The organism is Actinoplanes sp. ATCC 53533, assembly GCF_003947245.1.
Window position 1 is genome coordinate 1 of sequence record NZ_QHHV01000023.1, and the last position, 56,723, is coordinate 56,723.

The 56,723-nt window shown below is 70.8% G+C and carries 54 protein-coding genes and 3 pseudogenes (1 of these 57 running past the window's edge); 38 read left to right on the forward strand and 19 right to left on the reverse strand.

Annotated features, from left to right (window positions below; genetic code table 11):
* The 4 genes from DMB66_RS09030 to csrA all read left to right on the forward strand — a co-directional run.
* Positions 1-904, forward strand: a 904-nt coding sequence (locus DMB66_RS09030) for a flagellar basal body rod C-terminal domain-containing protein (RefSeq protein ID WP_305025062.1), incomplete at its 5' end; no start/stop codon positions are given.
* 10 nt (positions 905-914) lie between these two features.
* On the forward strand, positions 915-1,841 hold the full coding sequence (locus tag DMB66_RS09035) for a flagellin (RefSeq protein WP_125803582.1): 927 nt from the start codon (positions 915-917) through the stop codon (positions 1,839-1,841).
* Between the two features lie 41 nt (positions 1,842-1,882).
* A complete protein-coding gene (gene fliW / locus DMB66_RS09040; protein WP_233624407.1) occupies positions 1,883-2,281 on the forward strand; it encodes a flagellar assembly protein FliW in 399 nt (132 codons plus the stop codon).
* Between the two features lie 54 nt (positions 2,282-2,335).
* Positions 2,336-2,587, forward strand: coding sequence for a carbon storage regulator CsrA (gene csrA, locus DMB66_RS65195; RefSeq protein WP_125803584.1), 252 nt, complete (start codon positions 2,336-2,338; stop codon positions 2,585-2,587).
* Between the two features lie 74 nt (positions 2,588-2,661).
* Here csrA and DMB66_RS09050 read toward each other — a convergent pair whose 3' ends face one another.
* A complete protein-coding gene (locus DMB66_RS09050) occupies positions 2,662-3,495 on the reverse strand; it encodes a M23 family metallopeptidase (RefSeq protein WP_233624408.1) in 834 nt (277 codons plus the stop codon).
* Between the two features lie 203 nt (positions 3,496-3,698).
* On the opposite strand from DMB66_RS09050, the gene DMB66_RS09055 reads away from it, so the two are divergent.
* The 3 genes from DMB66_RS09055 (at position 3,699) to DMB66_RS09065 (ending at position 6,997) form a co-directional block, all read left to right on the forward strand.
* Positions 3,699-5,252 carry a methyl-accepting chemotaxis protein gene (locus tag DMB66_RS09055; protein ID WP_125803585.1) on the forward strand — a complete coding sequence of 518 codons (1,554 nt, stop codon included), beginning with the start codon at positions 3,699-3,701 and terminating at the stop codon, positions 5,250-5,252.
* 111 nt (positions 5,253-5,363) lie between these two features.
* Complete coding sequence (locus tag DMB66_RS09060) at positions 5,364-6,116, forward strand: hydrolase (RefSeq protein ID WP_125803586.1); 753 nt, start codon at positions 5,364-5,366, stop codon at positions 6,114-6,116.
* 74 nt (positions 6,117-6,190) lie between these two features.
* Entirely contained in the window at positions 6,191-6,997 is an 807-nt protein-coding gene (locus DMB66_RS09065) for an SRPBCC family protein (protein ID WP_233624409.1), read from the forward strand.
* Positions 6,998-7,003: 6 nt separating this feature from the next.
* Here the strand turns inward: DMB66_RS09065 and DMB66_RS09070 are convergent, their stop codons facing one another.
* Positions 7,004-8,821, reverse strand: coding sequence for a PAS domain-containing sensor histidine kinase (locus DMB66_RS09070; RefSeq protein WP_125803587.1), 1,818 nt, complete (start codon positions 8,819-8,821; stop codon positions 7,004-7,006).
* Positions 8,822-8,900: 79 nt separating this feature from the next.
* Complete coding sequence (locus tag DMB66_RS09075) at positions 8,901-9,128, reverse strand: hypothetical protein (protein WP_370318345.1); 228 nt, start codon at positions 9,126-9,128, stop codon at positions 8,901-8,903.
* A 229-nt stretch (positions 9,129-9,357) separates the two neighbouring features.
* Here DMB66_RS09075 and DMB66_RS09080 point away from each other — a divergent pair.
* A pseudogene (locus DMB66_RS09080) lies at positions 9,358-10,458 on the forward strand (S8 family peptidase); the annotation flags it as partial.
* Here DMB66_RS09080 and DMB66_RS65775 read toward each other — a convergent pair.
* The gene (locus DMB66_RS65775; protein WP_370318348.1) at positions 10,368-10,772 is read right to left on the reverse strand and encodes a YMGG-like glycine zipper-containing protein; all 405 of its coding nucleotides are present in this window, start codon (positions 10,770-10,772) and stop codon (positions 10,368-10,370) included. The pseudogene DMB66_RS09080 and the gene DMB66_RS65775 sit on opposite strands and share 91 nt — an antisense overlap.
* Positions 10,773-10,821: 49 nt before the next feature.
* Between DMB66_RS65775 and DMB66_RS65780 the strand changes: the two are divergent.
* Both DMB66_RS65780 and DMB66_RS09085 read left to right on the forward strand, forming a co-directional pair.
* Positions 10,822-11,046: pseudogene (locus DMB66_RS65780) on the forward strand (proprotein convertase P-domain-containing protein); the annotation flags it as partial.
* A 70-nt stretch (positions 11,047-11,116) separates the two neighbouring features.
* The gene (locus tag DMB66_RS09085) at positions 11,117-11,518 is read left to right on the forward strand and encodes a response regulator (RefSeq protein ID WP_125803589.1); all 402 of its coding nucleotides are present in this window, start codon (positions 11,117-11,119) and stop codon (positions 11,516-11,518) included.
* Between the two features lie 370 nt (positions 11,519-11,888).
* On the opposite strand, the gene DMB66_RS09090 is transcribed toward DMB66_RS09085, so the two are convergent.
* From DMB66_RS09090 to DMB66_RS09100, 3 genes are all read right to left on the reverse strand, one after another.
* On the reverse strand, positions 11,889-12,140 hold the full coding sequence (locus tag DMB66_RS09090) for a hypothetical protein (RefSeq protein WP_233624410.1): 252 nt from the start codon (positions 12,138-12,140) through the stop codon (positions 11,889-11,891).
* A 111-nt stretch (positions 12,141-12,251) separates the two neighbouring features.
* Positions 12,252-13,013 (reverse strand): class I SAM-dependent methyltransferase, encoded by a 762-nt coding sequence (locus tag DMB66_RS09095; protein WP_125803590.1) that lies wholly within the window; start codon positions 13,011-13,013, stop codon positions 12,252-12,254.
* A gap of 5 nt (positions 13,014-13,018) precedes the next feature.
* Positions 13,019-13,780: an SDR family oxidoreductase gene (locus DMB66_RS09100; protein WP_125803591.1), complete on the reverse strand. Its 762-nt coding sequence runs from the start codon at positions 13,778-13,780 to the stop codon at positions 13,019-13,021.
* A gap of 142 nt (positions 13,781-13,922) precedes the next feature.
* Here DMB66_RS09100 and mshA point away from each other — a divergent pair, with 142 nt between their 5' ends.
* Both mshA and DMB66_RS09110 read left to right on the forward strand, forming a co-directional pair.
* A complete protein-coding gene (mshA, locus tag DMB66_RS09105) occupies positions 13,923-15,227 on the forward strand; it encodes a D-inositol-3-phosphate glycosyltransferase (protein ID WP_125803592.1) in 1,305 nt (434 codons plus the stop codon).
* Positions 15,221-15,718, forward strand: coding sequence for a YbjN domain-containing protein (locus tag DMB66_RS09110; RefSeq protein ID WP_125803593.1), 498 nt, complete (start codon positions 15,221-15,223; stop codon positions 15,716-15,718). The genes mshA and DMB66_RS09110 overlap by 7 nt, the downstream gene beginning before the upstream one ends.
* Before the next feature lie 339 nt (positions 15,719-16,057).
* On the opposite strand, the gene DMB66_RS09115 is transcribed toward DMB66_RS09110, so the two are convergent.
* Entirely contained in the window at positions 16,058-17,347 is a 1,290-nt protein-coding gene (locus tag DMB66_RS09115; RefSeq protein WP_125803594.1) for an MFS transporter, read from the reverse strand.
* Between the two features lie 143 nt (positions 17,348-17,490).
* Between DMB66_RS09115 and DMB66_RS09120 the strand changes: the two genes are divergently transcribed.
* Positions 17,491-18,240 (forward strand): phosphoglyceromutase, encoded by a 750-nt coding sequence (locus tag DMB66_RS09120; RefSeq protein ID WP_125803595.1) that lies wholly within the window; start codon positions 17,491-17,493, stop codon positions 18,238-18,240.
* 65 nt (positions 18,241-18,305) lie between these two features.
* Here the strand turns inward: DMB66_RS09120 and phoU are convergent, their stop codons facing one another.
* Positions 18,306-18,953 carry a phosphate signaling complex protein PhoU gene (gene phoU / locus DMB66_RS09125; RefSeq protein ID WP_125803596.1) on the reverse strand — a complete coding sequence of 216 codons (648 nt, stop codon included), beginning with the start codon at positions 18,951-18,953 and terminating at the stop codon, positions 18,306-18,308.
* Between the two features lie 216 nt (positions 18,954-19,169).
* On the opposite strand from phoU, the gene DMB66_RS09130 reads away from it, so the two are divergent.
* The 4 genes from DMB66_RS09130 (at position 19,170) to DMB66_RS09145 (ending at position 22,320) form a co-directional block, all read left to right on the forward strand.
* Positions 19,170-20,471, forward strand: a complete 1,302-nt coding sequence (locus tag DMB66_RS09130; protein ID WP_125803646.1) for a cell wall metabolism sensor histidine kinase WalK — start codon at positions 19,170-19,172, stop codon at positions 20,469-20,471.
* 29 nt (positions 20,472-20,500) lie between these two features.
* Positions 20,501-21,184: a response regulator transcription factor gene (locus DMB66_RS09135; protein ID WP_125803597.1), complete on the forward strand. Its 684-nt coding sequence runs from the start codon at positions 20,501-20,503 to the stop codon at positions 21,182-21,184.
* An 83-nt stretch (positions 21,185-21,267) separates the two neighbouring features.
* Positions 21,268-21,750: a hypothetical protein gene (locus DMB66_RS09140; RefSeq protein WP_148112724.1), complete on the forward strand. Its 483-nt coding sequence runs from the start codon at positions 21,268-21,270 to the stop codon at positions 21,748-21,750.
* A gap of 150 nt (positions 21,751-21,900) precedes the next feature.
* Positions 21,901-22,320 (forward strand): hypothetical protein, encoded by a 420-nt coding sequence (locus DMB66_RS09145; RefSeq protein WP_125803599.1) that lies wholly within the window; start codon positions 21,901-21,903, stop codon positions 22,318-22,320.
* 21 nt (positions 22,321-22,341) lie between these two features.
* Here DMB66_RS09145 and DMB66_RS09150 read toward each other — a convergent pair whose 3' ends face one another.
* Positions 22,342-23,187 (reverse strand): hypothetical protein, encoded by an 846-nt coding sequence (locus DMB66_RS09150; RefSeq protein ID WP_125803647.1) that lies wholly within the window; start codon positions 23,185-23,187, stop codon positions 22,342-22,344.
* A 141-nt stretch (positions 23,188-23,328) separates the two neighbouring features.
* Here DMB66_RS09150 and DMB66_RS09155 point away from each other — a divergent pair, with 141 nt between their 5' ends.
* A complete protein-coding gene (locus DMB66_RS09155; protein ID WP_125803600.1) occupies positions 23,329-24,150 on the forward strand; it encodes a sugar phosphate isomerase/epimerase in 822 nt (273 codons plus the stop codon).
* 3 nt (positions 24,151-24,153) lie between these two features.
* Here the strand turns inward: DMB66_RS09155 and DMB66_RS09160 are convergent, their stop codons facing one another.
* Complete coding sequence (locus DMB66_RS09160; RefSeq protein WP_125803601.1) at positions 24,154-24,690, reverse strand: CGNR zinc finger domain-containing protein; 537 nt, start codon at positions 24,688-24,690, stop codon at positions 24,154-24,156.
* A 79-nt stretch (positions 24,691-24,769) separates the two neighbouring features.
* Here DMB66_RS09160 and DMB66_RS09165 point away from each other — a divergent pair, with 79 nt between their 5' ends.
* From DMB66_RS09165 to DMB66_RS09185, 5 genes are all read left to right on the forward strand, one after another.
* Complete coding sequence (locus DMB66_RS09165; protein ID WP_125803602.1) at positions 24,770-25,690, forward strand: proline dehydrogenase family protein; 921 nt, start codon at positions 24,770-24,772, stop codon at positions 25,688-25,690.
* Between the two features lie 203 nt (positions 25,691-25,893).
* Positions 25,894-26,106 carry a helix-turn-helix domain-containing protein gene (locus DMB66_RS09170; protein WP_125803603.1) on the forward strand — a complete coding sequence of 71 codons (213 nt, stop codon included), beginning with the start codon at positions 25,894-25,896 and terminating at the stop codon, positions 26,104-26,106.
* Positions 26,107-26,292: 186 nt separating this feature from the next.
* A complete protein-coding gene (locus tag DMB66_RS09175) occupies positions 26,293-26,394 on the forward strand; it encodes a 30S ribosomal protein bS22 (protein ID WP_007465623.1) in 102 nt (33 codons plus the stop codon).
* Between the two features lie 72 nt (positions 26,395-26,466).
* A complete protein-coding gene (locus DMB66_RS09180) occupies positions 26,467-27,552 on the forward strand; it encodes an NAD-dependent epimerase/dehydratase family protein (protein WP_370318346.1) in 1,086 nt (361 codons plus the stop codon).
* On the forward strand, positions 27,549-28,577 hold the full coding sequence (locus DMB66_RS09185; RefSeq protein ID WP_125803605.1) for a lysophospholipid acyltransferase family protein: 1,029 nt from the start codon (positions 27,549-27,551) through the stop codon (positions 28,575-28,577). The genes DMB66_RS09180 and DMB66_RS09185 overlap by 4 nt, the downstream gene beginning before the upstream one ends.
* A 72-nt stretch (positions 28,578-28,649) precedes the next feature.
* Here DMB66_RS09185 and DMB66_RS09190 read toward each other — a convergent pair whose 3' ends face one another.
* Positions 28,650-29,807: a DUF5667 domain-containing protein gene (locus DMB66_RS09190; RefSeq protein ID WP_125803606.1), complete on the reverse strand. Its 1,158-nt coding sequence runs from the start codon at positions 29,805-29,807 to the stop codon at positions 28,650-28,652.
* Between the two features lie 181 nt (positions 29,808-29,988).
* On the reverse strand, positions 29,989-30,942 hold the full coding sequence (locus DMB66_RS09195) for an ECF subfamily RNA polymerase sigma factor, BldN family (protein WP_199752161.1): 954 nt from the start codon (positions 30,940-30,942) through the stop codon (positions 29,989-29,991).
* 306 nt (positions 30,943-31,248) lie between these two features.
* On the opposite strand from DMB66_RS09195, the gene DMB66_RS09200 reads away from it, so the two are divergent.
* The 8 genes from DMB66_RS09200 to hemB all read left to right on the forward strand — a co-directional run bounded on the left by DMB66_RS09200 (position 31,249) and on the right by hemB (position 39,786).
* Entirely contained in the window at positions 31,249-32,757 is a 1,509-nt protein-coding gene (locus tag DMB66_RS09200; RefSeq protein ID WP_233624411.1) for an AMP-binding protein, read from the forward strand.
* Positions 32,754-33,002: a glutaredoxin family protein gene (locus DMB66_RS09205; RefSeq protein WP_125803608.1), complete on the forward strand. Its 249-nt coding sequence runs from the start codon at positions 32,754-32,756 to the stop codon at positions 33,000-33,002. Before DMB66_RS09200 ends, DMB66_RS09205 begins: the two co-directional genes overlap by 4 nt.
* Positions 33,003-33,011: 9 nt before the next feature.
* Positions 33,012-33,653 (forward strand): HAD family hydrolase, encoded by a 642-nt coding sequence (locus DMB66_RS09210; RefSeq protein ID WP_125803609.1) that lies wholly within the window; start codon positions 33,012-33,014, stop codon positions 33,651-33,653.
* A gap of 260 nt (positions 33,654-33,913) precedes the next feature.
* Positions 33,914-34,654, forward strand: coding sequence for a redox-sensing transcriptional repressor Rex (locus DMB66_RS09215; RefSeq protein WP_125803610.1), 741 nt, complete (start codon positions 33,914-33,916; stop codon positions 34,652-34,654).
* Complete coding sequence (locus DMB66_RS09220; RefSeq protein WP_125803611.1) at positions 34,651-35,946, forward strand: glutamyl-tRNA reductase; 1,296 nt, start codon at positions 34,651-34,653, stop codon at positions 35,944-35,946. The genes DMB66_RS09215 and DMB66_RS09220 overlap by 4 nt, the downstream gene beginning before the upstream one ends.
* Positions 35,943-36,872, forward strand: coding sequence for a hydroxymethylbilane synthase (gene hemC / locus DMB66_RS09225; RefSeq protein ID WP_125803612.1), 930 nt, complete (start codon positions 35,943-35,945; stop codon positions 36,870-36,872). The genes DMB66_RS09220 and hemC overlap by 4 nt, the downstream gene beginning before the upstream one ends.
* Entirely contained in the window at positions 36,869-38,455 is a 1,587-nt protein-coding gene (locus tag DMB66_RS09230; RefSeq protein WP_125803613.1) for a uroporphyrinogen-III synthase, read from the forward strand. The genes hemC and DMB66_RS09230 overlap by 4 nt, the downstream gene beginning before the upstream one ends.
* A gap of 341 nt (positions 38,456-38,796) precedes the next feature.
* On the forward strand, positions 38,797-39,786 hold the full coding sequence (gene hemB / locus DMB66_RS09235; RefSeq protein WP_125803614.1) for a porphobilinogen synthase: 990 nt from the start codon (positions 38,797-38,799) through the stop codon (positions 39,784-39,786).
* A gap of 45 nt (positions 39,787-39,831) precedes the next feature.
* Here hemB and DMB66_RS09240 read toward each other — a convergent pair.
* From DMB66_RS09240 to DMB66_RS61075, 3 genes and pseudogenes are all read right to left on the reverse strand, one after another.
* Positions 39,832-42,165 (reverse strand): annotated as a pseudogene (locus DMB66_RS09240) (endonuclease); the annotation flags it as partial.
* Between the two features lie 109 nt (positions 42,166-42,274).
* Positions 42,275-43,318 carry a GNAT family N-acetyltransferase gene (locus DMB66_RS09245; protein ID WP_125803615.1) on the reverse strand — a complete coding sequence of 348 codons (1,044 nt, stop codon included), beginning with the start codon at positions 43,316-43,318 and terminating at the stop codon, positions 42,275-42,277.
* A gap of 60 nt (positions 43,319-43,378) precedes the next feature.
* The gene (locus DMB66_RS61075) at positions 43,379-45,058 is read right to left on the reverse strand and encodes a lytic transglycosylase domain-containing protein (RefSeq protein WP_158647181.1); all 1,680 of its coding nucleotides are present in this window, start codon (positions 45,056-45,058) and stop codon (positions 43,379-43,381) included.
* Between the two features lie 337 nt (positions 45,059-45,395).
* Here DMB66_RS61075 and DMB66_RS09255 point away from each other — a divergent pair, with 337 nt between their 5' ends.
* Together DMB66_RS09255 and DMB66_RS09260 are read left to right on the forward strand one after the other, a co-directional pair.
* Complete coding sequence (locus DMB66_RS09255; RefSeq protein WP_125803616.1) at positions 45,396-45,611, forward strand: zinc ribbon domain-containing protein; 216 nt, start codon at positions 45,396-45,398, stop codon at positions 45,609-45,611.
* A 1,798-nt stretch (positions 45,612-47,409) separates the two neighbouring features.
* Entirely contained in the window at positions 47,410-50,214 is a 2,805-nt protein-coding gene (locus DMB66_RS09260; RefSeq protein ID WP_370318347.1) for an adenylate/guanylate cyclase domain-containing protein, read from the forward strand.
* Between the two features lie 3 nt (positions 50,215-50,217).
* Here the strand turns inward: DMB66_RS09260 and DMB66_RS09265 are convergent, their stop codons facing one another.
* Positions 50,218-50,721, reverse strand: a complete 504-nt coding sequence (locus DMB66_RS09265) for a phospholipase (RefSeq protein WP_125803618.1) — start codon at positions 50,719-50,721, stop codon at positions 50,218-50,220.
* Between the two features lie 187 nt (positions 50,722-50,908).
* Here DMB66_RS09265 and DMB66_RS09270 point away from each other — a divergent pair, with 187 nt between their 5' ends.
* Positions 50,909-51,925 (forward strand): TrkA family potassium uptake protein, encoded by a 1,017-nt coding sequence (locus tag DMB66_RS09270; RefSeq protein ID WP_125803619.1) that lies wholly within the window; start codon positions 50,909-50,911, stop codon positions 51,923-51,925.
* 56 nt (positions 51,926-51,981) lie between these two features.
* Here the strand turns inward: DMB66_RS09270 and DMB66_RS09275 are convergent, their stop codons facing one another.
* Both DMB66_RS09275 and DMB66_RS09280 read right to left on the reverse strand, forming a co-directional pair.
* The gene (locus DMB66_RS09275) at positions 51,982-53,028 is read right to left on the reverse strand and encodes a 2-oxoacid:ferredoxin oxidoreductase subunit beta (RefSeq protein ID WP_125803620.1); all 1,047 of its coding nucleotides are present in this window, start codon (positions 53,026-53,028) and stop codon (positions 51,982-51,984) included.
* Positions 53,021-54,874 (reverse strand): 2-oxoacid:acceptor oxidoreductase subunit alpha, encoded by a 1,854-nt coding sequence (locus DMB66_RS09280; RefSeq protein WP_125803621.1) that lies wholly within the window; start codon positions 54,872-54,874, stop codon positions 53,021-53,023. Before DMB66_RS09280 ends, DMB66_RS09275 begins: the two co-directional genes overlap by 8 nt.
* A 199-nt stretch (positions 54,875-55,073) precedes the next feature.
* On the opposite strand from DMB66_RS09280, the gene ndhC reads away from it, so the two are divergent.
* The 4 genes from ndhC to DMB66_RS09300 form a co-directional block, all read left to right on the forward strand.
* Positions 55,074-55,451 carry an NADH-quinone oxidoreductase subunit A gene (ndhC, locus tag DMB66_RS09285; protein ID WP_125803622.1) on the forward strand — a complete coding sequence of 126 codons (378 nt, stop codon included), beginning with the start codon at positions 55,074-55,076 and terminating at the stop codon, positions 55,449-55,451.
* A gap of 84 nt (positions 55,452-55,535) precedes the next feature.
* Positions 55,536-56,114, forward strand: coding sequence for a DivIVA domain-containing protein (locus tag DMB66_RS09290; protein WP_125803623.1), 579 nt, complete (start codon positions 55,536-55,538; stop codon positions 56,112-56,114).
* Positions 56,111-56,608 (forward strand): SRPBCC family protein, encoded by a 498-nt coding sequence (locus tag DMB66_RS09295; protein WP_125803624.1) that lies wholly within the window; start codon positions 56,111-56,113, stop codon positions 56,606-56,608. The genes DMB66_RS09290 and DMB66_RS09295 overlap by 4 nt, the downstream gene beginning before the upstream one ends.
* Positions 56,609-56,642: 34 nt before the next feature.
* Positions 56,643-56,723 carry the 5' portion of a DNA-3-methyladenine glycosylase I gene (locus DMB66_RS09300; protein ID WP_125803625.1) on the forward strand. Its footprint extends 510 nt past the window's final position, so only the first 81 of its 591 coding nucleotides appear in the window; its start codon is at positions 56,643-56,645; its stop codon lies beyond the right edge, outside the window.

Below are 56,723 nucleotides of genomic sequence, written 5' to 3' on the forward strand. Positions count from 1 at the left end.
GGTGAACGAGCTGGAGGACCGGCGTGACCTGCTCGCCATGAAGCTCTCCGAACTCACCGGCGCCAGCACGGCGAAGCGGGAGAACGGCGGCATGGACGTCTACATCGGCGGTTCCAACTTGGTCAGCGGGACCTTTGTCCGTGAGGTGACCTGCGTCGGCGTGGAGCGGCTGGTGGATCAGCTGGACGTGACGGATCCGCTGAACCTGGCGGATCCGTTGTTCGTTCCGGCCGGCGCCGGGGTGAAACTGGTCTGGAAGGACGACGTCAACCCCGCCGACATCGACAAGACGGCGATCCAGGCCGGCGGCACGATGGGCGCGGCCCTCGACACGATGACCGCGATCATCCCGGGGTTGTCACGCGATCTGACCTCGATCGAGAACAAGATGATCGACAAGGTGAACGAGCTGCACCGCGCCGGCCACGCCAAAGGCATCGCCGCTGCTGAGCCCAACGACCCCGCAGACCCCACCGACGACGCCGTCGCCGGCGTCACCGGCCTCGACTTCTTCGGCCGTGCGGACGACGGTTCGGTCATCGTCCTGATCACGAATCCGGACCACGTGGCGATCTCGGCGAACACCGGCACGATGGACAACTCGGTGGCCGAGCAGATCGCCGACATCGGTGACCTCGGCGACGGGCCGGACCGGGACTACCAGTCGATGATCGGGCGGCTGGGGGTCTCCTCGCAGGGCGTGGCCCGGCGCGCCGAGATCCAGAGTGTCGTGACCGAACAGGTCGACGCGGCGCGCGAGGGCCAGGCCGGGGTCAATCTCGACGAGGAGATGACCAACCTGCTCACCTACCAGCGCGGGTACGAGGCCGCGTCCCGGGTCCTGACCACGATCGATTCGATGCTCGACCAGCTCATCAACCGCACCGGTCTGGTCGGAAGGTAAGGGGTAAGTCATGGTTGCCGGCAGAGTCACCGAGAGCAGTATCCATACCAGGGTGCTGGCCAATCTTCAGCGCAACCTCGCCAAGGGCGCGCAGATCCAGGACCAGTTGTCGAGCGGCAAGCAGCTCAACCGGCCGTCGGATTCGCCGGCCGGCACGGTCTCCGCGCTGCAACTGCGCGCCGAGACCCGGATGAGCCAGCAGTACACCCGCAACGCCGACGACGGCCTGGGCTGGCTGGGCACCGTGGAGGACACCCTGGGCAGCGCGTCGGTTCTGGTCAACCGGGCGCGCAGTCTCACCGTGCAGGGCATGAACACCACCACCAACGGGACCTTGGCGAACGACGCGCTGGCCAGCGAGATCGATCAGATCCGGGACGCGCTGATCGCGGGCGCGAACACCAGGTATCTGGACCGTCCGGTCTTCGGGGGCAACACGTTGGGCGGGATCGCCTACACCCCGCAGGGCGAGTGGAAGGGCGAGGACTACGACCCGGCTCCGGCCTTCGCCGACACCACGAGCGTGACGCGGACCGTCGGCTCGGGCGCCAAGGTGCGGGTGGACCTGACCGGCCCGGAGGCGTTCGGGGACAACTCCACCCCGGCAGGGCTCTTCAGGGTGCTGGAAAGCATTTCCCAGCACCTTCGGGCCGGCGACAACGCCGCCCTGGGGACCGATCTGACAGCTCTGGATGTATCGGGTAATCAGCTGAAATCAGCTATTTCGGAGATCGGATCCCGATATAATCGGATTACCCAGATGAAGGATTCCGCACAGGACCGGTTGTTGTCCGTGACGTCGCAGCTGTCCGACATCGAGGACATCGATCTGCCGAAGACCATCATGGAAATGCAGCTCCAGCAAACCTCGTACCAGGCCGCTCTGGCCGCCAGTGCCAAGGTGATCCAGCCCTCGCTCATCGACTTCCTGAGGTGACCATGACTACTCGCACCGCGTCCCGACCGATTGGGGCAACCGTGACCGACGCCGCGCTGGACATGCCGATCATCGACATGGCCGTACCGATGCCGGGGTTTCCCGCGCACCAGCAGTTTGTCCTCGTCCGGCTGCATGACGAGGGCCTGCTCTACGCGTTCACGTCCATTCATGACCCGGAGCTCCGCTTCCTGGTCGCCCCGCCGGAGCCGTTCTTCCCGGACTACGCCCCGGAGATCGAGAACGAGGTCTTCGCGGCGCTGAACACCAAGGACCCGGACCGGCTCCTGGTCATGGTCGTCATCACGGCCGGCGTCAACGAGACCACGGCGAACCTGCTGGCCCCGATCATCGTCGACCGCGACAGCCACCGGGCGATGCAGGTGGTCCTCAGCGACAGCAAGCTGCCGGTCCGCGCCATCATGCGCAAGGACTTCTGAGTACGGCGTGCCCGGCCCGGTGTCCTGTCCACGGATGGCGAAAGGACTGCCACGATGCTCGTGCTGACCAGGAGGGCCGGCGAGAGCGTGATGATCGGCGACGACGTCGTCGTGACCGTGCTGGAGACTCGCGGTGACGTCGTCCGGATCGGTATCAAGGCTCCGCGCAGCGTCCAGGTGCATCGCGAGGAGGTATATCAGGAGCTTCAGGCGGCCAACCGGGAAGCGGCGTCGCCGGACGATGATGCCGTCCGGGCCGTGACCGAGCTGCTGCGCCCGGCGCTGGTCGAGCCGCCGGGCGACTGATCCTCCACTGTGGTACCAATCCGGGCCGGCTCCCCGCGGGGAGTCCGGCCCATTGGCTTGCCCCGCGCCCGGGATCAGCCGATGGTCAGGCCGCGGGCCTTGAAGAACGTGATCGGGCTGACGGCGTTCTCCCGGGTCGCCGGCGCGCCCGCGTGCACCTCGAAGTGCAGGTGCGGGCCGGACGACGAGCCGGAGGTGCCCACGTGACCGAGGATCGCGCCGCGGGACACCGGCTGGCCGACGGTAACCGCCGGGCGCCGGACCAGGTGGCAGTATCGGGTCACCACGTTGCCCTCGTGCTGGACCTCGACGTACCAGCCGCAGCCGCCCAGCGCGCTGCTGCCGTCCACATCGCAGCTTCCCTTGGAGACGTTGCAGACCACCCGGATGACCGTGCCGGCGGCGACCGCGCGGATCGGGGTGTTGCGGGTCGCGGCCAGGTCGACGCCGTCGTGCGCCGGGCGACCCACGGTACGGAAGCCGCTGATCAGCCCGGCCGTGACGGGAAGCATCCAGGCGCCCGCCACGACCGGCACCGAGGCGGCCGCGGTGCACTTGGGGATCGGGAATTCACGGCGCTGCACGTACGCGTCGGAGACATAGCTGTCGTCGGCCAGACGGTCCCAGTAACCGGTGTTGGTGACGGTCCCGCTGATGAACTGCCCGGCCGTCCGGCAGACGATCGAGATGGTCGCGCCGTTGCTGATGGTGCCGGTCCGGGAGCTGCCCGCGGAGGGGGCGCTGCGCGCGTTGAGCGGCGTTCCGCCGGTGACGACCTTACCGGTGCCGGCGATCTTGACAGCTGTGCCGGCCGCTGCGGCCGGGGCGGGGCTGAGGGTCAGTGCGCTGCCGGCGGTGCTGACGGCGGCGAGCAGGGCGAGGGCGGTGCGTTGATGTCGTCGCTGCACAAGGTTCCTTTCGGCTTGCGGGGTTGTTCAGGACAGGCTGCCGAGCGTGGGATGCCGGTCTCGGTGCGTGCCAAGTGCAGAACAGTTGCGGCAAATGAACAAAAACGGGCGCGAGTGCGCCGATCCGGCTTGAAGATGGATCTATTGCCGCACCGGGTGGCCGGGGTCACCCGGGCACATGGTCGCCTTCGAGGGAGACGTGGATGTCGCGTTTGATGGAAATGGGCATCGCCAAGCGTCTGACGCTTATCGTGCTCGCCGGAGTGCTCGCGCTGGGTGCCCTGGCGACCATCACGGTGCAGGGGCAGCACAAGCTCGTCACCCAGGCCGACAAGGTGCGGGCGCTGGAGGTGTGCCTGGGTGCGCTCAACCACCTCGACACCCGGCAGAGCGAGCTCAAGGTCGACGCGTACCGCTCCGGGTTGAAGCACGACGTCACCCAGGACGTCGTGGACGACGTGGTCTCCGCGACCGAGGCGGCCGACGCGGTCGAGTCGTGCGGCCTGACCGGTGCCCTGGAGACCGAGTTCGACGCGATCCGGCCGGACGTCAACAGCTTCGGCGTCTTCATCACCGACTTCGTCAAGCAGGCCCTGGCCGCGACCGCCGTGCCGGACACCGACCAGATCGCGGAGCGCAACCACGCCGTGGACGACCAGCTCGGTGCCCTGAACGAGAAGGTGACGGCCGCGGCCGGGCAGGAGCGCGTCGCCATGGCCGATGCGGCCGACGACACCGAGCGCGCGGTGTGGATCGTCGCACTGGTCGGCCTCGTGCTGCTGATCGGGCTCTCCATTCCGCTGGCCCGATCGATCCTGCGCCCGGTGCAGCGGCTCGGCGCGCTCGTCGGCGCGCTGGCCAAGGGCGATCTGACCCAGCGCAGCGGCATCACCAGCAGGGACGAGCTCGGTCAGATGGCGGTCGGGCTGGATACCGCGCTCGCCTCGATCCACGGCTCGCTCACCACCATCGGCCAGAACGCGGAGACCTTGGCCAGCGCGGCCACCGAGCTCTCGGCAGTGGCCGGGCAGATCGCCGAATCCGCCCACGACACCGACGCGCAGACGTCCTCGGCGGCGAACGAGGCCGAGGAGATCTCCCGCAACGTGCAGACGGTGGCGGCGGGCTCCGAGGAGATGGGCCTGAGCATCCGGGAGATCTCCCGCAACACCAGCGAGGCCGCGCAGATCGCCGCGGTCGCCGTCTCCGAGGCCGCGCAGGCGACCGAGACGGTCCGGCAGCTCGGCGAGTCCTCGGCGGAGATCGGCAACGTCATCAAGCTGATCACCTCGATCGCCGAGCAGACCAACCTGCTGGCCTTGAACGCCACCATCGAGGCCGCCCGGGCCGGGGACGCCGGCAAGGGCTTCGCCGTGGTGGCCAGCGAGGTCAAGGACCTGGCCCAGGAGACCGCGCGGGCGACCGAGGACATCGGCTCCCGGGTGAACGCCATCCAGCAGGACACCAGCGGCGCGGTCGACGTGATCGGCCGGATCAGCGAGGTCATCGCGAAGATCAACGATTTCCAGACGACCATCGCCAGCGCCGTCGAGGAGCAGACCGCGACCACCGGCGAGATGAGCCGCAGCATCGGCGAGGTGGCGTCGGGCAGCAGCCGGATCGCCGCGAACATCGCCGACGTCTCCACCGCCAGCGGCTCCGCCCTGCACGGGGTCACCCAGACCCGGCAGGCCAGCGACGAGGTCGCCCGCACCGCCGAGGAACTGCGCGCTCTGGTCGGCGCTTTCCGGCTCTGACCGGCGCACCCGGACTGCACCTGGTGCGGCCCCGGTCCACAACACCGGGCCCGCACCGTATGTCCCAGGGCGAGAGGAACTCGCCCGGCGGGAACGGCCTCGGGAGTCATCGTGGGTGCAGAGCGCGAATCGGTCATGGACGGCACCACCCTCGCCGCCCCCGCGGCCGCCCTGGAGCTGCGGGCCGACGGGCATGTGCACACGGGCTTCGCGGCCGGCCGGGACAGCGTCGGCGTGATCGTCTCCGCCGCGGACCTCGCCGGGCTGACCTCGGTCACGTTCGCCGACCAGATGGGGCCCGACACGACGTGGCTGCCCGCGTACGCGGACACCATCCGCCGGGCCCGCCGGCGCACCGAGCTGAACCTGCGGATCGCGGCCGAGATCGAGGTCGTCCGGCCGGACGGCTGGCTGGCCTGGCCGGCCGACCTGGGGTGTCTGGAGGCCGTGTCGGTGGCGGTGTCCCGGCTGCCGCTGGCGGACGGCCCGGTCACCTCGCGCGAGGTCCGCGCCCTGCTCGCCACCGGCAAGCTCACCCCGGAGCAGGTCGCCGAGATCGCGGTGACCGCGACGATCAAGGGCATGGACCGCGCCTCCCGGTACGCCCCGGCGCAACTCGCCCGGCCGTTGGGCCTGCTGGCCCAGGTCGGCATCGACGACTCCGCGGTCACCCCGGAGATCCTGGACGCGCTCGCCAGCGCCTGCCGGCTCACCGGCACGGCCGTCGAGATCAGCGAGGCGTGGCGCAGCCCGTCCCCCCGGGTGGTGGCGATGCTCCGCGAGGCAGGAGTGGCGATGGTCGCTGCGAGTGACGCCCGGTACGCCGGCGAGGTCGGCCACTGGCAGTACCTGCGCCGGGTCTGATCGGAAACCGGCCGCCAGCCGTAGTCGCGTACGTACTCTCGGTGATGCCAGCACTTCAGCATGGGAGAGATGCGATGAGTATGGTTCAGCAGGCCGTCGAGATCGGAGCGCCGCTACACGCGGTGTACGAGCAGATCGCGACGTTCGAGAACTATCCGCGGTTCATGACCGGCGTGCAGCGAGTGACCCGGGTCGGTACGGACCAGACCCACTGGATCATGGATGTCGAGGGCCGTCGCCGGGAGTTCGACGCCCAGATCACCGAACGCTCCCTGGACAAGAGGGTCTCCTGGGCGACCACCGAGGGCCCGCTGCTCGCCGAGACGATCACGCTGCGGCCGATGGGTGAGACCCGGACCCAGATCGTCGCCCAGCTCGAGGCCGACGTGGCCTTCCTGCTGCCCAGCGACCGGCACGGCCCGGAGACGCTGCGCCGCCGGCTCAAGGCCGACCTGGACACCTTCAAGGGCCTGATCGAGACCGGCGAGCTCGGCGGCCTGCACCTGCGCGGCGCCAGCTCCAAGCGGCTCCCCGGTGCGCTGGGCGCGACGCCCGATGACCTGCGGGCCAACCCGGCCTCGCCCGCCTCGGTCGCGGCCCGGGCTCGCGGCGGGCGGCCGCACCCCGGCGCCGGCTGGGGCACCAGCGCCGGCGAGTTCAGCAACGCGAACGCGGGCACCGACGTGGACATCACCTCCGCTCCCGGCATCACCAGCGTCGCCGACCTGGACGAGGTGCTCGCGCCCGGCCGTCGCATCGGTGGCATCCGCTCGGTGAGCGGCGGCGTCGCGGCGATGGGCGGCAGGTCCATGGGCGCCCGCGACGTCCGCGGCGACGGCGTCATCAACGAGGAGGAACGCGGCGGCGACCACGACTGGTGAACGCTGTCAGAGCGCCGATTCGAAGGTGACCACCAGACGTGCTCCCCGGGGCTCGGCCCGCTCATAGCGGACCGAGCCCCGGTTCGCTTCCACCAGGTGCCGCACGATGAACAGCCCGAGCCCGGCGCCGCGCATGAACCGGTCGAAGAGCTGGGGCACGAGCTCCTCGGGGATGCCCGCGCCGCCGTCCTGCACCACCACCTCGATCGCGTCGGCGGTGCGGGCGGCGCTGATCCGCAGCGGGGGCTCGCCGTACTTGAGCGCGTTGCCGAGCAGGTTGTGGACCACGTGCCAGAGGTGCTGCCGGTCGGCCAGCGCGACGAGGTCGTCGTCGACGGCGATCGCCACGTCTGTCGCGCAGCCGAGCTCGGCCGCCACCGCGGTGACGACCTCCAGCACCGGCACCGGGGTTCGCCGCGCGGTGACCGTACCGGTGTCCAGCCGGAAGAGCAGCTGCAGGTCGTTCATCATCTTGATGAGCCGCCGGGTGTTCTTGTCGATCTTGGTGACCAGCTCGCGGCGGATGTCGTCGTCCAGCTCGGCCCAGTCGGCACTCAGCAGCTCGGAGAGGCTCGCGATCGAGCTGATCGGCTGGGCCACGTCGTGGGTCAGCATCGAGGTCAGGTCGTTCTTGAACGCCAGCGCCGCCTCCAGCCGGGCGTTCGACTCCCGCAGTTGCTCGTTGCTGCGTTCCAGCTCGCCGGCCCGGTCCGCCAGCTCGTCCGCGGCCCGCTTGCGGTCGGTGATGTCGACGTAGGTCGCCACGTACGCGCGGGGCCGGCCCTCGGTGTCCGGGATCGCCGCCATCGTGGCCAGCACCGGGATGTCCGTGCCGTCGGCGTGCCGGACCAGCCAGTCGCCGGTGCCGGCCGGCGGGAGCGGGGCCGGCTCCGGGCCGAGCGGCTCGCTGTGGCCGGTCAGCTCCCGCCAGCGCCGATTGACGTCGATCACCCGGTGGTTGGCGTCGAGCACCATCACCGCCTCGTTCATCGACTGCAGCAGCGTGTCCGCGAACTCCCGGCGCTCGCGCAGCTCGGCGACCAGCTCCCGCTGCTGGCGGTCGGCACCCTCCAGCGAGCGGACCAGGAAGCCGATCAGGGCCAGCACGGCCAGCGCGGCGAGGATCGCCCCGGTGCTGATCGCGGCCGCCGGCCGGCTGATCCCGGTACGCACCGCCAGCGCGCTGATCAGGGCGGCCACGACCGGCACGGCGATCACGGCCGGCAGTGCCCGGCGGATCTTGGTGCCCGGTCCGGCGGCCGCGGCGGTACGCAGCGGGCCCGCCTCCGGGCGCGCGAGGATGGCGCCGAGGGCCAGGGTGAGCAGGGCGCCGGCGTGATACGGCGACATCACGCTGTCCGGGCCGCCGCCGTCGGGGAACGTCGGCGCGAACATCCGCGGCACGAGGGCGACCAGGGCGATGATCGTGGCCCCGGCCAGCAGCGGATCGGCGATCCGGAATCGGGACTGCTCGCCGGGCCGGCGCAGCCGCACGTCGATGCAGGCCAGGGCCAGGCCGGCCAGCATGGTCGCGACAGCCGCGGCCGGATGTCGGCCCAGGGCGGCCGCGCCCAGGGCGGCGGACAGCATCGCCAGGATGTGCGCGGCGACGCGCTGGGCGGGCACGGACCGGACGGGCGCGAGCAGCAGCAAAGCGAGCCCGGCGGCCGGCAGAGCGGCCGCCGGGCTCGGCGTCAGGGTGTCGTCGGGTACGGGCGACGACAAGGTGAGCAGGTCCAGGGCGCCGAAGACGGCCACCGCGACACCGGCGCACCCGGCGAGGATCCGGGACAGCCTGCCCACATCGTGCGCCGCGATCTGCACCGGTGGAACCCCTCCAAATATGGGCGTTTCAGCCCAAGTGTGAGGGAGTGATCATATCGCGGCGGATGGGATTAAGTGGTCACGCCGGGGGAGACTGCCCCGCCCACTCGAAGCCGTCCTCGACGATGACCTTCGAAGCGACCCGGACGAGCTTGTCAGCGTGTTTGTTGGCGTGGTGTCCACAGAACACCAGCGAGCCCCCGCTGCTCAGGGCGATCTCAGCCTTGGCCGCGGCGCTGCAGCTGTCGCAGCGGTCGACCAGGGACGGGACGGTGACGATCTCGGGCGACAGCATGGTGGTCATCATCGCTCTCCTTGCTCGGTGGCGGTGCAGCGGTCCTGACAGCGGGTACTTCGGCCCGCCGGCGGGGCGTCTTAGCCATCGGGAGGTGGATCGGAACCCTGCAACTGAGGAGCAACCGGCAAGGTCCCTGGGTGACTCTGTCCCGTCGCCAACATTCCCCTCAGACGCCACCGGCACACCCGATCGCCCGGGTGAAGTCGTTCGCCTGTGGCTTAACGGGGAGGAATCCAGAATGACTCGCAACGACGGCCGGCGCCGCACCGCGCGCTTCGTGCTGACCGCCGGCATCGCCACCGCGGCGGCGGTGACCGGCGTCGCCGGCACCGCATCCGCCGGTACCCCGGCCGCACTGCCGACCGCCTCGATCCGCGCCGCGGGCGCCGCGGACGCGATCACCGGCAGCTACATCGTGGTGCTCAAGTCGGGTTCCGCCGCCGCCTCCCGGGTCACCTCCACCTCCCAGGAGTTGGTGAAGCGCTACGGCGGCCGGGTGCGCACCAACTACCTCTCCACTTTCCGTGGCTTCCAGGCGGCCATGACGGCCGTCGAGGCCCGCCGGCTGGCCGCCAACTCGGCCGTCGACTACGTCGAGCAGGACGCCACCGTCCGGATGACCGACACCCAGGTCGCCCCGGTGTGGGGTCTGGACCGGATCGACCAGGCCGCGCTGCCGCTGTCCAAGAGCTACACCTACCGCTCTGCGGCGAAAGTGACCGCGTACGTGCTGGACACCGGCATCCGCACCAGCCACAGCGAGTTCGGCGGCCGGGCGAGCAACGGCTGGGACTTCATCGACAAGGACGCCGTCGCACAGGACTGCAACGGGCACGGCACCCACGTGGCGGGCACGGTCGGCGGCAAGACCTACGGCGTCGCGAAGGACGTCAAGCTCGTCGGCGTCCGGGTCCTGGACTGCAAGGGCGCCGGCTCGTACTCGGCGATCATCGCGGGCATCGACTGGGTGACCGCGCACGCGGTCAAGCCGGCCGTGGCAAACCTGAGCCTCGGCGGCCCGGTGAGCTCCGCGCTCAACGCCGCGGTCACGAAGTCGATCGCGGCCGGGGTGACCTACGCCGTGGCGGCCGGCAACGACGACAAGAACGCCTGCAACTTCTCGCCGGCGTCCGCCCCCAACGCGATCACGGTCGGCGCCACGGACAGCGCCGACATCCGGGCCACGTTCTCCAACTACGGCACCTGCCTCGACATCTTCGCGCCGGGCGTGAAGATCACGGCTCCGGGCTACACCTCGGACACCGGCACCCAGACGATGAGCGGCACCTCGATGGCCGCCCCGCACGTGGCCGGCGCGGCCGCGCTGGTGCTCGGCGCCGACCCGGCCGCGACCCCGGCCCAGGTGCTCGCCGCACTGACCACCAAGGCCACGGCGGGCACGGTGGCCTCGCCCGGAACGGGCTCGGTCAACAAGCTGCTCAACACGACCTGGCTGAACACCCCGACCAGCACGCCGACCACCGCACCGACCACCGCGCCGACCACCGCGCCGACCACCGCGCCGACCACCGCACCGACCACCGCGCCGACCACCGTGCCGACCACCGCGCCCGTCTCGGCGTGTGGGCCGTTCCTCATGGGCACCGACGTGAAGATCGGCAAGTTCGGCACCGCGTCGAGCGGCGTGACCATCTCCGGCTGCACCGGCACCGCGTCGGCGACCTCGTGGGTGACCGTGACCGTCGCACACGCGTATCGCGGTTCGCTCGTCGTCTCGCTGATCAGCCCGAAGGGCACGAAGTACCCGCTGAAGCAGGCGGACAAGGGCGACAAGACGGCGAATCTGGAGCAGAAGTACACGATCAACGTGTCCGGTGCGCCACGCAACGGTAATTGGACGCTTCAGGTCACGGACACCTACGGCACCACGACCGGAATCCTGGACAACTGGCGACTGTCGCTCTGAAAGCCCGGAAAGCCGTACCGCAGGCGCAGCCCGCCGATAGCGTGTTGTGACAAGAGCCAAGGAGGCCGCCATGACGGAGGCTACGCAGGAGCGTCCCACGGTCCTGGTCGTCGACGACGAGGAGGACCTGCGCGACATCATGCGCCGGATGCTCGAACGCCGCGGCTTCGCCACCCTGGTGGCCGGCGATCGTGAGCAGGCCATCGCGGCCTGCCGGGAACACCCCGGGGTCATCGACGTGCTCGTCACGGACCTCAACCTGCCCGGTGTCACGGGCGGCGACCTGGCCCGCGCCGCATCCGAGTTGCGTCCGGAGATGGGCGTCGTCTACATCTCCGGGCTGCCCAAGGACCTCGCCGTCACCAGGGGGCTGATCGGCCCGGACGCGCTGCTGGTCAAGAAGCCGTTCACGTCGGACGTGCTGCTCGAGGCCCTGCGCTCGATCCTCGCGGAGCGGGCGCCGACCGCGTGACCGACCAACTCGCACGCTCGTGAGAACGCCGCCGGACCAGGTCCGGCGGCGTTCTTGCGGTTCGGCCCGCCGCGTGGCCGCCGAAGCAACAACGGCGAGAAGCTGGACGTCCGCGACTAGTCGAAACTGCTACTCGCAACGAGGCCCAGCAGCTTCACGACGGTTCGTGGTCTGCGATCACCGAGCACCGCCGTCAGACCCGCCGCCCAGCGGACAGCCCTCACCCCCAACGCTCCTTTGCTCTGCTTCTCTATCGGAAACACCCGCCGGCCGACGCCCGGCATCAAATTCGAAAGCGGCAACCCGCACATTCCCCACCCCAACGTTTCCGATGGGGAAGCAGAGCAAAGGGACCCCAGGAGCTTGGATGTCAACCTGCGGCCTTGTTGAGGTGATGTGACCAGGCGGTGGTCCCGTTGTAGAGGGCGCCGGCTTGAAGCAGCCAGCCGTGCAGGATGCCGACGAGGCGGTTGGCGAGTTGACGCAGGGCGGCCCGGTAGCTGGCACCACGGGCGCGTTGCCGGTCGTCGTAGGCGCGGGCGCCTGGTGAGGCCCGTAGCGATGTGAACGCCTGGCTCATGAGCGCGTCGACGAGCCGGTCGTTGTGCACGAACCGGGCCATGGCGGTCTTCTTCTTGCCGGACGCGACGGTGATCGGGCTGGTCGCGGCGTAAGCCGCGTAACGGCCGGCGTAGCGGGAGCACTCCCGACGGGGAGCAGGTCACTACCGGGGTCAAGAAGGTGCCGGCCCGGGCCATGGCACGGTCAGCTCGCCCCGGCGCCACCGGGCCGGACCGGGCAGCACCGGCCATTGCTCGCGGAACCGGGCTACCGTGGCCAGCCACCGCTGCCGCGGGCCGAACGGGGTCGCCGACGCGTCCCAGGCGGCACCCAGGGCCGCGAGCAGGTCGTGGATCGGGGCGCCGGGGATGTTGTGGTGGATCAGCGCCTTCGGCAGCCGTTCCGCGAAGGTGGCCGGATGGTCCAGATCGGACAGTCGGGCGGACAGGGTGAGGGTCTGCGGGCCGCTGGCGTCCACCACCGCCCAGGTGGCGATCCGGCCGAGTTCGTCGCAGGTGCCCTCGACCAGCAGGGCGCCGGTGCCGGTCATCGCGGCCCAGGCGGCGGCGACGTCCTCCTCGCCGTACTGGCGCAAGACGTTGAACGCGCGGACCACCTGCGGGCGCAGGCCGGCGAGTTCGAAGCCGCCGCGGCGGAACTCGAGCAGGGGCGGCTCCGCGTGCGGTTGCGCGTCGCTGACCCGTACCGGATCGATCTCCAGACCCACCACCGCGACGTCCGGCCGGACCGCGGCCGCGAGGCGACCGCGCAGCTCGACCGCCGTGACCGGCGTCGCGCCGAAGCCGAGATCCACGACCAGCGGCGCCGGCGCGCGGGCCAGCAGCTCCGCGCAGCGGTACGCGACGAAGTTGTCGACGCGGCGCAGCCGGTTGGGATTGGTGGTGCCCCGGGTGACGGAGCCGACCGGCTTCACGGCTGTCAGTCCTGCTCCCGGGCCACCTTGTGCTGGGCCGCCTGGGCGATCGGGCGGACCACCAAGCGGTCGACGTTCACGTGCTGCGGTCGGGTGGCGGCCCAGGCGATGCAGTCGGCGATGTCGTCGGCGACCAGCGGCTCGCGCACCCCGGCGTAGATCGCGTCGACCTTCGCGGGATCACCGAGGCGGTTGAGGGAGAATTCCTCGGTCTTCACCATGCCGGGGTCGATCTCGATGACCCGGACCGGCCGGCCCGCCAGCTCCAGGCGCAGCGTGCCGACCAGGGCGTTCTGCGCGTGCTTGGCCGCCGTGTAGCCGCCGCCGCCCTCGTAGACGGTGAAGGCCGCCGTCGACCCGACCGTCACCACCGTGCCCGCGCCACCGGCCTCCAGGGCGGGCAGCAGCGCCTTGGTGACCCGCAGCGTGCCCAGCACGTTCACGTCGTACATCCACTGCCAGTCGTCGACCGAGCCCGTCTCGACCGGGTCCAGCCCGCGTGCCCCGCCCGCGTTGTTGACCAGGAGCGCGACCGGCGCGCCCAGCTCCTCCACCGCTGCGGCCAGCGCGGTCACGGACTCGGCGGAGGTGACGTCACAGGCGATCGCGGTGGCGTCCGGGCCGATCTCCGCGACCAGCTTCTCGAGCCGGTCCACCCGGCGCGCGGCGGCCACCACGTGGAAGCCCTCGGCGGCCAGCCGGCGCGCGGTCGCCGCGCCGATGCCGCTGGACGCCCCGGTGACGACGGCGATCTTCTTCTGCACCATCCTTTGATCCTGCCTCACCGCGGCAGGAGAGCTGGGTCACCCCTGGCCTCCAGCCGTTGGGTTCCGGGCCTCCGGATGGGGAAGATGAACGACGGCGTAACAATTTCCCGTTACGTTTCACTGCTTCGCGAAGGGATACGACGTGGCTGAGCTGCGGGCAGCAGGCCCCTGGCCGACACCCCGGCGGATCGCCACCCTCTCCGTGCACACGTCGCCGCTGGAGCAGCCAGGCACGGGTGACGCCGGTGGCATGAACGTGTACATCGTCGAGGTCTCCAAGCGGCTGGCCGAGCGGGACGTCGAGGTGGAGATCTTCACCCGGGCCACGTCGAGCGAGCTGCCGCCGATCGTCGAGATGGCACCCGGCGTGACTGTGCGGCATGTCACCGCCGGCCCCTTCGAGGGCCTGTCGAAGGAGGAGCTGCCGTCGCAGCTCTGCGCCTTCACCAACGGCGTGCTGCGGGCCGAGGCCGCGCGCCCGCCCGGCGCATACGACCTGATCCACTCGCACTACTGGATGTCCGGGCAGGTCGGCTGGCTGGCCCGGGAGCGCTGGGGCGTGCCGCACGTGCACACCGCGCACACCCTGGCAAAGGTCAAGAACAGGCTCATCGCCGAGGGCGACCGGCCGGAGCCGAAGGCCCGCGTGATCGGCGAGGAGCAGGTCATCGCGGAGGCGGACCGGCTGGTGGCGAACACCCGCTTCGAGGCGCAGGACCTGGTCAGCTGCTACGACGCCGACCCGACCCGGCTCTCCGTGGTGCAGCCCGGCGTGGATCTGGAGCGTTTCCGGCCCCGACCCGGCCAGGCGGCCGACCGGCGCCGGCTGGGCCTGCCCGAACGCGGCTACGTCGTGGCGTTCGTCGGCCGGATCCAGCCGCTCAAGGGCCCGGACGTGCTGATCAACGCGCTGGCCGCGCCCGCCCTGCGCGACGAGGACGTGACCGTGGTGATCTGCGGCGGTCCCAGCGGCAGCGGCCTGGACCGGCCCACCGCGCTGATCGAACTGGCCGCCTCGCTCGGCGTCTCGCACAAGGTGCGCTTCGTGGCACCGCAGACCGGCGAGGCGCTGGCCGCGCTCTACCGGGCCGCCGACCTGGTCGCCGTCCCGTCGTACAACGAGTCGTTCGGGCTGGTCGCGCTGGAGGCGCAGGCCTGTGGTACCCCGGTCGTCGCGGCGGCCGTCGGTGGCCTGGTCACGGCCGTCACCGACGGCGTGAGCGGCGTGCTGGTGGACGGGCACGATCCCGTCGACTGGGCACGGGTGCTGGCGGATCTGCTGCTCGCGCCGGCTCGGCGGTTGCGGCTCTCGGTCGGTGCGGTCCGGCACGCCACCAACTTCTCCTGGGACCGGACGGCGGACGGACTGCTGCGGGTCTACCGCGAAGCGGTGACCGAGCATCGCGCCCTGATCGCGGCCCGGCTGGCAGGCTCGTTCTCATGGTGACCGAGATCGGCGCGCTGATCGAGCGGGTCTGCGCGGAACGCGAGCTGGAGTGCGCGCCCACCGGCGCCGCGTCGTGGGTGGTGACGCTGCCCGGCACGCACAAGCTCAAGACGGCGTGCAACCTCATCGTGGGCGAGCATGCCCTGCGCGTCGAGGCGTTCGTGATGCGCCATCCGGACGAGAAGAGCGAGGAGCTGTGGGCCTGGCTGCTGCGCCGCAACGCCCGCATGTACGGCGTGAGCTTCTCCATCGACGCGGCCGGGGACGTCTACCTGACCGGCCGGGTGACGCTGAAGGGCCTGGACGAGGACGAGCTGGACCGGCTGCTGGGCGCGGTGCTGACCTACGCCGACGAATCCTTCGACTCGATGCTCGAGATCGGTTTCGGCTCGTCGATCCGGCGTGAGTGGGAGTGGCGGGTCAAGCGCGGCGAGTCGCTGGCAAACCTGCAGTCCTTCGCCCACTTCGCGGACCCCGACGCAGAGCGATGAGTGTGGGAGAAACTTGGGGTCATCACGCCGGCGGCGGCGGACGACACCCATCCCCATAGGCGTCGCCCGCACTAACCGCCGGTCTCGGGTAACGCCGTCCCCCAACGGCTGATGCCACCCGTCCCCGAACGCCGATCCGCGGTGACCCAGAGGGTCGACCCGTTCCCCGAACTGACGGTTCGGCGTCCATCGACCACGCTAGTTGGGCCGGTCAAGGGTCACAAGCGAGTTGGCTGTCTGCCATCTGTCTGAACCGTCACAACTGGCAACTTCAACCTCACGGATGAGGCCCGCCTCGGTCATCCGGCCGTCCACCGTTCGGCTTCCCGGCGCCCGCCGCTAGGGGACCGGGACCGTGGTGTGGCCGGCCGCTACCGGCGGCGGCGCTGTCGGCTCGATGATGTCGGTGGCGTCCCGGCGCAGGGCGGCCGCGCGGCGTTCGCGGGCCGGGCCGGAGGCGATCTGTCCCGCCGCCACCACGACGCCGACCGCGGCGCAGCCCAGCCACAGGACCGTGCTGCCCCCGTGCTGCTGCACGAAGCCACCGACGATCGGGGCCAGGGCCGAGCCCGCCGACCAGGAGAGCGAGTTCACCCCCTGATAGCGGCCGCGCAGGGCGGCCGGGGAGAGCTCGGCGATCAGGGCCGAGTTCGACGGCGACTGGAGCATCTCGCCGAGGGTCCAGATCACCACCGACAGGGCATACAGGGCCGCGGTGCCGGCGAAGGCGTTCAGGCCGAAACCCACGCCGATGATCAGGGTGGCCAGGGCCAGCACCCGGGAACGGTCGTGGCCGTCGATCAGCTTCGGGACGAAGAGCTGGCCGGCAACGATCATCAGGCCGTTGACGGCGATGACCCAGCCGAACGTCGCCGGGCTCAGGCCGTCGGCGCTCATCGAGATCGGCAGCGTCGACATGTGCTGCATGATCAGCAGCACGACGAAGAAGTTCAGGGTCAGGAAGATCACGAACACCCGGTCGCGGAAGACCGTGCCCAGCCCCGGGCCGCCGCGGGCCGGTCGGCCCGCCGCCGGCTGCCCGGTGCCGCCCGGCCGGGTCTCGGCCAGGAAGATCAGGGTGATTCCGAACGTGGCCAGGGTCGTGGCCGCGTCGACGACGAACAGCAGCAGGTAGTCGAACTGGGCGGCGAAACCGGCCAGGATGGCCGCGCTGGCGAAGCCGAGGTTGATCGCCCAGTAGTTCAGCGAGTAGGCCCGGATCCGGTCCCGCTCGGGCACGACGTCGATCATCATGGCCTGGAACGCGGGCCGAATCCCCTCGGTGAAGACGCCCAGCAGCAGCGCCCCGGCGATCAGCTGCCAGAAGCCCTCGGCGAAGCCCAGCGCGAGCATCAGCGCCGCCGCGCCGAGCTGGGCGGTGAGCAGCGTCGGGCGCCGGCCCCAGCGGTCGGCCAGCACCCCGCCGGTCATCGTGCCGACCGCGCCGCCGACCCCGTACGCCCCCAGCACCAGGCCCGCCTCGCTCTGGCTGAAATGCAGCGACTGGGTCAGGTAGATGGCCAGGTAGATCACCACGAACGCGCCCAGGCGGTTGATCAGGGTGCCGGTCCAGAGGAACCAGAACTGCCGCGGGAGGCCACCCGCGGCTTGTCGTAACCATCCCCGCACGCGCGCACCCCCGTAAGCACCGGATAACCCTTGCAGCCTTACAACCTACTGATCGCCGCCGGGCCGCGCAGCCGCGTTTCCACGTGGTGGTCGCCACTCGGGGTCGGCGCACGCGCCACCCGGGACTGCGGCAGGATGGAGGCATGACTGTGGGGACCCTTGTGCTGCTGCGGCACGGCGAGAGCGAGTGGAACGCCAAGAACCTCTTCACCGGCTGGGTCGACGTCGACCTCACGGCCAAGGGTGAGCAGGAGGCCCGGCGGGGCGGCGAGCTGTTGAAGGAGCACGGCCTGCTGCCCGACGTCGTGCACACCAGCCTGCTGCGCCGGGCGATCCGCACCAACGAGATCGCGCTGCACGCCGCCGACCGGCACTGGATCGAGGTCCGCCGCTCCTGGCGGCTCAACGAGCGCCACTACGGCGCGCTGCAGGGCAAAGACAAAAAGCAGACCCTGGAGGAGTACGGCGAGGAGCAGTTCATGCTCTGGCGCCGCTCATACGACACCCCGCCGCCGCCGATCGCCGACAACGACGAGTATTCGCAGTTCGCCGACCCGCGCTACGCGCTGCTGCCGCCGGAGCTGAAGCCCCGCTCCGAGTGCCTCAAGGACGTGCTCGAGCGCTCCCTGCCGTACTGGTACGACGCGATCGTGCCGGACCTGCTGACCGGCAAGACCGTGCTGGTCACCGCGCACGGCAACTCGCTGCGCGCCATCGTCAAGCACCTCGACCAGATCTCCGACGAGGCGATCGCCAAGCTGAACATCCCGACCGGCATCCCGCTGCGCTACGACCTGGACGCCGACCTGCGCCCGGTCACCGCCGGCGGTGCCTACCTCGACCCCGAGGTGGCCAAGGAGGCCGCCGCGGCGGTCGCCAACCAGGGCCGCTGATCCTCCTACGGCAGACGGAAGGCCGGGACGCCCCCGTGGCGGCCCGGCCTTCCCGGCATCGTGGATCAGTGCTGGACCGGCTCGCCGGTGATCAGGTAGATCATCTGCTCGCCCGCGTTCACCGCGTGGTCGGCGTAGCGCTCGTAGAAGCGCCCCAATAGCGCGCCGTCGATCGCGGTCTCCGCGCCGTACGGCCAGTCGTCGTGCAGCAGGATCTTGAAGAGGTCGCGCTCGAGATCGTCCATCGCGTCGTCGTCCTTCTCCAGCTCCGCCGCGAGATCCGCGTTCGGGCTGGCCAGCACGACTGTGATCTTGTCGGCCATGCGGTCCGCGACCTCGGCCATCTGCCGGAACACGGGCCGCAGCTCGGCCGGCACGGCCGGCGACGGGTGCCGGCGCAGTGCGGTCTTGGCCACGTGCTCGGCCAGGTCGCCCATCCGTTCGAGGTCGGCGGAGATGTGCAGGGCCGTGATGACCATCCGCAGGTCGGAGGCGACCGGGGCCTGGCGGGCGATGGTGTCCGCCACCTTGGCCTCGACCTGGCGGTAGATGTCGTCCACCTCCGCGTCGCGCTCGATCACCGCGTTGGCGGCCTCCCGGTCGGCCTTGAGCAGGGCGGTGGTCGCCTTGCGCATCGCGGCGCGGACCGATTCCGCCATGGTCACCAGCAGGCGACTGACCTCGGTGAGGTCGGCCTGAAACTCCTCGCGCATGATTTCGTCCCGGGGTTCGGGGCTGCCGGCGAACCGGTGGCAGCCGGGTTGAGCTGGGCTTGCGGAGCCCAGGCTAGGTGCACGCGGCGGCCTGAACATGAACGGCGGTGAACGACGCCGGGCCTGGCGGTGAACATTATTCGAAGCGCGCCGGATTTGTCCGGTTAGCCGTACGGTTCAGGTAAACAATGACCCTACGATCGCAGCGTGGATCCGGTGTTCGGCACAACCCTCGTTCTCGTCGCCCTCGCCCTCGGCGTGGCGGCCGGGTTCCTGCTGGCCCGGCGCCGCCGGACCGGCCCGCCGGTTACCGCGGTGCCGGACAAGCCGGCCGTGGCCCGGCCGACCGAGGGGGGACGAAAGATCGACATCGATGACGGGCGCACCGGGAAGCACGGGCTCAAGGGGCTCGGCCGCAAGAGCCTGGACTCGCTGCGCGTCGGCGTGGTGGTGCTCGATGCCGAGGACGAGCCCGTGCTGGTCAACCCGGCGGCGCGCGCCATGGGGCTGCTGCGCTCCGGCGGTGCGCCCGGGACGATCGCGGCGCATCCCATCCTGCGTACCCTCGCCGGTCAGGTCCGCCGCACCGGCGTGCGCCGCGAGGTCGAGCTCGACCTGCCGCGCGGTCGCGCCGGCGGCGCCCAGGCGCCGCTCGGGCTGCACCTGCGCGCGGTCGCCCTCAATGCCACCCACGTCGCGGTCGAGGCGGCGGACGTCACCGAATCGCACCGGCTGGCCCGGGTGCGGCGGGACTTCGTCGCCAACGTCAGCCACGAGCTCAAGACCCCGATCGGCGCGCTGCAACTGCTCGCCGAGGCCCTGCTCGACGCGACCGAGCTCCCCGAGGCGGAGCTGGCGGGCCGTTCCGAGGACCTGATCGCGGCCCGCCGGTTCGCCGAGCGCATCCACCACGAATCCGCCCGGATGGGCCGGCTCGTCAACGAACTGCTCGAACTCACCCGGCTGCAGGGCGCCGAGCCGCTGCCCACCCCGGAGCCGGTCGCCATGGACTGGGTGATCGCCGAGGTGATCGACCGCACCCGCACCACCTCCTCGGCGAAGGGCATCGAGGTCGTCTACACCGGCCCCAAGGGCGCGACCGTCTACGGCAGCGACAGCCAGGTGGCCACCGCGGTGACCAACCTCGTCGAGAACGCGATCGCATACTCGGGCGAGGACACCCAGGTCGCCCTGGCCATGCGCCAGGACGACGACTGGATCGAGATCGACGTCACCGACCAGGGCATCGGCATCGCCCCGCACGACGTTGACCGGATCTTCGAACGCTTCTACCGGGCCGACCAGGCCCGCTCCCGCTCGACCGGCGGCACCGGCCTCGGCCTGGCCATCGTCAAGCACATCGCCACCAACCACGGCGGTCGCGTCGACGTGTCCAGCACCCTCGGCGGTGGCTCGACGTTCACCCTGCGCCTACCGGCGCGCCCCCCGGAGACCCCCATGCCGTTACCGGCGGCGATTGAGATCGAGTCCGGCGTGGCCGGGCTCCCCTCGGCCTGACCAGGCCGGACCGAAGGAAGGAACCCCCATTGGCTCGCGTGCTCGTGGTCGAGGATGAGGAGTCGTTCTCCGACGCCCTGTCGTACATGCTGCGCAAGGAGGGCTTCGAGGTGTCGGTCGCCCCGACCGGGACCTCGGCGCTGACGCAGTTCGACCGGACCGGCGCCGACATCGTCCTGCTCGACCTCATGTTGCCCGAGATGTCCGGCACCGAGGTGTGCCGGCAGCTACGGCAGCGCTCCGCCGTGCCGATCATCATGGTGACGGCCCGGGACAGCGAGATCGACAAGGTGGTCGGCCTGGAGATCGGCGCCGACGACTACGTCACCAAGCCGTACTCGCCGCGCGAGCTGGTCGCCCGGATCCGCGCGGTGCTGCGCCGCCAGGGCGCGGAGGCGGCGGAGGTGACCACGCCGACGCTGGCGGCGGGGCCGGTCCGGATGGACGTGGAACGACACGTGGTGACGGTGGACGGCGCGTCGGTGCAGTTGCCGCTGAAGGAATTCGAGCTGCTGGAACTGCTGCTGCGCAACGCGGGCCGGGTGCTGACCCGGGGCCAGCTGATCGACCGCGTCTGGGGCGCCGACTACGTGGGCGACACGAAGACCCTGGACGTCCACGTGAAGCGCCTGCGCTCCAAGGTGGAGCCGGAGCCGTCGGCGCCGCGCTACATCGTCACCGTGCGTGGCCTCGGATACAAGTTCGAACACTGATCGACCCAGCGGGCGGCGACCCGTTTCGCCGCCCGCCCTTGCTCGGTGACTAGTGCACTGCGTTAGTATGTACCTACGTTTCATTGTTCGTGGTCGCGGTCGACCCGGATCCAGGGAAAGAGGTGCAGGCGATCTCCGCATGGGACATGGGCCCCGTCGTCGGACAGCTGTGGAAGGCGGAGCATGACTCCGCGCCGGCCGAGCCGCCGATGGATCTGGGCGAGGCCGAGCTGAACACCATCGGCTATGTCGTCTCCCGCTATGGCGCGCTGACCGGCCTCGACCTCGAACACCTCACTCACGCTGAGGATCCGTGGCAACTCGCCGACCGGGAGCGTCCCCGCGGTGGCAGCGTCCGCATCGAGCGCGAATGGATGCGCGACTACTTCCGGTCCGCCGCCGCGGACCACGAGGAAGGCGAGGTCTGGTTCACCAAGGAGGCGGTCGCCCGGCTCGTCACCGGCGCGGCAGCACGGCGCCACGCCTCGGGCCGAGTCAACCCCGACACCCGGGAAGCTCTCCAGGCGCGTATCAACGAGGCGCGGGAAAGGCTGACCAGTGCCTGATGCGGCGCTGCCGCGGAGCGTGAGCTGACCGGCGATCACTGCTTCTTGGAGCGTGGCGTGAACGGGTGAGGTAGGCGATGCCCGGTTGCCGATAGTTTTCGGGGCATCACGGCGAGCGATCACGCATACGCCAGCCTGAACAGAGGTCCGATGAGCCCGTACCCCGATTTCCGCCCGCGCCGGCCCGTGCTGATCGGCGTCGCCGCTGCCGCACTCCTGCTCTGCTCGCTGGCTGCTTGTGGCAGCACGGACGCCGGTTCGTCGGCTGCCTCGGCGCCGACCGGCGGTGCGGCCACGGCGACTGCCGGAGCCGACCCGGCCGCCCCCGAGAAGGCTGTCTCCGCCGCCGAGCTCTGTGGCTTTCTGGAGAAGAACCTCGCCGAGTGGCAGTCGATCGGCAGTGCGGTCGGCGCGATGGCTCGGCTGACCACGGACCTCGCCGGCTTCTACGAGGACCACGGTGTCACCCCGGTCGGCAGCGACATGGATGAGCAGACTCTCGCGGAGTGCCCGAAGACGCGGGAGAAGGTCCTCAAGGCCGGCGGGCTCGCGAGCTTCCAGGCCCTGTGAGGCGGTCGGGGCCGCGCTGGGTCAGCTTGCTTGCGGCGGGGTGGCGGGCTCGCGTCCGCCGCGCTTCTTCGCCGCCCGGGCCGCATCCGCGGCGACCGTTGCCGGGTGCGGCGCGACCAGCTTGGACTTCAGCCGGATTTCGCAGAGTCGGGCCAGCTCGTCGTAGGCCTCCTGGCCCACCAGCGCGATCAGCTCCGGCGCGTACGACTTGTACATCGGCTCCGTGCCGACGTGCGCGTCCGGTGAGGATGTGCACCACCAGTCGAGGTCGTGCCCGCCGGGCCCCCAGCCACGCCGGTCGAATTCGGTGAGCGTGGACAGCAGGAACTTCGTGCCGTCGGGGCGGCTGGTCCATTCCTGCTCGCGGCGCACCGGGAGCTGCCAGCAGACGTCGGGCTTGTAGGTCAGCGGGTGCACCCCGTCGCGCAGCGCCTGGGCGTGCAGCGCGCAGCCGCCGCCCCCGGCGAAGTCGGCGTCGTTGAGGAACACGCACGGCCCGTCGGTGGACTGGGTCGCCGTGCGCCGGGCCGGCTTCGCGCCGTCGATGGTGTCCATCTCGGTGTAGTTCTTGAAACCGCGCCGGTAGTGCTGCCAGGTCTCGGGTGTCAGCTTGGCCGCCGCGTTCCTGGTCCGGGTCTCGTCGTCGGCGTCGGTGAAGAACGCGCCGTGCGAGCAGCAGCCGTCCTGGGGCCGGCCGGCCACGATTCCGTGGCAGGCGGATCCGAAGACGCAGGTCCAGCGGGACAGCAGCCAGGTCAGGTCGGCGCGGACGACGTGTTGGTCGTCGGCGGGATCGGTGTACTCGATCCATTCACGAGGAAAGTCGAGCGGGACCTCGCGGGCGCGGGCGGCTGCCGCCTCGTCCATCACGATGCGAATCTGGGTGCGGCGGCTCACCTGCGACAGCGTACGCGTGCGGGTGGCAAACACCCGAGTGCCGGTGGGTTTTGGTCCCTTATATCCCGACTGAAGTCTGGTGGGTGTGCCGGGCGGGTCTACGCTTGACCCGTGACTTCCCGCGTCCCCGTGCTCTTGTCCAGCTCATCCGTCTTCCCCGAGCCGACCGCCGCCGCGTTCGAGATGGCGGCGACAGTGGGCTATGACGGTGTCGAGGTCATGGTCTGGACGGATGCCGTCAGCCAGGACGCCGGCGCGCTGCAGGGCCTCGCCGCCCACTACGACGTGCCGGTGTTGTCCGTGCACGCGCCCTGCCTGCTGGTGACCCAGCGGGTGTGGAGCCCCGACCCGTGGGAGCGGCTCAGCCGTGCCGCCCAGCTCGCCGAGACGCTGGGTGCGCCCACCGTGGTCGTGCACCCGCCTTTTACCTGGCAGCGTGACTACGCGCGCAACTTCGCCGGCGGCCTGGCCAAGCTGCAGGTCAAGCATCCGGACATCACCTTCGCGATCGAAAACATGTATCCGGTGCGGATGGCGGGGCGCAATTTCGTGCCGTACGTGCCGGGCTGGGATCCGACCGAGGCCGGCTACGACGCCTACACGCTCGACCTGTCGCACGCGGCGGCGTCGCGGACGGACTCGCTGGTCATGGCCGACCGGATGGGCAAGGGCCTCAAGCACGTGCACCTGGGTGACGGCACCGGCGAGGGCCGGGACGAGCACCTGGTGCCGGGGCGGGGCAATCAGCCCTGCGCCGAGCTGCTGCAGTCGCTGGCCGGGCGCGGCTTCCAGGGCTCGGTCGCGCTGGAGGTTTCCACCCGAAAGGTGACCAGCCGCGCGGTTCGCGAGGCCGACCTGCGCGAGTCGCTGGCCTTCGCCCGCCACCACCTGGCCCCGGCCGCCACGGCGACACCGGCGACCTCCCGGGGCTGAGCTCTACGCGGGGGTGAGGGTCGCGGCGCGCTTGCGGGCGCGGTGGGCGGCCACGTGCGAGCGGGTCGCGCAGCGTTCCGAGCAGAAGCGCCGGCAGTTGTTCGACGAGGTGTCGAGGTAGACGTTGCCGCAGCGTTCGTCGGCGCAGATGCCGAAGCGGGCGCTGCCGTACTCGCAGAGCCAGACCGATAGGCCCCAGACCGCGCCGGCCAGGTATTCCGCGCTGACCGAGGCGCCCCGGCTGGTGACGTGCATGTGCCAGTCGGAGGCGTCGTGCCCGGAGATGCGCGGCTGCACCGGGTATGCCTCCAGCAGCGCGTTCAGCTCGGTGACCGCGTCGGTGTCGCGGGAGGTGGTGCCGTATTCGAAGACGTCGCGCAGCCGGCGCTGGGCCCGGCGGAAGACGCCCAGGTCCTTGTCGCCGACCTCGTCCCGCATCCAGGCCTGGTCTTCGCTGAACAGCGCCCGGAGCCCGTCGAGGTCGGTGAGGCCGGCGTTGACCAGCTCAACCGCCGTACGCGCGTACGCATCGAAGTTCACCCGACAACCGTAGCCGCATCGCAAAGCACAACGACAGCTCTACCGCGAGGTCTGTGGGGACGGACGATACGCTCGGCATATGCTCCGTTCCGTCTTTCTCGCCGCCGCCGGTTCGTCCCGGATGGAGCGGCTGGTCTCCTCCGCCCCGGTCAGTAAGGGAATCGTCCGCCGGTTCGTGGCCGGCACCGGTGTCGACGACGCGTTGCGCACGAGCCGGGAGCTCGCCGACGACGGCCTCGCGATCAGCCTGGACTATCTGGGCGAGGACACGCTGACGGCCGAGCAGGCGACCGCCACCCGCGATCAGTATCTGACGCTGCTGGGCCGGCTCAAGGGCGTCGGCCTGACTCCCGCGGCCGAGGTCAGCGTCAAGCTGTCCGCGCTGGGGCAGAAGGTCGACGACCGGATGGCGTTCGGCTACGCGCAGGAGATCTGTGCCGCGGCGGCCGCGGCCGGCACCACGGTGACGCTGGACGCCGAGGACCACACCACCACCGACTCGACCCTGGAGATCCTCGCCGAGCTGCGGAAGGACCACCCGAGCACGGGGGCGGTCCTGCAGGCGTATCTGCGCCGCACCGAGGGGGACTGCCGGGACCTGGCCACCAGCGGGTCGCGGGTGCGGCTCTGCAAGGGCGCGTACGCCGAGCCCGAGTCGGTCGCCTACCAGTCCGCCCTCGACGTGGACAAGGCGTACGTGCGCTGCCTCAACATTCTGATGTCCGGCGACGGCTATCCGATGATCGCCACCCACGACCCGCGGCTGATCGCCATCGCCGAGGACCGGGCGCGCTGGTTCGACCGCCAGGCCGACGAGTTCGAGTTCCAGATGCTCTATGGCACCCGCCCGGAGGAGCAGGCCCGGCTGGCCGCCGCCGGCCACACCGTGCGCGTCTACGTGCCCTACGGCGACCAGTGGTACGGCTACCTGATGCGTCGTCTCGCCGAGCGCCCGGCCAACGTGGCGTTCTTCGGCCGCGCCCTCGTCAGCAGGCGGTAAGCGAGACACCCCCTAAGTCACCTTTCGGGGTAGAACGCGACACACGGGGCGTGTCGACTTGACTTTTTGCGGTTATTTCACGGAACGCATCGCCTTGATCACAGGAGTCTCGATACCGTACTGATGACACGCGCGCCCGCCCGCCGCGGCGCACGGCCTGACGGCCGCGGCGGAGGCGCCTGCGAAAGGATCGGTGCGAGGAGATGACGGGTCCAGCCCAAGCCGAGGAGCGTCTCGCGGAGGTGCGCTTCCTGACCGTGGCCGAGGTGGCCGCGCTCATGCGGGTGTCCAAGATGACCGTCTACCGGCTCGTCCACGGCGGTGAGCTCAGCGCCGTGCGGGTGGGTCGCTCGTTCCGCGTGCCCGAGCACGCAGTCCACACCTACCTGCGGGGAGCCTTCAGCCAAACGGCCTGACCATGGGGCCGTGTTGGTCCCGGGTCCACCGGGCCGCTACGCTGGAGCGGTTCGACCCGTGATACCCGAGTGCGTCTGACAGCGCTGGGTGCAGCTCCTGAGCGGGACGAGCCGCTGTCAAGCTCGGTCGGGTGTGCCTGCGGGTGCGCAGGGACCGGCCCCACATGGTTTCGAGAGGCATTTCGTATGGGCTCCGTGGTCAAGAAGCGTCGCAAGCGTATGGCGAAGAAGAAGCACCGTAAGCTGCTGCGCAAGACCCGCGTCCAGCGTCGCCGTCTCGGCAAGTGATGTCCGGCCGGGCGTGACGCCCGGCCCGGTCACTTGCCTTCCACACCGCCGCATGCGAAAGGCGCGCCCGTGGTGACGTCTTCACCCGAGGCCCCGCCGAGGGTCGTCGTGGTCACCGGGGTGAGCCGATTCCTCGGTGCCCGGGTCGCCGCCCGGCTCGCCGCGGACCCCCGTGTCGAACGTGTCATCGGCCTGGATCCGCTCGACCCACCGCCGGCCCTCGCGGGCCTGCTGGCGGACGTCGAGCTGATCCAGGCTGATGCGCGTGCCGCGAGCGGGGTCATCGCCGACCTCGGTGCCGAGGCGGTGGTGCACCTCGCGGTCACCAGCGCGCCCGATCCGCATGGCGGCGGTCGCGCGGCGATGAAAGAGCAGAACGTCATCGGCACGATGCAGCTGCTCGCCGCCGCCCAGGGCGCCGCCCGCCTGCGCAAGCTGGTGGTGCGTTCCTCCACGGCGGCGTACGGCGCCTCGTTCCGCGACCCGGCCGTCTTCACCGAGGACACCGAGCCCCGGGCCGTCCCGCGTGGCTCCTTCGCGCGCGACATCCTCGACATCGAGGGCTATGTGCGCGGTTTTCGCCGCCGCCGTCCCGGGGTCGGCGCGACCGTGCTGCGCTTCGCGCCGTTCATCAGCTCCACCGCGGAGACCTCCCTCACCCGGTATTTCTCGCAGCCGATGATCCCCACCGTGCTCGGCCGGGACGCCCGGCTGCAGTTCGTGCACGTCGACGACGCGCTCGAGATCCTGCACCGCTCGGTGGTCGAGGACCATCCCGGCACGTTCAACGTCGCGGGCGCCGGTGTGCTCGCTCTCTCCCAGGCCGTCCGCCGGGCCGGCCGGATCTCCGTGCCGTTGCCCGAGGGGACGCTCTCCTCGTTCGCCGCGCTGGCCCGCAGCGCCGGCATCGGGCAGATCGGCCTGGACCAGATCGACCTCTTCGTGCACGGCCGGGTGGTCGACACCGGCCGGCTGGTCAAGGAGTTCGGCTTCACGCCGCGCACGACCGCGGCCGCGTTCGACGACTTCATTCGCGGTCACCTCGCCGGCCAGGCGCTGAACGCCGACCGGCTGGCCGCTGCCGAGCGCGCGATCCTCGACGGCATCCGCCGAGTCCGGGCCGCCGCGACGCAGGACCAGGAGCACGCATCACCATGACCCAGGACAAATACCACGCCGCGCTGCCCGGGCACGCCGACTTCCAGCTGCCCGCGGCCCGGCCGGCGAAGCCCCTCAACGGCAACCGGCCGGGCCGGCGCCGGGCCCTGCCCGCGGCGAACGGCCACAACCCGGCGCAGATCGAGGCCGCCGCGCCGGAGCCCGCGGAGGAGCTGGACCAGGTCGACATCTGGGACCAGCGGGTGGCCAACGGCCTGGCCTTCCTGCGGCGGCGCCTGGCCGGGGCGTACGAGGTCGACGACTTCGGTTTCGACCCCGAGCTCAACGACGCGATCTTCCACCCGATGCTGCGGGTGCTCTACCGGGACTGGTTCCGCACCGAGGTCTTCGGCATCGAGAACGTGCCGGAGGTCGGCAGCGGGCTCGTCGTCGGCAACCACTCCGGCACGCTCGCCCTGGACGCGCTGATGCTCACCGTGGCGCTGCGCGACCAGCACCCGGCCGACCGGCATCTGCGGTTGCTCGGCGCCGACCTGGTGTTCCGCATGCCGGTGCTGTCCGAGCTGGCGCGTAAGGCCGGCGCCACAGTGGCCTGCAACCCGGACGCCGAGCGCCTGATGAGCGATGGCGAGCTGGTCGGCGTCTTCCCCGAGGGCTTCAAGGGCATCGGCAAGCGCTTCTCGGAGCGTTACAAACTGCAGCGCTTCGGCCGTGGCGGCTTCGTCTCCGCCGCCCTGCGCACCGGCACCCCGATCGTGCCGGTGGCGATCGTGGGCGCCGAGGAGATCTATCCGATCCTGGCCGACCTCAAGCCCCTGGCCCGCCTGCTCGGCATGCCCTATTTCCCGGTCACGCCGACGTTCCCGTGGCTCGGGCCGCTGGGGCTGGTGCCGCTGCCCAGCAAGTGGCTCATCGAGTTCTGTCCGCCGATCCCGACCGCGCACCTGACCGAGTCCGCGGACGATCCGATGGTTGTCTACAACCTGGCCGATCAGGTCCGCGAGACGATCCAGGCGACCCTGCACTCACTATTGGAGAAGCGCCCGGACCCGTTCGGCTTGTAACATGAGAAGTGAGGGGCGGCCCCGACTCTCGCAGTCGGACACCGCCCCTCGCCATGTCTCAGCCTTGGCGGCTCAGCCTCCGAAGATGTTTCCGAGCAGGCCACCGAGCAGACCCTTGTCCTCCTCGCCGGTGACGTCACCGACCGGGTCGGAGGAGATCAGCGGTTCCGGGGTCTCCGTCGTGGCCTTTGTCGACGGTGCGCCGTCGACGTCCTGCGGGACGGTCTTGCCGCCCGCCGGGTCGGCCGCCGGCTCGTCGCTGCTCTTCGGCTTCGGCTTCTTCCCGGCGTCACCCTTGTTGCCGGTGCCGGTCGTCGCTTCTTTCTGTCCCTGACCCGACGGCTGATCGTCGAGGGAGCCGGTGGAGGCGCCGGCCGTGCAGTCGCGCAGCTTCGGGCCGATCGCATCGCCGCCGGACTGGGTGACCGTGTCGCAGCCGAGCCCGGAACGCAGGTCGTCGGCCCGCTCGTGCACCAGGTCGAGCAGCTTCATCGAGGTCAGCGCCCGCTCGCGGTTGTCCGGGCTGAGCCGTTCCAACCGAGGGCTCAGCACCCGGCGCTGGTTCTCGACGAACGTGTCGACCGAGTCGAGCGGCGCCTTGTCCTTGCGGGCCACCGCGGAGGACGTGAGCAACTTGACGCCCTGCCGGGTGTCGTTGTCCATGTCGCCGAGAACGTCGCGGAATCTCGGGTTGTCACCGGGCATCGCGACCGCCTCGGCGAGCCGGTTGCGGGCGAAGCTCAGGGAGAGCTGACCCCGGGTGACGTCGGAACCGGCCATGGCCAGCTGAGCACGTTCGGTGGAGCGCTTGACGCCGTACAGGGCGTCGCCCGGTGCGGCGTTCTCGCTTGCTGCGGAGATTCCCGAGACGGCCATGGCGCCGGCGGCGACACCGATGACGATCGCGCCGCGGGCGCGGATCCGGCGGCCGGTCTTGCCGAGCAGCTTGCGGACCGGCTCGACCGCCTCCTGCTGTTCGGTGGCGCTCGCGGTCTTCCCGATACCGTCCCGCTCGGCCGTGGCCACGAGCATCGCTCGCAGACCCATCCGGAACTCGGGATCCACCTGGACCCCGGACCGTGCCGCGGAGAGGCTGTGCCCGATGGCGACCAGCTCGGCGAGTTGTTCGTCGGCCTGCCCCCGGGTGTGGTGGCGACGGCCGCGGTCGGTCTCGTCGAGCAGCTCCGCGAAGCGCTCGGCGCTCCGGCGATCGAAGATATTCAAGTTCACCGTGGGCACCTCCCTTCGCTCGTGACTGATTCACCGGCGAAATCGCCGGCGGTCGCGACGGAACCGGCGGGCCAACGGCCCGCCACTGGTCGCACCCGGACAAACGCTCGACGGGCGGGCCCGGTTACGGGTGTCAGCTGGGCGGCGGGGCCCACAGAGATCGACATACGGTGAATTGCCATCACCACTGGAACCCATCGGGCAGCAACCGGGCGAGTGCCCGGACAGCCCGGTACTGCAGTGCCTTGATGGCACCCTCGTTCTTGCCCATGGTCTGTGCGGTCTCGGCCACCGAGAAGCCCTGCAGGAAGCGCAGCACGATGCATTCCTGCTGCTCGGGGTTGAGTTGCTTGACCGCAGTGAGCAGGGCCACGTTGGTGATGTGGTCGACGACAGCGGCCTCCGGGCTGCCCTCGGGGCCGCGGTCCTCGCGGTCCGCGTCGAGCACGTCGCCGGTGGTCACCTCGAGCCGGTAGCGGCCCGACTTGAAGTGGTCGGCGACCAGGTTGCGCGCGATGGTCACCAGCCAGGCGCCGAGGTCCCGGCCCTGCCAGGTGAAGCTGCCGATCCGCTTGAGCGCCCGCAGGAACGTGTCGGACGTGAGGTCCTCGGCGAGTTGCCGGTTGCCGACGCGGAAGTAGACGAACCGGAAGACCGTGTCGACGTACCGGTCGTAGATCAGTCCGAAGGCGGCGGACTCGCCGGCCTGGGCCCGCTCGACCAGGCCCCACACCTCGGCGGCCGCGTCACCCGGGTCGGGGCGCGCCGGATACTTCGGCGGCTCCGACGCACTCGGTGGTCCGGTGGTGCTCTGCGCCGGGACGACGACGGTGTTGTCACCCTCGGTGGTCCCGGCCCGGCGGTCCGGTCCGGCCTGCTGCGGCGGCTGCGCCGGCCGGCCCGGTACGGCGACCCGCCCGCTGCCCGGTTGCGCGTTCCCCGTCGGCGGCAGGTTCCGGCTCGGGGACTCGTTGATGGGCGGCCGATTCCGGGTCCGCTTGGGCCCGTCGCTGCGGATCGCGTGCGCGATCGTGTCGTCGATGCCCCGGCGGAGGCCGTTCAGGCCCTCCGTGAGCGCGAGGCGCGCTGCGAACACATCACGGCTGTACGGATCGCCGGCGTACACATGACTCACTGCGCCTCCTTGACCCGGCGGGCCGTCGATGAGCGGTGTCAGAACCCGATCCACAACAAAAGGGGTGGGGCGGCCGCGCATTGCAGGCCAACCTCACCCACGGATGTGGAATCCGTTACACAGACGGGAGTATTGCGGAGCTCGACCACGGGGAGTCGCACAACGTGTGCGCTGCGCGAAATTATCCCGAAGTGGCACAGAGCCCGCATCAAGAACATCTGTCACCATGTAGGACACCCTCGCCGCCGGGCCGGACACGCCGTCCGGCCACCCGATCGGGCGCCTTCTGTGCCAGACTCGGGCGTCGTGGAGAACAGCGCGCGCGACCCGGTCCGGACCTCCGCGCGGCGGCGCCCAGACGCCGCCGCCCTGATCTCCGGCGACACCGTCGTCACGTGGTCTGAGCTGGACGAACGCGTCTCGCGCGCGGCCGGCCGGCTGGCCACCGGCTGCGCTCGTGGCGATCGGGTGGCGCTGGTGCTCGGCAACACCGTCGACTTCGCCGTCGCATATTTCGCGGTGCTGCGGGCGGGGCTGGTCGCCGTGCCGCTCAATCCCGGCTACACCGTCGACGAGCTGACCTACGCGCTGGCCGACAGTTCGGCCGCCCGGGTGGTCGCCGATGACGCGGTGCTGGGTCGGTTGCGGCTGTCGGATCCGGTAGCCGTACCGCTGGCTGAGCTGCTGTCCGGGGAGCCGGTTGCGCCGCAGCCGGCCGGGGCCGACGACCTCGCGGTCCTGCTCTATACCTCCGGGACCAGCGGGCGGCCGAAGGGCGCCATGCTCACCCACCGTGCGCTCGCCGCCAATCACGATCAGCTCGCCCTGATCGAGCCGGCCGTGCTCAGCGCTACCGACGTGGTCCTGCTCACCATCCCGTTCTTCCACGCCTACGGGCTGAACACCGGCCTCGGTGCCATCGCCCACTACGGCGCCTGCGGGGTGCTGGTGGACCGCTTCGAGCCGGCGGCGACGCTCGCGCTGATCGCGGAGCGCCAGGTCACGGCCGTCATCGGGGTGCCGTCCATGTATGCGGCTTGGTCGCGCGAGCCGGCCGCGCGCGAGGCTCTCGCGGCGGTGCGGACGGCGGTTTGCGGCGCCGCGCCGTTCGACCCGGCCGACGCGGCCCGCTTCACGGCCGTGACCGGCAAGACCGTGCTGATCGGGTACGGCCTGACCGAAGCCGCGCCGGTGCTCACCACGACCGCGGTCAGTGACCGGGAGAAGGCCGGCTCGATCGGCCGCCCGCTGCCCGGGGTGTCGCTGCTGCTGCGCACGGCCGACGGCGAGGTGCTGTGGCGCGACGGGCTCGTCGCGGACCAGCACGACGACGCCGAGCTGGACCTGGATCTGGAGGTCAGCGCCGGCACCGACCCCGGTGAGATCGTCGTGCGCGGGGAGAACCTCTTCTCCGGCTACTGGCCGGAGGGGCGCGACGGCCCGGACGCCGACGGGTGGTGGGGCACAGGTGACATCGCATACGCGGACGCGGACGGTGACCTGGTGCTGGTGGACCGGATCGGCGAGCTGATCCTGGTCAACGGCTTCAACGTCTATCCGGCCGAGATCGAGCGGGTGCTCGACGGGCACCCCGGCGTGGCCGAGGCGGCGGTGATCGCCATCCCCGACCAGCTCACCGGGCAGGCGCCGTACGCCTACGTGGTCCCCGCCCTCGACCCCGCGCCCACCCCCGCCGAGCTGCAGGTCTACTGCGCCGCCCAGCTGGCCCGCTTCAAGCTGCCGGCCGGGATCGAGTTGGTCGCCGAACTGCCGCACTCGGCGATCGGCAAAGTGCGAAAGGGGGCCTTGCGTTGACCCGGGTCACGCTGATCAGCCGGGACGGCTGCCACCTGTGCGAGGTCGCCGAGCAGATCCTGGACCGGATCGCCCCCGGGCAGTGGTCCCGGGTCGAGATCTCGGAGTCGATCGAGCTGGAGCGCGAGTACGGCGACCGGGTCCCGGTGGTGCTGCTCGACGGCAAGGAGCATGGCTACTGGCGGGTCGAGGAAGATCGTCTGCTGCGGGATTTGGGTAGACCGCCGGGTGCCCCCCGGCTGTAATCTCTCGCGGTGGCTCGAACTCACCTTGTCTGGGACTGGAACGGCACCCTGCTCGACGACCTCTCGCTGGTCGTCTCCTCGACCAACCACACGTTCGCGGCCGTCGGCGGGCGCAGCGTCGACTCCGACGAGCACCGGCGGCTCTTCCGCCGGCCGGTCGCCGACTTCTACGCCGAGATCCTCGGCCGGGCCGTCGACGCGGCGGAGTTCGAGGAGCTCGACCGGATCTTCCACGAGGCGTACCGGGTCGGGCTGACCACGGCGTCGCTGGCCGCCGACGCCGAGGCCGCGATCAAGGCCTGGCCGGGCAGCCAGTCGCTGCTGAGCATGTGGTTCCACGACGAGTTGGTCCCGGCCGTGCGGACGTACGGGCTCGCCGGCGTGTTCACCCGCATCGACGGGCGGCCCACCGAGGTCGACGGCGGGCTCAAGGCCGGCCATCTCGCCCGGCACCTGGCTGAGCTCGGGATGCCCGGCGACCGGGTGGTGCTGATCGGCGATTCGCTGGACGACGCCGAGGCGGCCGAGGCGGTCGGCGCCGACTGCGTGCTCTACACCGGCGGGTTCACCGACCCGGCCCGGCTGCGGGCCAGCGGCCGGCCGGTGGCGGACCGGCTCGTCGATGCGGTGCGGCTCGCGCGTGCACTGTGACAATCGTCGTCGCAATGTCGACGTCATTGGCATATCGGGGCGGTAAGCGGTAATACTCGGCGTTGAGTCGACGGGAGATAACACGCCGACTCGATCTTTGTCCAGTTCCGCTATCAAGATCGCGATTTGTGCACGCCTTCACAAGCGCCTACTCTGTGACTTCGACGAGCCCCGCTATCACAGCCGGTCCACGCAGGCGCCACCGGTACAGGACCTGCAGCAGGGCTCCCCGTAGGTTCGCCTCGTCGGCACGGAGTCAGATGAGTCAGCAGCGTCATGGAAGCACGCCGGCAAACACCGGTGCAGTCCCCGCCTTCCCGGATCTTCCGGAGGCGACGATCGCGCGGCTACCGGAATATCTTCGCGCCCTGCACAACCTCGCCGAGACCGGTTCCGAGACGGTTTCCAGCGAGGGCCTCGCCGCCGCGGCGGGGGTCAACTCGGCCAAGCTCCGCAAGGACCTCTCCCACCTGGGTTCGTACGGCACCCGCGGCGTCGGCTACGACGTGGCGCTGCTCATCGACCAGATCGAATACATCCTCGGGCTCGACCAGCGCCGTGCCGTGGCCCTGGTCGGCGTCGGTAACCTCGGCCACGCGCTCGCCGGCTACGACGGCTTCGCCAGCCGCGGGTTCCGCATAGTGGCTCTGTTCGACGCCGACGCCGATCAGGTCGGTAAGCCGCTCAGCGGGCTGACCGTCCGGCACATCAGCGAGCTCGGCCAGGCCGTCGTCGAGGAGGGCATCACCATCGGCGTGATCGCCACCCCGGCCGGCGCCGCGCAGGCGGTCGCGGACGATCTGGTGGCTGCGGGGGTCACCAGCATCCTCAACTTCGCCCCCTGCGTGCTGTCGGTGCCGGCCGGTGTCGACGTCCGCAAGGTCGACCTCGCCATTGAGCTGCAGATTCTCTCCTTTCACGAGCACCGCAAGGCATCGCTGACGGCGATCCCCGGCGGGCGCTCACCGGAGGCGGGCAACCAGGAGGCGGTCGGGTCGTGAATCTGCTCAGCGTCGGCGCGTCCTATCGGACGGCCGGGATCGACACCCTCGAACGCCTCACCATCGCCGGCTCCGACATCCCGGCCGTGCTGCAGAAGCTCCTGGCCCAGCCGTACGTCGGCGAGGCCGTGGTGCTGTCCAGCTGCAACCGGGTCGAGGTATATGCGGCTGTCTCCGGCTTCCACGGCGGCCTCAGCGACGTCTGCACCGTCCTGGCCGAGCACTCCGGCATCGGCGCCAACGACCTCGCCGGTCACCTCTACGTGCACTACGACGAGGCGGCCGTGCGCCACCTGTTCCGGGTCTCCGCCGGCCTCGACTCGATGGTCGTCGGCGAGGCGCAGATCCTCGGCCAGCTCCGGGACGCATACCACTCGGCGACCGAGAACGACACCGCCGGCCGGCTCCTGCACGAGCTGATGCAGCAGGGGCTGCGGGTCGGCAAGCGCGCCCACTCCGAGACCGGCATCGACCGGGCCGGGCAGAGTGTCGTCACCGCCGCCCTGGAGGTGGCCGCCGCGACCTTCGGCGGCGACCTGGCCGGGCGCACCGGCCTGGTGGTCGGCGCCGGCGCGATGGGCGCGCTCTCCGTGGCGACCCTGACCCGCACCGGGGTCGGGCCGCTGCAGATCACCAACCGCGGCGCGGCCCGGGCCGATCGCCTGGCCGAGGCGTACGGCGCCACCGCCGTCGCGTTCGACGCGCTGGAGGAGGCGATCGCCGCGGCCGACATCGTCGTCTGCGCCACCGCGTCCACCGAGCACGTCCTGACCGCCGCCACCCTGGCCGGCCGGCAGCGACCGCTGGTGGTGCTCGATCTGGCCGTGCCGCGCGACGTGGCCCCCGAGGTCGGCGAGCTGCCCGGCATCACCGTCGTCGACATCGACACCCTGGCCGCGAGCCGGCGCACCCTGCCGGCCGCCGCCGAGACCGCCGCGGTCGAGCAGATCGTCGCCGCCGAGGTCGAGCATTTCCTCTCCTGGCTGCGCGGTGCGGAGGTCGCGCCGACCGTCGCCGCCCTGCGCAACCGAGCGGACGACGTGGTCAGCGCCGAGCTGCGCAAGCTCTCCGCGCGCCGGCCGGAATTCACCGAGGAGCAGCGGGCCGACGTTTCCCGTACCCTGCACCGGGTCGTCCAACAGCTGCTGCACTCGCCGACCGTGCGGGTTCGTCAGCTTGCCGCCGAACCCGGCGGCGATCAGTACGCGGCCCTGCTGCGCGAACTGTTCGACCTCGACGTCCCACACGCCACCCAGGCCGACGCCGTACCCGAGATCGGAGGACAGGGGTGAGTAAGCCGTTGCGCCTCGGCACCCGTGGCAGTGCCCTCGCGCTCGCCCAGTCCCAGCTCGTCGCAGACTCGCTGACCACCGCGACCGGCCGCCCGGTCGAATTGGTGCGCATCGTCACGGCCGGCGACCGTTCCGCCGCGCCGGTCGCCCAGCTCGGCGTGGGGGTCTTCGTCTCCGCGCTGCGCGACGCGTTGCTGGCCAACCAGATCGACTTCGCGGTCCACTCGTACAAAGACCTGCCCACCGCGCCGCCGCCGGGGCTGCACATCGCGGCCGTCCCGCAGCGCGAAGATCCGCGTGACGCGCTCATCGCGCGCGACAACATGACGCTCGCGGAGCTGGCCCCCGGCGCCGCGATCGGCACGGGCGCGGTGCGCCGAATCGCGCAACTGCATGCTTTGGGCCTACAGTTGCAGGTCACGCCGATCCGCGGCAATGTCGACAGCCGCATCGCGAGAGTGCTCGGTCCCGAGGCCGACCTCGACGCGGTTGTCCTGGCCCGGGCCGGCGTGGTGCGTCTCGGCCGGGCCGCCGAGATCACGGAAACGTTGGACCCGATGCTCATGCTGCCCGCACCCGCACAGGGTGCGCTGGCGATCGAGTGCCGATCCGACAACGCAGACCTGGTCGAGCTGCTGGCTGCACTCGATCATGCACCGTCCCGCGCCGCCGTCACGGCGGAACGGGCGATGCTCGCCACGCTCGAGGCCGGTTGCTCCGCACCGGTCGCGGCACACGCCGAGCTTGCCGAAGGCGAGCAAGGCGACGAGATCTACCTGCGCGGTGCGGTGATCAGCCCGGACGGGGCCCGAGCTGTCCGGCTGTCGCGCACCGGAACGCCCGCCGACGCGGCGGAGATCGGCAAGGCGCTCGCCGCCGATCTCCTCGATGCCGGCGCCGACACCCTGATGGGGAGCACAGAATGACCACCCGTACCGCCCGCAAGTCCGCAGGGCGCATCGCTTTCGTCGGCGCCGGACCCGGCGATCCCGGCCTGCTGACCCGCCGGGCCCACGACACCCTCGCCGACGCCGACCAGGTCGTCTACGACCGTGGCGTGCCCGAGTCGCTGCTCGCGGCAATCCGGGCGGAGGCCAAGGACGACACCCAGTTCAGCCCGGCCGAGGGGGCACCCGGCGACGTCGCCAAGGTGCTGCTCTCGGCGGCCAAGTCCGGCCTGTCGGCGGTGCACCTGGTCGCCGGTGACCCGTTCGGTCACGAGGCCGTCGTCAAGGAGGTCCAGGCCGTCGCCCGGACCGCCGTGCACTTCGAGGTCGTGCCCGGCCTGGGCCAGGCCGAGGGCGTCGCCACCTACGCGGGTGTGCCGCTGCCCGGCGTGCGCACCGCGGCCGACATCGACGACGTGACCGCCCTGGACTTCGACGCGCTGGCCTCGGCCGCGGTCAAGGGCTCGTTCGCGGTCGCCGTCGACGCCGGCGACCTCGCCGCCGTCCGCGACGGTCTGCTGGCCGCGGGCGTCGAGCCGGGCACGCCGGTCGGCGTGACCGGCGACGGCACCGGAGAAACCCAGTACACGACCACCTCGTCGGTGGACAGCTTCGTCGCGGCGGCGCTCGGCTTCACCGGCCGGGTCGTGCTCACCGTCGGCGCGGAGGTCGCCCAGCGCGACAAGCTGAGCTGGTGGGAAAACCGTCCCTTGTACGGCTGGAAGGTGCTCGTCCCGCGCACCAAGGAGCAGGCGGGCGCGATGAGTGCCCGGCTGCGGGCGTACGGGGCCATCCCGTGCGAGGTGCCGACGATCGCCGTCGAGCCGCCGCGCACCCCGGCGCAGATGGAACGGGCCGTCAAGGGCCTGGTCGACGGCCGGTATGCCTGGGTCGTCTTCACCTCGGTGAACGCGGTCCGCGCGGTCTGGGAGAAGTTCGCCGAGCACGGCCTGGACGCCCGCCACTTCGGCGGCGTCAAGATCGCCTGCATCGGTGAGGCCACCGCCGACGCCGTCCGCGCGTTCGGCATCCAGCCCGAGCTGATCCCGGCCGGCGACCAGTCCAGCGAGGGACTGCTGGCCGAGTTCTCGCCGCACGACGAGATCCTCGACCCGGTCGGCCGGGTGCTGCTGCCGCGCGCCGACATCGCCACCGAGACGCTGGCCGCCGGCCTGATCGAGCGCGGCTGGGAGGTCGACGACGTCACGGCGTACCGCACGGTCCGCGCGGCGCCGCCGCCGGCCGACATCCGCGACGCGATCAAGTCGGGCGGCTTCGACGCGGTGCTGTTCACCTCGTCCTCGACGGTCCGCAACCTGGTCGGCATCGCGGGCAAGCCGCACGCCCGCACGGTCGTCGCGGTGATCGGCCCGAAGACGGCCGAGACGGCGACGGAATTCGGCCTGCGGGTCGACGTCCAGCCGCCGCACGCGTCGGTGCCCGACCTGGTCGAGGCCCTGGCGGGATATGCGGTGGAGCTGCGCGAGAAGCTGGCGGCGATGCCGGCCAAGCAGCGCCGCGGCTCCAAGGTCCAGGGCCCGACCGCCCTGCGCTTCCGCTGATCTTCCGCGGACCGGCCCGATGATCGGGCCGGTCCGCCGCACTTTGTCCCACCGGGCCGGCTTCGCGGTCGACCCTTTGTCCCACCGGGCCGGCTTCGCGGTCGACCCTTTGTCCCACCGGGCCGGCTTCGCGGTCGACCCTTTGTCCCACCGGGCCGGCTTCGCGGTCGACCCTTTGTTTCGCGGGGTCGGCTTCGCGGCCGGCCTCTTGTTTCGCGGGGTCGGCTTCGCGGTCGGCCTCTTGTTTCGCCGGACCGGCGTCTTTGCCGGCCTGGCCGGGGCGGTTGATCGACCGGCCTGGTTCCGCCGGCTCACGCGGCCGGCCTGGCTGAGGAGTGAGCATGTCGTTCCCCGATGTGCGTCCGCGGCGGCTGCGCCGCACGCCCGCCCTGCGGCGGCTGGTCGAGGAGACCAGGATCGCGCCGGCCGAGCTGATCCTGCCGCTGTTCCTCAAGGAAGGCCTGACCGAGCCGCGGGCGATCAGCTCGCTGCCCGGCGTGGTGCAGCACTCGCGCGAGTCGCTGCGCAAGGCCGCCCAGGAGGCCGTCTCGGCCGGGGTCGGCGGCCTGATGCTCTTCGGCGTGCCGGACAGCGCCAACAAGGACGACACCGGCTCGGCCGGGCTCGACCCGGACGGCATCCTGAACGTCGGCATCCGCGACCTGATCTCCGAGGTCGGCGACGCCACCGTGGTTATGGGTGACCTGTGCCTGGACGAGTTCACCTCGCACGGGCACTGCGGGGTGCTGTCCTCCGACGGCACGGTGGACAACGACGCCACCCTGGAGATCTACGGCCGGATGGGCGTCGCGCAGGCCGAGGCCGGCGCCCACGTCGTCGGGCCCTCCGGGATGATGGACGGCCAGATCGGCGTGATCCGCAAGGCCCTCGACCGGGCCGGCCACCAGGACGTCTCGGTGCTGGCCTACTCGGCGAAGTACGCGGGCGCCTTCTACGGCCCGTTCCGCGAGGCCGTCGAGTCGACGCTGCAGGGCGACCGGCGCACCTACCAGCAGAGCCCGGGCAACGTCCGCGAGGCGCTGCGTGAGGTCGAGCTGGACGTCGCCGAGGGCGCCGACATGGTCATGGTCAAGCCGGCGCTGCCGTATCTCGACGTGATCGCGGCGGTCCGGGAACGGGTCGACGTGCCGGTCGCCGCCTACCAGGTCTCCGGCGAGTACGCGATGGTCGAGGCGGCCGCGGAGAAGGGCTGGATCGACCGGCAGGGCGTCATGCTGGAGACCCTGACCTCGATCAAGCGCGCCGGCGCTCAGGTCATGCTCACCTACTGGGCGACCGAGGCCGCCCAGCTGCTGCGCGAGCGATACTGACAGCTCATGTAACGAACTCGCCTGGGTTTTCCGCCGCGGGTTAACTCAGTCGTCGTTCTTGATCGTGCCCGTCGCGATCGAGTCGGTGCGGCGGACGTTCGCCAGGCCCGCGATCGCGAGCGTGAAGTGCTCGTCCGCCTCCTTCCACCGGTCGCCCCGGATCTGCACCGGGAAACCGAGGCTGGTCGCGCCCGCCGCCAGGACCTTGCAACCCGCGTACGGGTCGAAGTCGACCCCGGGCCACGCCGACCCCGGCACCGTGGCCGCGCAGACCGTCAAGGGCTGGCTGAGCGGCCGGGAGAGGGTCACCGGGAAGATCAGCGCCGTCCGTCCGGCGGCGCCCTCGGCGACGCTCGCGTCCGCGACGGTCAGCGCTGCCCGGGAGTGGAAGCGGGCGACCTGCGGATCGTGATCGCTTGAGCCCTTCGAGCCGTTGGTCTCGTCGGCCGCCGCCCAGTCGGCGTTGATGTGCGCCGCCCGGATCTCGATCAGGTCGCCGTGCAGGGCGTCGTTGACGAACAGGTGGTCCAGCGTCTGCGCCGAACCGTCGAAGACGTAGGAATACGCCGACGAGGGTGCCTCCGCCGCCAGGTCGTCCCACAGGCTGTGCAGGCCGGCCTCGTACAGCGGGCCGAGCTGGTCGCCCGGGTTCGCCGGGACCGGGTCGTCCGGGCGCGGGAAGACGTTCAGGTCGCCGCCGTACGCGATCCGCGCCCGCGCGTCGGCGCCCTCGATCGCCGTGGTGATCGCCGCGCCGTAGCCGGCCTGCTCGGTGCGCTGCCCGACCCGGCCGTCCGGCCCGGACGAGAAGTGGTTGCTGACCGCCCAGAGCGGGAAGTGCTCCGCCGTGCCCGGAGCGGCCTTGACATCGAAGCGGGCCACCTGCGGGGCGCGGGTGTAGACGTTCGGGCCGTCCACGCCGGTCGAAGTGTCCACGTCGGCCGGCAGGACCGCGTTCAGCGCCTTCGGGTTCGACACGTCGGCGTTGCTCGCCAGCGGCGCGCCACGATAGCTGACCTGCGGGGCCGAGCCCAGGACCGGGTCGGCGGCCGAGGCGGCGGCCAGCGAGAGGCGGTCGGTGCGGTAGAGGAATGCCGCGGTGATGCCACGGGCGTCCGCGCCGGTGCGGTCGTACGCGGCCGCGTACCCCGGACCGCCCTTGCCCTTGATCGTCAGCGCCAGTTCCTGCAACGTGTCCGGCTGCCCGTCGGCGTCGTTCGTGTCGCCGCAGGCCAGGGCGCCGCCGGCGACCGCGCAGAGGTCCTGGTCCTCGGCCTCCTGCGCGAGGATCAGATCGGGGGAGTGCAGGCTGCCGACGATCTGATCGGCCAGGTCGTCGAGCTTCTCCCGGTATGCCGCCTCGCTCGCCGGGACGTAGTCGAACGGCGGGTTCACCCCCGGGCAGCCGGTGTTGCCGGTGAAGTCGCAGCCGTCGAACGGGTCGTCGCGGAAGTCGTACAGGTTTTCCACGTTGTAGGTCGAGACGGCGAACTCGGTGTGGCGTGCGGCGGCCCTCGGCGGGTTGTTCCGCGACGGGTCCACGCCGGGCGTGAACGCGGCGGTGGCCGGCTGGATGCCGTACTTGTTGAAGGAGTAGTAGAGGCCGCCGACCGCGTCGCCGGACAGCAGGTCGAAGGTCTTGGCCGGCGGCAGCAGCACGCCGCTGTCACCCGCGGTCGCCTTCACCCCCAACGTGCCGAGCAGGATGCGGTCGCCGTTGCCGTCGTCGACGGTGCCGGGCAGATTGTCCAGCGGGTGCGCGTCGCGGAAGACCCGCCGGGCGTACGGGTCGGCGCGGTCCAGCAGCGGGTCATCGCGGTCGATCACCCAGATCTCCGAGTCGGCGGTGCCGCCGAAGACGTTGCGGCCGGCGACGACCCCGGCGCCGGCCCGGACGCGGAGCTGCATGCCCTCGTGCCGCTCCCAGAAGCGGTCGGCCGCGGCCAGGTCCGCCGGCGGCGCCGCGACGTCGACCTGGACGTCACTCGCCGGCACGCCCTCGGCCAGCTTGCTGACCAGCGAGGCGCCGGAGAGCTGGGTCATCGAGAAGAACTCCGAGACCCGGGCCCGGACCACGATCTCGTCGCCGACGACCGGCACGTAGCCGCCGATCAGCGAGGAGAAGGCGCCCATGAAGACGAAGACGCCGTCCGAGCTGGCCGGGTCGCCGTCGTCGGTGCCCGTGCGGCTCTGCAGGAAGAAGCCGTGCTGGGCGGCGCCGGCGGACGTGCGGGCCAGCGTGCGCTGGGTGACGACACCGCGTACGTCGTACAGGATGCTGCTGGTGCCGTTGCCGGACGGGTTCGCCAGCGGCGACCGGTCGGTGCGCGGGCTCTCCGCGTCGGTGGTGGCGCCCTGCACGGCGCCCACGGTCAACGGCTCGGCGGCGGCACGGGCGGCGCCGGGGGTCAGCACGGCGATCAGCGTCGTGACGGTGAGCAAGGACAGTACGCGGCGGTAGCGCACGGTGCCTCCACAGCTCGGTGGCTCAGTCGGTGGGCTCGAGCCGCTGCACCAGTTGCGCGACGTCCACGCCGTACTCGTACCAGTCGCGGTCGGACTGGTAGCCGAGTTCGGCGTTGACCTTCAGCATCGACTCGTTGTGCTGCGCGTTCCAGGTCTGCACCTCGCGCAGGCCGGGCTCGGCGGAGCGCAGCTCGAACAGCATCCGGGCCTTGATCGCCCGGTCGATGCCGTAACCGCGGTGCTCGCGGACGACGATCGTGTCGTATTGGTCGGCGCGTTCCGGATGCTGCGCGGGCACGACCACCTCGGTCAGCCCGGCGACCGCGCCGGAAGCCTCGTGGATGGCCAGCACGATGTACGGCTTCAGCCCGCGGCGGTGCAGCGTGTTCAGGCTGTCCCGCAGCCGCTGCGGGTCGGACGAGCTCGGCCGCAGATCGAGATCGCTGTCGTCGCCGTCCTGCCCCTCGAGCTTGGCCTGCGCGTACGCCTCCAGCAGCGCGGGGGGCAGCCCGCCGGGATGGTGTTCGACCCGGTAGCCGGCGCTGATGCCGTTCGCCATGGTGCCCAGGGCGTTCCAGTCCACGCTGGACAGGGTCAGGACGCTGCGAGTCTCCACATACTCCCGCTCGAAGCCGAGCGACGCGTAGAACGGCAGGGCCGGGGTGTCGCCGATCGCCTCGACCCCGATGGACGAGAAACCCTCGAGGTAGGCCCGGCGCGCGGCGACCGCGACCAACTGCCGGCCGAGGCCTCGCCGGCGCAGATTGGGGTGGACCAGCACTTCGAGCACGCCGATGTCGCCCAGCAGCAGGACGCTGACGTGGCCGTAGATGGTGCTCTCGCCCTCGGCGAGCCGATCGTCCTCGGCGACCCAGCTGATCCGGCGCTCACCCGGCATGGTCTCGGCCAGATAGTCGACCACCTGGACGTCCTGCCAAGGTGGATCGTCGGGGAGGTCCGCGGCCAGCACCGCGTTGTACGTCTCCACGAGCGACCGGATCTCCCCCGCCGACGCGGTCCGGGGATCCCACTCACGCACCCTCACGAGTACAGCTTGCCGGTACATGGACCTTCAGGGAAGTGCCGGGCGAACAAATGTACGCGACCCGTCACTGTGGGTTGTCGATCAAACCCGGCTGCGCTGCCCGTAATCATTGGCCGCATCAAACACCTTCTGCGCGTAAGGACGCACCGCGTTGTACGACAAAATGGCCTCCCACCAGGCATCCGGCTTGGCGAGATCGCGCCCGCCCTGGCACAGGTACTTGGCGGCGGCCAGGGACGCGTCGTCGATGTCGTTCGGATCGGAGACACCATTGTTGTCGGCATCAACACCATTGCCGACGGAGATGGCGGTCCAGGTCTGCGGGATGAACTGCAGCGGCCCGATGGCCCGATCGAACTGGCTGTCCCCATCGAGCGCACCCTGATCGGTGTCCCGGATCTCCTGCCGCCCACCCTTACCGTCCAACGGCAACCCGAAGATCGGCGGCGCGACGGACCCGTCGACATTGAGCACGGCCCCGTTGGCGCTGCCGTGCGAAGACTCCACCTTGGCGATGGCGGCGATCGTGGTCCAGGTCAGATGGCAGCTCGGGGTGGTGCGGCCGACAACAAGCTCGGCGTAGCCGTAAGCCTGCACGGCGACGACCGGGATGCCGGCCTGGGTGCCGGTCTGCTGCGCCCAGGAGGCCAGCACGTCGGCCGGCCGGGCGCCACCGACGGCCGGCTGAGCGCCGGGCAAGGTGCCACCCACACCAGGAGCGGTAGCGCCGGGAGTCGAGGGCAACCCGCCGACGCTGGGCGGCAGCCCGACCGGCCCGGAAACGGCACCGGCCGATGGATCACCCTCAAGCCCGAAGCCAGGCGTCGCGCTGGGTGACGGCACAGACTGCAAAGCCTGCGGTACGAGATAGACCCCGGCCGTCCCGGCGGCGCCGAGCAGCAGGGCGGCGATGACAGCGGGGAGGATGAGCCGGCCGCTCGGGCGCTTGGCCCAGGCGGAGGTGCTGCGAGCGGTGCTCCGCGCGACTCGAACCGGGTTGGCCCGGCGGAGCACTCGGGTGGCCCTGCCTTTTGAGGCGGCGGCCAGGGCGGCTGCTGTGGGCGCGGCCGTGCCTGCGGCAGCCTTATCTGCCTGGGTCTTGTCTCCCTGGGTCTTGTCTGCCTGAGTCTTGTCTGCCTGGGTCTTGTCTTCGGCCTTGTCGCCAGTTTTTGGCTCGGCCTTGTCGCCGGTTTTTGCCTCGGCCTTTGCCTCGGCCTTTGCCTCGGCCTTGTCGTTCTTGGTCCCGGCGTCGGCTTCGGTGCTGGCCTTGTCGTCCTTGTTCTTGGGGTCGATTCCATCGGCCTTTACCGATGTTGCCGGGTTCTTCTCCGGCCCTGAGCTTGTCCCGCCCGCGATCGCCGACTCTGGTCCGGCGGTTGTGCTTGTTTCGGCTAGGGCCCCCGACGCAGCGCTTGTTTCGGTCTTCACGCTCGGCTCGGCGTTCGTCTCGGCCTTGGCGTCGGGCTGGGGTTTGGCGTTTGTTCCTGCCTTGGCCGGCGGCGCGGTCTCGGCTTTGGTGTCGGGGCGGGGTGTGGTGGTTGTTTCGGCCTTGGCTGGCGGTGTGGTGTCGGGGTGGGGTGCGGTGGTTGTTTCGGCCTGGGGTGCGGTGGTTGTTTCGGCCCTGGCCGGCGGCTCGGTGTTCGGTCCGCTCGGGGAGCCGGCCTTCGCCGCCGTGGGCAGATGGGTGGTCGGCTCGCCCGCGGGGACAGCCTCCGCTGCCTGGTGCATGCCGTTGGCGGTCGCGGTCACACCCGACGTCATGGTGATAGCAGAGTCAGACTTGTCGGAAACCTCCGCTGTTGCCTCGGAAGGCAGCCCGGTCTGGGCGCCGGCCTCCGCAGGCTCGTCGCCGGACCTCACTCCCGAGGTCGAGGACTCCTCCTCGGGCGCCGCGCCCGAGCTCCCGAGGGGTCCGTCGCTGTGCGGCGCCGGGGATCGCTGCCCGGGCCGCTTCGGGGATTTCTCCTGCCCGTCCACCACCTGCACGACACTACCGGGCGACGCTGAATGCCGGTGTCCATGGAACATGCCCGATATGTCCCGCGCGGCCTGGGGATCGGCACCACAACTTGTCACAGCCACGCCATACGCTGTGGGCATGCCGCGCTATGACTACCGCTGCCGCGCCTGCGGTGACACCTTCGAGTTGAACAGGCCGATGGCCGAATCCTCCGCCCCGGCGGCGTGCCCCCAGGGTCACGCCGACACGGTCAAGCTCCTGTCCACAGTCGCGGTCACCGGCCGCAGCGCAGCCACGCCGTCTGCCCCTTCCGGCGGCGGCGGGGGTTGCTGCGGCGGCGCCTGCGGCTGCTGATCCCTAGGGCGCCTGACCTGATGAATCGCGTCCGCCCGGGAGCGCTATGGGCCAATTTGGTCGGCTCGGGTGGATTTACCCCCGATGGTCGTCTGGGTGATTGGGCCACCGGCTGACGCAGTGCCTCGATCGGGCGATTGTCCGCCTCGGGGAGCGCGGCGACGCACCTTGTACTTGCGGGCGGTGCGGCGGTGCGGGCGGTGCTTGCGGCGGTGCGGGCGGTGCTTGCGGCGGTGCGGGCGGTGCTTGCGGCGGTGCGGGCGGTGCTTGCGGCGGTGCGGGCGGTGCTTGCGGCGGTGCGGGCGGTACGCGCGGGCAGTGCTTGCGGCGGTGCGGGCGGTACCTGCAGGCGGTGCTTGCGGGCGATTTCTCGCGCGGACATGTCGCTGCGGGAGTCCCGTTGGATCACCGTTCGATCCGGTTAGATCGCCTTTGTTCGAAACCTTATTGGTTGCTTTGATAGGCTTTGGCATTTTTGGGCCCTCGTGGAGACTGCTTCAGGCCCTTCGGTGTCCCACTGCCAAGTGCTTGAGTCGTGGGCGTTATGCCGGTATTTCTGGCGGGGATGCTCCGGCTGAGTCTCGTGCCGCCCGGCGTTGGCCGATGGGTATGCCGTGGCGGCGTGGGAGCTGATCGAGCCGCCCTCAAGATCCTCGTCGGGTCACCTGCCCTGGATCGATGTTGTTGCGTATGGGGTGCGGAGCGGACCACGCGGCCTCAAGATCCCTCGTCAGGGTCGCCGGCGCTGATCGACATTGATGCGTGCGGGTGCGCTGCGCCGATCACGCGGCCTCAAGATCCTTGTCGGGTCGTCAGCGCTGGATCGACTTTGTTGCGTGCGAGTGCGGAGCGGACCGTGCCGCTACAAGATCCGGCCGCGGCGCCGAGCAGGCCTGTGGGTGTGATCGCTTCGTCGGGGTATGGCGATCGATCGGAGACCCGGTCGCGCAAAAGACTCTGAGGGCCACCGATCTCCAAGAGGGATCTCAGTGCCGTGCCTCGTTCGAGTGCTTTGTCGGTGGTCGGCGCATCCGAGGTTGTCGCCGAAGGATCGAAAACCCTAGCGACTTTGCTCGAAAGGCATGGATCGCGTTCCCCGATCTGGGCAGGTAGCAGCCGGACACCGACGCGCCCGCAGAAGTCTCAGCTCCGCACAAGATCTGCCGGTGGACTGCCGTGGCTCGGCGTCCAACCGAGATTCGGCCCCGGAGGCCGCGAACCCGAGCCGCCGCGATCAATGCCGCCACTGCCCGGCCCAACTCGGGCCGCTGCCCAACCCGAACCATCGCCCAACCCGAACCATCGCCCAGCCCTGGCCGCGGCCCAGCCCTGGTCCCTGGCCGCGGCCCAGCCCCGGTCACCGGCCTCCGCCCAGCCCCGGTCACCAGCCGCGGCCGAGGCCTGGCGGTCGGGGCCCGTAGCCAATCCCGGGATCAATTCAATCTGGATGTATCACCGAGGCCCCTTGTGAGATCTGTTGTCATGTCGACTGTTGACAGGCGCATAGACGTGACGCTGTGGTGATCGTCGGGTGACCTGCTGGAGTCGCACAACAGTGACTCGTGCGGGGACGTCCGAACGGGTCAGTGGAATTGACCGACTGCCGCGCAACTCGAACGTGAACCTCGTCGTTACGTCACGCGTAGTGCCGTGCGTGACCGTCGATGACCGACCATGGGTCGCCCTTCCGGGGTAGGCCGTGGCGGGAAGACGGTTACCGACCGTTTCTACGATGTGCCGTGTGATTGCGGTGCGGCAGCATGAAGCGCGACTTCCCAAGGGGGCGGAGGTTCTCACCGTGTCGGGACGGACCGACCTACCGAGCGGCCTTGTGACCTTCATGTTCACGGACATCGAGGGGTCGACGCGCCTCGCGCGGATGCTCGGCGAAGACTATGGCCGCGTGCTCAACGCCCATCGCGGCGTCGTTCGTGCAGCGCTGAGTAATTACGCTGGAGCCGAGCTTTTTACTGAGGGTGACTCTTTCTTCGTAGCTTTCGGGGATGCGGCGGCTGCCGTGTCGGCCTGTGTGGCAGCACAGCGTGCACTCGCCGCATACCCGTGGCCGAGCGCGGACGCGGCGCCTCGGGTCCGGATGGGACTCCACACGGGCTGGGCCACCCCGGTCGCCGGTGAGTACACGAGCGCCGAAGTGCACCGGGCCGCCCGGGTAGCCGCCGCGGCGCACGGTGGTCAGGTGCTCTGCTCCAAGGCGACCGCACTGGCGGTCGCCACCCGGTCGCCCGAGCCGGCTCCCCGCCGCGAGGACCTCGCCCTGATGGGCGCGGCAGCGAACGGGGCCGCAGCGAACGGGGCCACAGCAAACGGAGCCACAGCGAACAGGCCGGCAGCGAAAAGGCCGGGACCAGCGAACAAGGCGGGAGCGAACGGGAGCCGGCCACGACTCGGCGACCAGCACCGGGAACGCCGGATCGCCCACGCCGCGCCCCTGGACAGTGTGGACCTGCTGGACCTGGGCCAGTTCCGGCTCCGCGGCTTCGACGATGCCGAGCGGCTCTTCCAACTCGTCGCGCCGGGGCTTGAGCAGGCGTTCCCCCGTCCGCGTACCCCGGGCGCGCCGGTCGACAATCTTCCCGCCGCTGTCACGCCCTTCATCGGCCGGCGGAGCGAGATCGCCGAGCTGAAGAACCTGGTCGGCACGCACCGGCTGGTCACCGTCGCCGGGGCGGGTGGTGCCGGCAAGACCCGGCTCGCCGTCGCCGTCGCCGAGGACCTGCGGGCCGCGTACCCGGATGGCGTCTGGCTGGTGGATCTCGCCGAGGAGCAGCCGGCCGAGGCGCTGGCCGCCGCGATGGGGGTGCGGCCGGAGCCCGCCCGTCCGCTGCTCGACAGCCTCATCGAACGCTGCGCAGACGGCCGTACCCTGCTCGTTCTCGACACCTGCGAGGCCCGGCACCCGGCCGCCCGGGAGCTGATTCGCCGGCTGCTGGCCAGCTGCCGCCGGCTGGACGTGCTCGCCACCTCGCGCACCTCGCTCGGCGTGCCCGGTGAGCTGGTCTGGCGGATTCCGCAGCTGGCCCCCGCCGATGCCTACGCCCTGCTCACCACCCGGGCCGCCGCGGCCCGTGGTGGTCGGCCCGGCGCCGCCGGCGAGGCCGGCGACCTGGCCCGGATCGCGTCGAAGCTGGACGGTGCGCCGCTGGCCATCGAGCTGGCCGCGGACCGGTTGCGGCTGCTCTCCGCGGCGCAGCTCGCCGCCCGGCTCGACGATCCGATCGCCGCGCTCGACGCCGGTCGCCACGAGCCGGGCCGGCACGGCAGCCTGACCCGCAACCTCGACTGGTCCTATCGTGGCCTCAGCGACGGTGCCGCCCGGCTGCTGCGCCGGCTGGCCGTCTTCGCCTCCCCCGTGGAGCTCGACACCGTGGAATGGGCGGGTGAGGACGCCTTCGGCGCCCTGTCGGAGCTGGTCGACCGGTCGCTGGTCGAGGTCGTCGCCGGGTCGCGCTACCGGATGTCCGGGCAGGTCCGGGCGTACGCGACCCGCCGGCTGGCCGCCGTGGGGGAGGAGCCCGCCGCGCGGGAGGAGCACGTCGCCTGGTCGTTGCACACGCTGAACGGCGTGGCCGTCGACACCGACGGGCAACCACGGACCGTCTCGCTCACCGAGCTCGCCCCGTACGTGCAGGAGTGGCAGGCGGCGCTGCGCTGGTCGGCCACCGGTGGCAGTGTCCGGGCCGGGCTGCGGCTCGCCGGGGCGCTGGACCCCTGGTGGCGGGAGCACGGCGGCGAACGGGAGGGCCGGGACCTGCTCTACCGGCTGTACGGCCGGCTGGACGCCGAGCCGGGCGAGCGGATCGACCAGGCCGAGCTGGCGTCGGCGTACCTGGTCCACGCCGGACTCGCCGACGACCGGGACGAGCGGGCCCGCTTCCTGGACCGGGCCGAGGAGATCGCCCGCCAGGTCGGTCACCCCGCGTTGCTGGTGCGGGCGCTCGCCGGGCAGCGACTCTCGCTGGTGGCGGCCGGGCGGACAGCCGAGGCCGAGCAGGTGTGCCGCGAGGTCATCGCCCGGGCCGAACGCACCGGGGTGCCGGCCGAGGCGCTACCGGCGGTGGTGACGCTCGCCGAGTTGCTGTGGCGGCGCGATGCCCTGGACGAGGCGGCCGAACTGCTCGGCGGTGCCCGCCAGCTCGAGGCGGGACGGCCGGAGGACCGCGGCAGCCGTACCGTGGACTGGTTGTTGGGGATGGTGGCCTTGCGCCGCCGAGACCTGGTCGCTGCGCACGACCACCTGGTCGTCGCCCTACGGTCGCGCCTGCGGCACGGTTTCCGGGGCGCCGCGGCGGACGCCGTCGCTGCCATCGCCGTCCGATGTGCCGCCGGCGGCGACCCCGGCACCGCGACCGTCCTTTTCGGGGGTGCGGAATCGGTGCGGGGCGCACGCCGGGCGACCCAGTTCGGTGGCTTCTGGTCCGGGCGGCAGGCCGCCCTGAGGCGGGTGCTCGGCGACGCGGCCTTCGACGCGGCCTACGCCGATGGGGCGAAGATCGGCTTCAGCCGCGCCGTCGCGACGGCGCTGGCCGTCGAGCATCCGGACCTCGAGCACGGGTCGGCGCGCTTCGCGCAGACCCTGGGCTGAGTCCTATTCGACCAGGCTGCGGGCCCGGTCGAGATCGGACGGGCTGACGGACGCGAGCGAGCCGAAGACGCTCACGGCCTGGTAGTAGGTCCAGGCCAGGCTGTAGCAGGCCGGGCGCACCACGGCGCTGTAGGTGGCGCACTTGCGCTTGAGGTCGGCGTAGAACACGTTGTCCACGCGGTCCTTGTTGGCCGGGAACGCGCCGAGGTCCTTGTAGTTGCGGTAGCCGAAGTCGTGGTGCCAGCAGGCGTTGGTGAAGTCGAAGCCCAGCGGCTTGTCCGGGCTGGACGAGCAGTAGTCGGTGGCCCAGTCGAAGCCGTAGCTCGCCCAGGGCGCGCGGTCCAGGCGGGCGGCGTTCCAGGCGGCGGTGCTGGCCGCGGTGGTCTGGGTCCAGCGGGACAGGACGGTGGCCTTGCTGTCCGTGGCGGCGGAAGCCGCCACGGCGGGAGCCAGCAGGGCGAAGGCAGAGATCAGGACGACGAGGGTACGGCGGACGGACCGTTTCATCGAAACCTCCAGCGGTAGGCCGCCAGTCTTGGATCGAAAGGTTTCGAGATACAAGCTGATCAATGGAGAATTCCTTAACGACGCCTCAACTTACCGGTGGGTATTCCGCAGCGGGCCTGTCGTGTGCTGTCCTGGAAAGTGGTGTGGGACCCGGCCGCTATGGTGTGAACGTGCAGGTGGCCGTTAAGTGATCCGATTACCGCTGGTCCGACAGGGACCACTGCGGGCGCTCGCCGTGCGAGTGATCGCCGCCGTCGTCCTCGTGTTGCTCACCGTGTTGGTGATCTACATCGACCGCGACGGTTACCGCGACGTCAACGAGGACGGCCTGACTCTCCTCGACTGCTTCTACTACGCGGTCGTGTCGCTCTCCACCACCGGCTACGGCGACATCACCCCGGTGACGCCCGACGCGCGCTTCGTGAACATCGTTTTTATCACCCCGGCCCGCGTGCTCTTCCTGATCATCCTGGTCGGCACGACCCTCGAGGTGCTGACGGACCAGTACCGGAAGAGCATCAGGGTCACCAGGTGGAGGCGTAAGTTGAAGGACCACATCATCGTCTGCGGCTACGGCACCAAGGGCCGCGCCGCGGTCAGCGCGCTGCTGGAGACGGGCTACGACAAGTCCCGCATCGTGATCGTGGAAAGCCGCGACGAAGCCCTGCGCCAGGCCGCGACCGCCGGCCTGGTCGCGATCGAGGGCAACGCCACCCGTTCGGCGGTGCTGCTCGAGGCGGACGTGAAGAACGCCAAGTCGGTCATCATCGCCACCGACAGCGACGAGGCATCCGTCCTGATCACCCTGACGGTGCGGCAACTGACGGCCGGCCAGGTGCGAATCATCGCGGCGGTCCGCGAGCAGGAGAACGCGGCGCTGCTCAAGCAGAGCGGCGCCCACCACGTCATCGTGTCGTCGTCGACCGCGGGCCGGCTGCTCGGCCTGACCACGACGACCCCGCCGCTGATCGACGTGGTCGAGGACCTGCTGACCCCGGGCCAGGGCATGGCGCTGGCAATGCGCTCCGCGGAACGCGACGAGGTGGGCCGCAACCCCCGCGAGCTGCAGACCCTGGTGGTGGCCCTGATCCGGCGCGGCAAGGTGCTGCCGCTGGGCGGCCAGCAGTCGATCACCATCGACACCGGGGACATGCTGATCTACATCCGCGACGAAGAGAACAGCGGCATCGGCGTAGCCGTCTGACGGTTTCCGCTCTCCGGACCAGGACCCAGGACCAGGACCAGGACCAGGACCAGGATCTAGAGGATCGTCCAGGTGTCGCCGGTGTTGAGCAGTTCGCCCAGCATCTCGTTCGGGGTGCCGGTGACCTGGGATTTCGCGTCTTCCAGCTGCTTCTGGAGCAGCTCGTCGTAGGACGGGCGCTGGACGTTGCGGAACACGCCGATCGGCGTCGTGCCCAGATCCGAGCCCGACAGCCGGCTCAGGGCGAAGGCGTACGCCGGGTCGTCCACGGTCGCGTCGTGCACGACCGGGGTCTCGCCGCCGAGTTCGGCGCTGTCCCGGACCGACAGGCCGAAGGCGCCGGCCGGGTGGACGACCGAATACTGGGCCTGTGCGCCGAAGGTGATCGGCTCGCCCTGCTCCAGCCGGATCAGGTGGTCGTCGCGGGTGTTCGGGTCCTTGAGCACCTCGAACGCGCCGTCGTTGAAGATGTTGCAGTTCTGGTAGATCTCCACGAACGCCGAACCCTCGTGCTGGGCCGCCGCCCGCAGCACCGACTGCAGGTGCTTGCGGTCCGAGTCGATCGTGCGGGCCACGAAGGTCGCCTCTGCGCCCAGGGCCAGCGACAGCGGGTTGAACGGCGAGTCCGCCGAGCCGGCCGGGGTCGACTTGGTGATCTTGCCGAGCTCGGAGGTCGGCGAATACTGGCCCTTGGTCAGGCCGTAGATCCGGTTGTTGAACAGCAGGATCTTCAGGTTGACGTTGCGGCGCAGCGCGTGGATCAGGTGGTTGCCGCCGATCGACAGCGCGTCGCCGTCGCCGGTGACAACCCAGACCGACAGGTCCGGGCGGGACGCGGACAGGCCGGTCGCGATCGCCGGCGCGCGGCCGTGGATCGAGTGCATCCCGTACGTGTTCATGTAGTACGGGAAGCGCGACGAGCAGCCGATGCCCGAGACGAAGACAGTGTTCTCCCGGGCGATGCCCAGCTCCGGCATGAACTGCTGGACCGCCGCCAGGATCGCGTAGTCACCGCAGCCGGGGCACCAGCGGACCTCCTGGTCCGACTTGAAGTCCTTGGTGGTGAGCTTCACGGGCGTCAACGGGATGGAGGTGCTAACCATTCTTGACCACGTCCTCGAGCATGTTCTCCAGCGTCGCGGCCGTGAAGGGCAGGCCGCTGACCTGGTTGAAGGGAACCGCGTCGATCAGGTACCTGGCCCGGATGACGTGGGCGAGCTGGCCCAGGTTCATCTCCGGGATGACCACCTTGTCGTACGACTTCAGCACCTCGCCGAGATTCGCCGGCAGCGGCGAGAGATGCCGCAGGTGCGCCTGGGCGATCGGCAGCCCGCGCTGGCGCAGCGCCCGGCAGGCGGCACCGATCGGGCCGTAGGTGGAGCCCCAGCCGAGCACCAGCACGCGCGCGTTCTCGTCGGGGTCCTCGATCTCGACGTCCGGGACCGGGATCGACTCGATGCGCTCCGCGCGGGTGCGCACCATGAACTCGTGGTTGGCCGGGTCGTAGGAGATGTCACCGGTCTTGTCGGCCTTTTCCAGGCCGCCGATCCGGTGCTCCAGGCCCGGCGTGCCGGGGATCGCCCACGGCCGGGCCATGGTCTCCGGATCCCGCAGGTACGGCAGGAAGCGCCCGTCCTCGCCGTTCGGCTCGGTCGTGTATTCCACCGAGATGTCCGGCAGGTCGTTGACGTCGGGCAGCAGCCAGGGCTCGGAGCCGTTCGCCACGTAGTTGTCCGAGAGCAGGATCACCGGCGTGCGGTATTTCAGGGCGATCCGGGCCGCCTCGATCGCCGCGTGGAAGCAGTCCGACGGCGACCTCGGGGCGATCACCGCGAGCGGCGCCTCGCCGTGCCGGCCGTACAGAGCCATGTTGAGGTCGGCCTGCTCGGTCTTGGTGGGCATGCCCGTCGACGGGCCGGCCCGCTGCACGTCGACGATGACCAGCGGCAGCTCCAGCGCGATGGCCAGGGAGATCGTCTCGCCCTTGAGCGCCACGCCGGGACCCGAGGTCGTGGTGACGCCGAGGGCGCCACCGTACGAGGCGCCCAGGGCCGCGCCGATCGCGGCGATCTCGTCCTCGGCCTGCATCGTGGTGATGCCGAACCGCTTGTGCTTGGACAGCTCGTGCAGGATGTCCGACGCCGGGGTGATCGGGTATGCGCCCAGGAAGACCGGCAGCTTCGCCCGCACTCCCGCCGCCACCAGGCCGAGCGCGAGCGCCGCGTTGCCGGTGATGTTGCGGTATGTGCCCGGCAGCATCTTGGCCGGCTTCACCTCGTATCGCACCGAGAAGTCCTCGGTCGTCTCGCCGAAGTTCCAGCCGGCCTGGAAGGCGGCTTTGTTCGCCGCGACCAGGTCGGGGCGCTTGGCGAACTTGCGCTCCAGGAACCGGATGGTCGAGCCGAACGGGCGGGAATACATCCAGCTCAGCAGGCCCAGGGCGAACATGTTCTTGGCGCGCTCGGCGTCCTTCTTCGCCACCCCGAGCTCGGCCAGCGCCCCGATGGTCATCGAGGTCAGCGCCACCGGATGCAGGGCGAAGCCGTCGAGTGAGCCGTCTTCGAGGGGATTCGCCGCGTAGCCGACCTTGGCCAGGTTGCGCTTGGTGAACTCGTCGGTGTTCACGATGATGTCCGCGCCGGGCGGCAGGTCGGCCACGTTCGCCTTCAGCGCCGCCGGGTTCATCGCCACCAGCACGTTCGGCGAGTCGCCGGGCGTGAGGATGTCGTAGTCGGCGAAGTGCACCTGGAAGCTTGAGACACCCGGCAGGGTGCCCGCGGGGGCGCGGATCTCCGCGGGAAAGTTGGGCAGCGTCGAGATGTCGTTGCCCAGCTGCGCGGTCTCCGAGGTGAATCGGTCGCCGGTGAGCTGCATACCGTCACCGGAGTCGCCGGCGAACCGGATCACAACGCGATCGAGCTGCTCGACACGCTTCGCGGGAGCGGCCACGTTCCAACCTCCTGAGGGAGCCGGCCGGCGGGTACGCACGTCGATGAGCCGGCCCGCAATAGTCACTTCCACCCTACGTCGGCGCTCCTTACCGTCGCGGGGACGGGGGCGTGTCCGACTTCAGACCGTTGACCACAGTAGCCAGGTAAGGCTTGCCTGAGCCAACCGAGTCCACCCTTCGGTTCGCTAGGCTGCGGTCGTGGAGGGCTATCTGGGTTCGTACGCCACGCTGGGGCTCGTGCTCGCCGCCGGCGTGCTCGTCTTCGTCGGCGCGTTCGGCGCGAACAAGCTGCTCAGGCCGGCTCATCCGGCCGAGCCGGCGGGCAAGCGGACGACGTACGAGAGCGGCGTCGACCCGGTCGGCGGCGACTGGGCGCAGGCGCAGATACGTTACTACGTCTATGCGTACCTCTATGTGCTCTTCGCCGTTGAGGCGGTCTTTCTCTTCCCGTGGGCGGTGATCTTCGACCGCCCGGGATTCGGCCTGTTGACGGCGGCCGAGATGGGCGTTTTCGTGGCGGTTCTCGCGCTGGGCATCCTGTACGCCTGGCGCAAGAAGATCCTCACCTGGACCTGACGCCCCTCGATCGGAGCCGGGCGATTCGTCCCGGGCGGGGTGGCGGGCTCGCACACCCGCAGCGGTCGTGCCACGATCGTGCCCATGGGCCAGCTTCTCCTCTTTGTCGTAGTGGCGCTCGTGGTCGCGGCGATCGTCTTCGGTGTGACCGTCATGGTGAGCGGCGGCGACTCCGGCCTGACGCCGGTCGAGCCGGACGGCAAGTCCCTGCCGCTGCCCAGCGACCGTCCGCTCGGCGAGGAGGACGTGTTCCGGACCCGGTTCGACATCGCGTTCCGCGGCTACCGGATGTCGCAGGTCGATCAGGCGCTGCAGCGGGCCGCCTATGACATCGGTTACAAGGGCGAGCTGATCGGCGTGCTGGAGGCAGAGGTCACGGCGCTGCGCGAGGGCCGCACGGCCGACGCGGACGTGCTGCGCCGGGCCCGGGAGGCCGCGATCGCCCCGCCGCCCGCCGAGCCGGTCGTGATGCCCGTCGTGATCCCGTCCGACGACAAAGTCCCCGGCCAGCCCGCTCTCAGCCAGCCCGCAGCGGGTCAGTCCGGGTCCACCCAGCCCGATTCAGCCCAGCCCGCTTCAGGGCAGTCCGCCGCGGGAAAGGCGGGCACCGAGCAGGCGTCCGCCCGGCCGGCCGGCGAAGAGGAACCGGCGGAGAGCAGGTGAGCGCGCCCGGGCCGGTCGACGGTCTCGGCGATGCCGCCAGCCCCGGCACCGGTGAGGTCACCGCGACCGTCATCGTCAACGCGCCCGCGGCGCGGGTCTTCGCCGCGTTCGTCAACTGGGAGCGGCAGTCCGACTGGATCCCCTTCACCAAGGTGCGGGTGGTCGAGGGCGACGGCGGCGAGGGCAGCCTGATCGAGGCGATCACCGGGGTCGGCCCGGCCGGGCTGCGCGACGAGATGCGGGTGGTACGGATCGACGCGCCGTACGAGGTCCGGGTCGTGCACTGCGGCAAGGTCCTGCGCGGCCCCGGCTCGATGCGCTGCACGGCGATGGCCGGCGACCGCACTCAGGTCGTCATGCACGAGTGGTTCCACCTGCCCTCGGGCGCCGTCGGCCGGCTGGCCTGGCCGGTGGTCTGGCCCGGCTCGAAGCTGAGCCTCTTGGGCGCGCTGAAGAGGTTCGGTCGCCTGGTCGAGCAGGGCCGCCTGTCCTGACTTTCTGTCAGAGGTGCCTCGTACGGTTGTCCCCATGACTGATGTGATCGCTGCGGGCCTGGTGGTCGGGGCGGATGATCTGGTCCGGTGCGGATGGGGCGGCAGCACGCCCGAC

Bases quoted from the DNA above. Each gene is read 5' to 3' on its own strand.
- DMB66_RS61075 (WP_158647181.1), bottom strand. From the start codon at position 45,058: ATGACGTCGGGTGTGACCGCGACCGCCAACGGCATGCACCAGGCAGCG.
- DMB66_RS09175 (WP_007465623.1), top strand. From the start codon at position 26,293: ATGGGCTCCGTGGTCAAGAAGCGTCGCAAGCGTATGGCGAAGAAGAAG.
- phoU (WP_125803596.1), bottom strand. From the start codon at position 18,953: ATGCGCGAGGAGTTTCAGGCCGACCTCACCGAGGTCAGTCGCCTGCTG.
- DMB66_RS09150 (WP_125803647.1), bottom strand. From the start codon at position 23,187: ATGGACGAGGCGGCAGCCGCCCGCGCCCGCGAGGTCCCGCTCGACTTT.
- hemB (WP_125803614.1), top strand. From the start codon at position 38,797: ATGTCGTTCCCCGATGTGCGTCCGCGGCGGCTGCGCCGCACGCCCGCC.
- DMB66_RS09265 (WP_125803618.1), bottom strand. From the start codon at position 50,721: ATGAAACGGTCCGTCCGCCGTACCCTCGTCGTCCTGATCTCTGCCTTC.
- DMB66_RS09245 (WP_125803615.1), bottom strand. From the start codon at position 43,318: ATGTACCGGCAAGCTGTACTCGTGAGGGTGCGTGAGTGGGATCCCCGG.
- DMB66_RS09085 (WP_125803589.1), top strand. From the start codon at position 11,117: ATGACGGAGGCTACGCAGGAGCGTCCCACGGTCCTGGTCGTCGACGAC.
- DMB66_RS09055 (WP_125803585.1), top strand. From the start codon at position 3,699: ATGTCGCGTTTGATGGAAATGGGCATCGCCAAGCGTCTGACGCTTATC.
- DMB66_RS09075 (WP_370318345.1), bottom strand. From the start codon at position 9,128: ATGATGACCACCATGCTGTCGCCCGAGATCGTCACCGTCCCGTCCCTG.
- DMB66_RS09165 (WP_125803602.1), top strand. From the start codon at position 24,770: ATGCTCCGTTCCGTCTTTCTCGCCGCCGCCGGTTCGTCCCGGATGGAG.
- DMB66_RS09230 (WP_125803613.1), top strand. From the start codon at position 36,869: ATGACCACCCGTACCGCCCGCAAGTCCGCAGGGCGCATCGCTTTCGTC.
- DMB66_RS09120 (WP_125803595.1), top strand. From the start codon at position 17,491: ATGACTGTGGGGACCCTTGTGCTGCTGCGGCACGGCGAGAGCGAGTGG.
- DMB66_RS09145 (WP_125803599.1), top strand. From the start codon at position 21,901: ATGAGCCCGTACCCCGATTTCCGCCCGCGCCGGCCCGTGCTGATCGGC.
- DMB66_RS09290 (WP_125803623.1), top strand. From the start codon at position 55,536: ATGGGCCAGCTTCTCCTCTTTGTCGTAGTGGCGCTCGTGGTCGCGGCG.
- DMB66_RS09185 (WP_125803605.1), top strand. From the start codon at position 27,549: ATGACCCAGGACAAATACCACGCCGCGCTGCCCGGGCACGCCGACTTC.
- DMB66_RS09090 (WP_233624410.1), bottom strand. From the start codon at position 12,140: ATGGCCCGGTTCGTGCACAACGACCGGCTCGTCGACGCGCTCATGAGC.
- DMB66_RS09215 (WP_125803610.1), top strand. From the start codon at position 33,914: ATGAGTCAGCAGCGTCATGGAAGCACGCCGGCAAACACCGGTGCAGTC.
- DMB66_RS09110 (WP_125803593.1), top strand. From the start codon at position 15,221: ATGGTGACCGAGATCGGCGCGCTGATCGAGCGGGTCTGCGCGGAACGC.
- DMB66_RS09255 (WP_125803616.1), top strand. From the start codon at position 45,396: ATGCCGCGCTATGACTACCGCTGCCGCGCCTGCGGTGACACCTTCGAG.
- DMB66_RS09275 (WP_125803620.1), bottom strand. From the start codon at position 53,028: ATGGTTAGCACCTCCATCCCGTTGACGCCCGTGAAGCTCACCACCAAG.
- DMB66_RS09100 (WP_125803591.1), bottom strand. From the start codon at position 13,780: ATGGTGCAGAAGAAGATCGCCGTCGTCACCGGGGCGTCCAGCGGCATC.
- DMB66_RS09170 (WP_125803603.1), top strand. From the start codon at position 25,894: ATGACGGGTCCAGCCCAAGCCGAGGAGCGTCTCGCGGAGGTGCGCTTC.
- csrA (WP_125803584.1), top strand. From the start codon at position 2,336: ATGCTCGTGCTGACCAGGAGGGCCGGCGAGAGCGTGATGATCGGCGAC.
- DMB66_RS65775 (WP_370318348.1), bottom strand. From the start codon at position 10,772: ATGGTCACGCCGCTCGACGCGGTGCCGAACTTGCCGATCTTCACGTCG.
- DMB66_RS09035 (WP_125803582.1), top strand. From the start codon at position 915: ATGGTTGCCGGCAGAGTCACCGAGAGCAGTATCCATACCAGGGTGCTG.
- DMB66_RS09065 (WP_233624409.1), top strand. From the start codon at position 6,191: ATGAGTATGGTTCAGCAGGCCGTCGAGATCGGAGCGCCGCTACACGCG.